The organism is Streptomyces sp. TRM70350 (assembly GCF_019219825.1).
In the GTDB taxonomy this organism is placed as follows: Bacteria; Actinomycetota; Actinomycetes; order Streptomycetales; family Streptomycetaceae; genus Streptomyces.
On the sequence record NZ_JAHUXH010000001.1, the window covers coordinates 1 to 57138 of the forward strand.

General features: G+C 71.6%; 50 protein-coding genes (1 of these 50 only partly in view). 32 read left to right on the plus strand and 18 right to left on the minus strand.

The window, feature by feature from the left end; genetic code table 11:
- The 4 genes from KWI83_RS00005 to KWI83_RS00020 form a co-directional block, all read left to right on the plus strand.
- Positions 1-595, plus strand: a 595-nt coding sequence (locus KWI83_RS00005) for a transposase (protein ID WP_218512124.1), incomplete at its 5' end; no start/stop codon positions are given.
- A 32-nt stretch (positions 596-627) separates the two neighbouring features.
- Positions 628-1926, plus strand: coding sequence for a 4-carboxymuconolactone decarboxylase (gene pcaC, locus KWI83_RS00010; RefSeq protein WP_218512125.1), 1299 nt, complete (start codon positions 628-630; stop codon positions 1924-1926).
- 35 nt (positions 1927-1961) lie between these two features.
- Entirely contained in the window at positions 1962-2594 is a 633-nt protein-coding gene (locus KWI83_RS00015) for an MBL fold metallo-hydrolase (protein ID WP_218512126.1), read from the plus strand.
- Positions 2595-2644: 50 nt separating this feature from the next.
- A complete protein-coding gene (locus KWI83_RS00020; RefSeq protein WP_218512127.1) occupies positions 2645-3424 on the plus strand; it encodes an exodeoxyribonuclease III in 780 nt (259 codons plus the stop codon).
- A gap of 50 nt (positions 3425-3474) precedes the next feature.
- Here KWI83_RS00020 and KWI83_RS00025 read toward each other — a convergent pair whose 3' ends face one another.
- Entirely contained in the window at positions 3475-5214 is a 1740-nt protein-coding gene (locus KWI83_RS00025) for an SGNH/GDSL hydrolase family protein (RefSeq protein WP_256361592.1), read from the minus strand.
- A 207-nt stretch (positions 5215-5421) separates the two neighbouring features.
- On the opposite strand from KWI83_RS00025, the gene KWI83_RS00030 reads away from it, so the two are divergent.
- Positions 5422-5829, plus strand: coding sequence for a DUF6278 family protein (locus KWI83_RS00030; protein WP_218512129.1), 408 nt, complete (start codon positions 5422-5424; stop codon positions 5827-5829).
- A 124-nt stretch (positions 5830-5953) separates the two neighbouring features.
- Here KWI83_RS00030 and KWI83_RS00035 read toward each other — a convergent pair whose 3' ends face one another.
- Positions 5954-7522: an alpha/beta fold hydrolase gene (locus tag KWI83_RS00035; RefSeq protein WP_218512130.1), complete on the minus strand. Its 1569-nt coding sequence runs from the start codon at positions 7520-7522 to the stop codon at positions 5954-5956.
- Between the two features lie 132 nt (positions 7523-7654).
- Positions 7655-8404: a hypothetical protein gene (locus tag KWI83_RS00040; RefSeq protein WP_218512131.1), complete on the minus strand. Its 750-nt coding sequence runs from the start codon at positions 8402-8404 to the stop codon at positions 7655-7657.
- A gap of 115 nt (positions 8405-8519) precedes the next feature.
- On the opposite strand from KWI83_RS00040, the gene ggt reads away from it, so the two are divergent.
- Positions 8520-10322, plus strand: coding sequence for a gamma-glutamyltransferase (ggt, locus tag KWI83_RS00045; RefSeq protein WP_218512132.1), 1803 nt, complete (start codon positions 8520-8522; stop codon positions 10320-10322).
- A 389-nt stretch (positions 10323-10711) separates the two neighbouring features.
- Here the strand turns inward: ggt and KWI83_RS00050 are convergent, their stop codons facing one another.
- Together KWI83_RS00050 and map are read right to left on the minus strand one after the other, a co-directional pair.
- Positions 10712-13246 carry an ATP-dependent Clp protease ATP-binding subunit gene (locus KWI83_RS00050; protein WP_218512133.1) on the minus strand — a complete coding sequence of 845 codons (2535 nt, stop codon included), beginning with the start codon at positions 13244-13246 and terminating at the stop codon, positions 10712-10714.
- A 199-nt stretch (positions 13247-13445) separates the two neighbouring features.
- Positions 13446-14222 carry a type I methionyl aminopeptidase gene (map, locus tag KWI83_RS00055; protein WP_218512134.1) on the minus strand — a complete coding sequence of 259 codons (777 nt, stop codon included), beginning with the start codon at positions 14220-14222 and terminating at the stop codon, positions 13446-13448.
- A 32-nt stretch (positions 14223-14254) separates the two neighbouring features.
- Here map and KWI83_RS00060 point away from each other — a divergent pair, with 32 nt between their 5' ends.
- The 9 genes from KWI83_RS00060 to KWI83_RS00100 all read left to right on the plus strand — a co-directional run bounded on the left by KWI83_RS00060 (position 14255) and on the right by KWI83_RS00100 (position 25668).
- Positions 14255-14506: a helix-turn-helix domain-containing protein gene (locus KWI83_RS00060; RefSeq protein WP_218512135.1), complete on the plus strand. Its 252-nt coding sequence runs from the start codon at positions 14255-14257 to the stop codon at positions 14504-14506.
- A 150-nt stretch (positions 14507-14656) separates the two neighbouring features.
- Positions 14657-16543, plus strand: coding sequence for a hypothetical protein (locus KWI83_RS00065; RefSeq protein ID WP_218512136.1), 1887 nt, complete (start codon positions 14657-14659; stop codon positions 16541-16543).
- Between the two features lie 155 nt (positions 16544-16698).
- A complete protein-coding gene (locus KWI83_RS00070; RefSeq protein ID WP_218512137.1) occupies positions 16699-17541 on the plus strand; it encodes a nitrilase-related carbon-nitrogen hydrolase in 843 nt (280 codons plus the stop codon).
- A complete protein-coding gene (locus KWI83_RS00075) occupies positions 17538-18824 on the plus strand; it encodes an aspartate aminotransferase family protein (RefSeq protein ID WP_218512138.1) in 1287 nt (428 codons plus the stop codon). The genes KWI83_RS00070 and KWI83_RS00075 overlap by 4 nt, the downstream gene beginning before the upstream one ends.
- A gap of 27 nt (positions 18825-18851) precedes the next feature.
- Positions 18852-20423, plus strand: a complete 1572-nt coding sequence (locus KWI83_RS00080) for a PucR family transcriptional regulator (protein ID WP_218512139.1) — start codon at positions 18852-18854, stop codon at positions 20421-20423.
- A gap of 164 nt (positions 20424-20587) precedes the next feature.
- Entirely contained in the window at positions 20588-21430 is an 843-nt protein-coding gene (locus KWI83_RS00085) for a nitrilase-related carbon-nitrogen hydrolase (RefSeq protein WP_218512140.1), read from the plus strand.
- A 92-nt stretch (positions 21431-21522) separates the two neighbouring features.
- Positions 21523-22923: a dihydropyrimidinase gene (gene hydA / locus KWI83_RS00090; RefSeq protein WP_218512141.1), complete on the plus strand. Its 1401-nt coding sequence runs from the start codon at positions 21523-21525 to the stop codon at positions 22921-22923.
- A gap of 11 nt (positions 22924-22934) precedes the next feature.
- Positions 22935-23954 carry a TIGR03842 family LLM class F420-dependent oxidoreductase gene (locus KWI83_RS00095; protein ID WP_218512142.1) on the plus strand — a complete coding sequence of 340 codons (1020 nt, stop codon included), beginning with the start codon at positions 22935-22937 and terminating at the stop codon, positions 23952-23954.
- A 169-nt stretch (positions 23955-24123) separates the two neighbouring features.
- Positions 24124-25668: an NCS1 family nucleobase:cation symporter-1 gene (locus KWI83_RS00100; protein ID WP_218512143.1), complete on the plus strand. Its 1545-nt coding sequence runs from the start codon at positions 24124-24126 to the stop codon at positions 25666-25668.
- 26 nt (positions 25669-25694) lie between these two features.
- Here KWI83_RS00100 and KWI83_RS00105 read toward each other — a convergent pair whose 3' ends face one another.
- A complete protein-coding gene (locus KWI83_RS00105; RefSeq protein ID WP_218512144.1) occupies positions 25695-26357 on the minus strand; it encodes a hypothetical protein in 663 nt (220 codons plus the stop codon).
- 278 nt (positions 26358-26635) lie between these two features.
- On the opposite strand from KWI83_RS00105, the gene KWI83_RS00110 reads away from it, so the two are divergent.
- On the plus strand, positions 26636-27682 hold the full coding sequence (locus tag KWI83_RS00110) for a PP2C family protein-serine/threonine phosphatase (RefSeq protein WP_218512145.1): 1047 nt from the start codon (positions 26636-26638) through the stop codon (positions 27680-27682).
- A 163-nt stretch (positions 27683-27845) separates the two neighbouring features.
- On the plus strand, positions 27846-28613 hold the full coding sequence (locus tag KWI83_RS39875; protein WP_218512146.1) for a cation:proton antiporter regulatory subunit: 768 nt from the start codon (positions 27846-27848) through the stop codon (positions 28611-28613).
- Positions 28614-28672: 59 nt separating this feature from the next.
- Here KWI83_RS39875 and KWI83_RS00120 read toward each other — a convergent pair whose 3' ends face one another.
- From KWI83_RS00120 to KWI83_RS00130, 3 genes are all read right to left on the minus strand, one after another.
- Positions 28673-29230 carry a hemerythrin domain-containing protein gene (locus KWI83_RS00120; protein WP_218512147.1) on the minus strand — a complete coding sequence of 186 codons (558 nt, stop codon included), beginning with the start codon at positions 29228-29230 and terminating at the stop codon, positions 28673-28675.
- Between the two features lie 673 nt (positions 29231-29903).
- Positions 29904-30545, minus strand: coding sequence for a glycosyltransferase family 2 protein (locus KWI83_RS00125; protein WP_218512148.1), 642 nt, complete (start codon positions 30543-30545; stop codon positions 29904-29906).
- Positions 30542-31786 (minus strand): glycosyltransferase family 4 protein, encoded by a 1245-nt coding sequence (locus KWI83_RS00130; protein WP_218512149.1) that lies wholly within the window; start codon positions 31784-31786, stop codon positions 30542-30544. Before KWI83_RS00130 ends, KWI83_RS00125 begins: the two co-directional genes overlap by 4 nt.
- A 398-nt stretch (positions 31787-32184) precedes the next feature.
- Here KWI83_RS00130 and KWI83_RS00135 point away from each other — a divergent pair, with 398 nt between their 5' ends.
- From KWI83_RS00135 to KWI83_RS00180, 10 genes are all read left to right on the plus strand, one after another.
- On the plus strand, positions 32185-34011 hold the full coding sequence (locus KWI83_RS00135; protein WP_218512150.1) for a gamma-glutamyltransferase family protein: 1827 nt from the start codon (positions 32185-32187) through the stop codon (positions 34009-34011).
- Between the two features lie 211 nt (positions 34012-34222).
- Complete coding sequence (locus KWI83_RS00140; protein WP_218512151.1) at positions 34223-35068, plus strand: inositol monophosphatase family protein; 846 nt, start codon at positions 34223-34225, stop codon at positions 35066-35068.
- A 108-nt stretch (positions 35069-35176) separates the two neighbouring features.
- Positions 35177-36586, plus strand: a complete 1410-nt coding sequence (locus KWI83_RS00145) for an NAD(P)/FAD-dependent oxidoreductase (RefSeq protein ID WP_218512152.1) — start codon at positions 35177-35179, stop codon at positions 36584-36586.
- The gene (locus KWI83_RS00150; RefSeq protein ID WP_218512153.1) at positions 36583-37095 is read left to right on the plus strand and encodes an O-acetyl-ADP-ribose deacetylase; all 513 of its coding nucleotides are present in this window, start codon (positions 36583-36585) and stop codon (positions 37093-37095) included. Before KWI83_RS00145 ends, KWI83_RS00150 begins: the two co-directional genes overlap by 4 nt.
- A gap of 211 nt (positions 37096-37306) precedes the next feature.
- Positions 37307-41194 (plus strand): glycoside hydrolase family 2 TIM barrel-domain containing protein, encoded by a 3888-nt coding sequence (locus tag KWI83_RS00155; protein ID WP_218512154.1) that lies wholly within the window; start codon positions 37307-37309, stop codon positions 41192-41194.
- Between the two features lie 117 nt (positions 41195-41311).
- Positions 41312-41953, plus strand: coding sequence for a phosphoribosyltransferase (locus KWI83_RS00160; protein WP_218512155.1), 642 nt, complete (start codon positions 41312-41314; stop codon positions 41951-41953).
- A gap of 23 nt (positions 41954-41976) precedes the next feature.
- Positions 41977-42402 (plus strand): CBS domain-containing protein, encoded by a 426-nt coding sequence (locus tag KWI83_RS00165; RefSeq protein ID WP_218512156.1) that lies wholly within the window; start codon positions 41977-41979, stop codon positions 42400-42402.
- A 31-nt stretch (positions 42403-42433) separates the two neighbouring features.
- Complete coding sequence (locus KWI83_RS00170) at positions 42434-42763, plus strand: DUF6343 family protein (RefSeq protein WP_374106257.1); 330 nt, start codon at positions 42434-42436, stop codon at positions 42761-42763.
- A gap of 138 nt (positions 42764-42901) precedes the next feature.
- The gene (gene lpdA / locus KWI83_RS00175) at positions 42902-44314 is read left to right on the plus strand and encodes a dihydrolipoyl dehydrogenase (RefSeq protein ID WP_218512157.1); all 1413 of its coding nucleotides are present in this window, start codon (positions 42902-42904) and stop codon (positions 44312-44314) included.
- A gap of 123 nt (positions 44315-44437) precedes the next feature.
- Positions 44438-44872 carry a hypothetical protein gene (locus KWI83_RS00180; RefSeq protein ID WP_218512158.1) on the plus strand — a complete coding sequence of 145 codons (435 nt, stop codon included), beginning with the start codon at positions 44438-44440 and terminating at the stop codon, positions 44870-44872.
- 6 nt (positions 44873-44878) lie between these two features.
- Here the strand turns inward: KWI83_RS00180 and KWI83_RS00185 are convergent, their stop codons facing one another.
- Entirely contained in the window at positions 44879-45235 is a 357-nt protein-coding gene (locus tag KWI83_RS00185; protein WP_256361593.1) for a metalloregulator ArsR/SmtB family transcription factor, read from the minus strand.
- Between the two features lie 69 nt (positions 45236-45304).
- Between KWI83_RS00185 and KWI83_RS00190 the strand changes: the two genes are divergently transcribed.
- Genes KWI83_RS00190 through KWI83_RS00200 form a run of 3 tightly spaced genes read left to right on the plus strand, consistent with a single transcriptional unit; the run spans position 45305 to position 49262 of the window.
- Positions 45305-47239 (plus strand): heavy metal translocating P-type ATPase, encoded by a 1935-nt coding sequence (locus KWI83_RS00190; protein WP_218512159.1) that lies wholly within the window; start codon positions 45305-45307, stop codon positions 47237-47239.
- Between the two features lie 49 nt (positions 47240-47288).
- The gene (locus tag KWI83_RS00195; RefSeq protein ID WP_305733662.1) at positions 47289-48770 is read left to right on the plus strand and encodes a DNA-3-methyladenine glycosylase 2 family protein; all 1482 of its coding nucleotides are present in this window, start codon (positions 47289-47291) and stop codon (positions 48768-48770) included.
- 9 nt (positions 48771-48779) lie between these two features.
- Positions 48780-49262 carry a methylated-DNA--[protein]-cysteine S-methyltransferase gene (locus tag KWI83_RS00200; protein WP_218512160.1) on the plus strand — a complete coding sequence of 161 codons (483 nt, stop codon included), beginning with the start codon at positions 48780-48782 and terminating at the stop codon, positions 49260-49262.
- Here KWI83_RS00200 and KWI83_RS00205 read toward each other — a convergent pair.
- Positions 49259-49984 (minus strand): Sir2 family NAD-dependent protein deacetylase, encoded by a 726-nt coding sequence (locus tag KWI83_RS00205; protein WP_218512161.1) that lies wholly within the window; start codon positions 49982-49984, stop codon positions 49259-49261. The genes KWI83_RS00200 and KWI83_RS00205 overlap by 4 nt on opposite strands.
- Positions 49985-50066: 82 nt before the next feature.
- Between KWI83_RS00205 and KWI83_RS00210 the strand changes: the two genes are divergently transcribed.
- On the plus strand, positions 50067-50267 hold the full coding sequence (locus tag KWI83_RS00210) for a type II toxin-antitoxin system VapB family antitoxin (protein WP_218512162.1): 201 nt from the start codon (positions 50067-50069) through the stop codon (positions 50265-50267).
- Between the two features lie 12 nt (positions 50268-50279).
- On the opposite strand, the gene KWI83_RS00215 is transcribed toward KWI83_RS00210, so the two are convergent.
- Together KWI83_RS00215 and KWI83_RS00220 are read right to left on the minus strand one after the other, a co-directional pair.
- Positions 50280-50771 (minus strand): NUDIX hydrolase, encoded by a 492-nt coding sequence (locus tag KWI83_RS00215; protein ID WP_218512163.1) that lies wholly within the window; start codon positions 50769-50771, stop codon positions 50280-50282.
- A gap of 79 nt (positions 50772-50850) precedes the next feature.
- Positions 50851-51924 carry an ADP-ribosylglycohydrolase family protein gene (locus KWI83_RS00220; protein WP_218512164.1) on the minus strand — a complete coding sequence of 358 codons (1074 nt, stop codon included), beginning with the start codon at positions 51922-51924 and terminating at the stop codon, positions 50851-50853.
- Between the two features lie 200 nt (positions 51925-52124).
- Here KWI83_RS00220 and KWI83_RS00225 point away from each other — a divergent pair, with 200 nt between their 5' ends.
- A complete protein-coding gene (locus KWI83_RS00225; RefSeq protein ID WP_218512690.1) occupies positions 52125-53243 on the plus strand; it encodes a glycerate kinase in 1119 nt (372 codons plus the stop codon).
- Between the two features lie 178 nt (positions 53244-53421).
- Here KWI83_RS00225 and pssA read toward each other — a convergent pair whose 3' ends face one another.
- From pssA to KWI83_RS00250, 5 genes are all read right to left on the minus strand, one after another.
- Positions 53422-54273 (minus strand): CDP-diacylglycerol--serine O-phosphatidyltransferase, encoded by an 852-nt coding sequence (gene pssA, locus KWI83_RS00230; protein WP_218512165.1) that lies wholly within the window; start codon positions 54271-54273, stop codon positions 53422-53424.
- Positions 54260-54916, minus strand: a complete 657-nt coding sequence (locus tag KWI83_RS00235; protein WP_218512166.1) for a phosphatidylserine decarboxylase — start codon at positions 54914-54916, stop codon at positions 54260-54262. The genes pssA and KWI83_RS00235 overlap by 14 nt, the downstream gene beginning before the upstream one ends.
- A gap of 172 nt (positions 54917-55088) precedes the next feature.
- A complete protein-coding gene (locus tag KWI83_RS00240) occupies positions 55089-56294 on the minus strand; it encodes an acyl-CoA dehydrogenase family protein (protein WP_218512167.1) in 1206 nt (401 codons plus the stop codon).
- 2 nt (positions 56295-56296) lie between these two features.
- Complete coding sequence (locus KWI83_RS00245; RefSeq protein ID WP_218512691.1) at positions 56297-56809, minus strand: MaoC family dehydratase; 513 nt, start codon at positions 56807-56809, stop codon at positions 56297-56299.
- Between the two features lie 5 nt (positions 56810-56814).
- Positions 56815-57138 carry the 3' end of a CoA ester lyase gene (locus KWI83_RS00250; protein WP_218512168.1) on the minus strand. Its footprint extends 639 nt past the window's final position, so only the last 324 of its 963 coding nucleotides appear in the window; its start codon lies off the right edge, out of view; the stop codon is at positions 56815-56817.

Below are 57138 nucleotides of genomic sequence, written 5' to 3' on the forward strand. Positions count from 1 at the left end.
GATCGCCGACCCCGCCCTGCGGGAGCGGTTGTCGAGCTTGGGCAATGCCGAGCTGTTCCGCACCTGCGCGACCCTCAGCCCGCCCGATGGTGGGGGAGACGAGGACGCGGTGGTCCAGGCCACCCACATGACGTTGCGCATGCTCGCCGAACGCATCGAACAGCTCACCGGGCAGATCAATGAGCTGAACCAACGCCTGACCCGGCTCGTCGAACGTCACGCGCCGCAACTGCTCGTACCGGTGGGCATCGGTCCGGACAGCGCCGTCACTCTCCTGATTACCATGGGGGACAATCCCGAGCGGCTGAACACCGAAGCGTCCTTTGCTGCCCTTTGCGGAGTCAGCCCCATCGAGTATTCGTCGGGCCGGCGGAGCACGCGCCGGCTCAACCACGGCGGCGACCGCCAGGCGAACGCGGCCCTGCACCGCATCGTGTTCACCCGGCTGCGCCACGACCCGCGCACCCAGGCGTACTACGAACGCCGCACCAAGGAGGGGAAGACCCGACGTGAGATCATCCGATGCCTCAAGCGATATGCCGCCCGCGAGGTCTTCAACCTGGTCAGAACGGTATCCAGCGTTCCCCCGTTATAGGGGCGTCCGTGATACGTGAGAGGGTCTGAGGCGTGAGTGAGACACCGTCGAACACCCTGCAATACCGCTTTGACGGGCCAGAAGAGGCTCCCGTCCTGATCCTGGGTCCCTCCCTGGGTACCACCTGGCACATGTGGGACCGCCAGGTCCCGGAGCTGATGCAGCAGTGGCGGGTCTTCCGGTACGACCTGCCCGGGCACGGCGGCGCCCCCGCCTACCCCGCCGGTTCCGTCACCGAGCTCACCGCCCGGCTGCTCACCACCCTCGACAGCCTGGGCGTGCACCGCTTCGGGTACGCGGGCTGCGCCCTCGGCGGCGCGGTCGGCGTCGAGCTGGCCCTGCGCCACCCGGAGCGGCTGGCCTCGCTCGCGCTGATCGCCGCCTCGCCCCGCTTCGGCACCGCCGACGAGTTCCGCCAGCGCGGTGTGATCGTCCGGACCAACGGGCTCGACCCGATCGCCCGCACCGCGCCGGACCGCTGGTTCACCGCCGGGTTCGCCGCCGCCCAGCCCGCGATCACCGAGTGGGCGGTGCAGATGGTGCGCACCACCGACCCCGGCTGCTACATCGCCAACTGCGAGGCGCTCGCCACCTTCGACGTACGGCACGAACTCGGCCGCGTCGGCGTGCCCACCCTCGTCCTGGTCGGCTCGGAGGACCAGGTCACCGGCCCCGCCGAGGCCCGCACCCTGGTCGCCGGGATACCCGACGCCCGCCTGGCCGTCGTACCCGGCGCCTCCCACCTGGTCCCCGTCGAGCAGCCCGCCGCCGTCACGGACCTGCTGGTCACGCACTTCTCCACCGCCTGGCAGCCCGCGTTCGACGCCACCGGCCAGATGGCCATCGCGGCGGCCCCGGTCAAGCCGGTCCTCGCCGCGCCGCCGCCCCCGCAGGCCGCGCCCGTCGCCGAGATCGCCCCGGCCGCCGTGGACCCGCAGACGAACGGGCGGCCGGACCCGTACGACGCCGGGATCAAGGTGCGGCGCGAGGTGCTCGGCGACGCGCATGTGGACCGGGCGCTGGCGCAGGCCGACGAGTTCTCCGGGGACTTCCAGGAGTTCATCACCCGCTACGCCTGGGGCGAGGTCTGGAACCGGCCGGGCCTGGACCGCCGGACCCGAAGCTGCATCACCCTCACCGCTCTGGTCGCGGGCGGTCACCTCGACGAACTCGCCTTCCACACCCGTGCCGCCCTGCGCAACGGCCTCACCCCGGCCGAGATCAAGGAGGTGCTGCTCCAGACGGCCGTCTACTGCGGCGTACCGGCCGCGAACAGCGCGTTCAAGGTCGCCCAGCAGGTCATAAGAGAGGAGACGACACCCCAGGAGTAAGCCCCCACCCCACACACCCCGGCCAGGATGGACCCATGAAGCTCACGAAGAAGTCGCACGCTTGCGTCCGTCTGGAGAAGGACGGCCGGACGCTCGTGGTCGACCCCGGCGGTTTCAGCGAGACGGACGCCGCGGTCGGCGCCGAGGCGATCCTCGTCACACACGAGCACGCCGACCACTTCAACGAGGAACGGCTGCGGGCCGCCCTGGAGGCCGACCCGGCCGCCGAGATCTGGACGCTGAGGTCCGTCGCGGAGAAGATCTCGGCAGCGTTCCCGGGCCGGGTGCACACCGTCGGCCACGGCGACACGTTCACCGCCGCGGGCTTCGACGTGCAGGTGCACGGCGAACTGCACGCCGTGATCCACCCGGACATCCCGCGCATCACCAACGTCGGCTACCTGATCGACGGCCGCGTCTTCCACCCCGGCGACGCCCTCACCGTCCCCGACCACCCGGTGGAGACGCTGATGCTGCCGGTGATGGCCCCATGGAGCAAGATCTCCGAGGTCATCGACTACGTCCGCGAGGTGAGGCCGCAGCGGGCGTACGACATCCACGACGCCCTCCTCACCGACCTCGCCCGCCCGATCTACGACAACCAGATCGGCGCCCTGGGCGGCTCCCGGCACCTGCGGCTGACGCCGGGGGAGTCCGCGGAGGTGTGACGGATCACGGGCGGGACGCGTTGTCGGACCCGCCCGGTAGGTTGTGAGTCATGCGCATCGCGACCTGGAACGTGAACTCGATCATCGCTCGTCTGCCCCGGCTGCTGGCCTGGTTGGAGAACAGCGGCACCGACGTGCTGTGCCTGCAGGAGGCCAAGGTCGCCGAGGAGCAGTTCCCGTTCGACCAGCTGCGTGACCTGGGCTACGAGGCCGCGGTGCACGCCACCGGCCGGTGGAACGGCGTGGCGGTGCTCTCCCGGCTCGGCATCGCGGACGTCGTCAAGGGCCTGCCCGGCGACACCGGTTACGACGGCTCGGTGGAGCCCCGCGCCATCTCCGCGACCTGCGGCCCGATCCGCGTCTGGTCGGTGTACGTGCCGAACGGACGTGAGGTCGAACACACCCACTACGCCTACAAGCTCCAGTGGCTGGAGGCGCTGAAGGCGGCCGTCGCCGGGGACGCGGGCGGCACCCGCCCGTTCGCGGTGCTCGGCGACTTCAACGTCGCGCCGACGGACGACGACGTCTACGACGTGGCCGCCTTCGAGGGCCTCACCCATGTCACCCCGGCCGAACGCGCCGCGCTGGCCTCGCTGCGCGAGACGGGCCTGTCGGACGTGGTCCCGCGCCCCCTGAAGTACGACCACCCGTTCACGTACTGGGACTACCGCCAGCTCTGCTTCCCCAAGAACCGCGGCATGCGGATCGACCTGGTCTACGGCAACAAGCCGTTCGCGAACGCGGTCAAGGACGCCTACGTGGACCGCGAGGAGCGCAAGGGCAAGGGAGCCTCGGACCACGCGCCGGTGGTCGTGGACCTGGAGGTCTAGGGGCAACGCCGTCGGCGTTGGGTCCAGAGCTGGTCCAGAGCCCGGCAGGCTCACAGCAGCGTCAGATCCACCGACTCCGCCAGCGCCGCCAGTCCCGCGTCGCCCGGATGCAGATGGTCGCCGCTGTCGTACGCCGGGAGCATCCGCGTCGGCCGCGCCGGGTCCCGTACCGCCGCGTCGAAGTCCAGCACTGCGTCGAACACGTCGTTCTGCCGGATCCACGTGTTGACGGCGGTCCGCTCCCTCTCCAGGACGGCCGTGCAGCGCGGCTCGCCGCCGCACGGCAGCAGGGTCGCCACCAGCACCCGCAGCCCACGCGCGTGCGCCCGGTCGGCGATCTCCCGAAGACCGGTGGTCAGCTGCTGCGCGCTCCTGCCCGACAGCAGGTCGTTGATGCCCTCGGACACGACCGCCGTACGCACCGAGGACTGGGCGTGCACATCCCGGTCGAGCCGGTGCAGCGCGCTCACCCCGGACGCGTCCGTGGAGACCCCGTCCCCGGGATAGCGGTCGCTGATCACGTTGTTGCCCGCGATGCCCTGGTTGAGCACCCCGTAGTGCGGTACCGCGCTCTGCCCCAGCAGCCGCCGGGCGAGCACGTCGGGCCAGCGCCGGTTGGCGTCAACGGTGGACCTGTCGCCGTCGGTGATCGAATCGCCGATCACCACGACCGACCCCGGCCCACCGGCCACGTCCACACCGGTCAGCAGCGGCCAGTTGGTCAGCACGGTGGGGTACGCCGTGGCCGCGCCGTCGGCCGTGTGGTCGCCCGGTCCGCTCAGATACGACCGCTGCTGCGCGAGCCGGTGCACCGGCGCCGCCGCGACCGGCCCGGGCAGATGGAAGCTGACCAGCAGACGGGCGTCGGCGGGCACGTCGAAGGCGAGCGGATCGCTGTACGCCTGGGCCCCCGCCGGGATCTCGACGCCCGTCGCCCCGCCGAACGTCAGCCGCACCGGCGTGCCCTCGGCCGCCGCGCCCGTGTCCTGCACGGCCACCGTCGCGCCACCGATCCGCACCGGCGCCGCCGCGAAGGTGTTGTCGAAGCGCAGCCGCACCCGGGGCCCGCCCGCCGAGGTGTGCACGACCAGCCGCAGCGTCCGGTCGGTCCACGGCCCCACGGCCGGATACCCGGACGTCGCCGTCGCCCAGCTGCCGGTCCAGCCGGTCGTCGCGGCGCGCACCGACAGGGCGAAGACATGCAGGTCGCGGGCGCGGGGCAGCCGCACCGAGGCGACGGTCCGCCCCGGATCGACCGGGACGGTGACGACGTACAGCCGCGCCTTCTCGGCGAGTTGACCGCCGGGCGTGTTGACGTGCGGCAGCGCCACCGCCTTGGTGGCGAGCGGGCCGCGCCGCCAGTCGGGCGCGGTGAGGACGTACGGGGAGCGGGCGCCGTCGGCGTACGAGACCGCGCCGGACGCGGTGAGGTCGGCGCCGGACGTGCTCGCGACCAGGAAGGCGAGCGCGTCGCCCTGGCCGTGCAGGTACACGCTCTGGCCGTCGGCCCGCACGTTGTCCGGCTCGCCCGCGACCCGGTCCGGCCAGGTCAGCGTGGCACCCTGCACGGTGAGCGCGCGGCCGGGCGTCCATCCGGCGGCCGCCAGGTCCTGGGCGGACAGGGACGCGCCCACGCCGTCGAAGTCGGCCTCGGCGGGGCTGCTGTCGTCGCTGACGGCGGTGTTGTCGAAGAGCCGCTCCAGCGGCAGCGGTGCCGCCGTCCCGCCGCGGGTGGCCTGGGCGGAGGCGGTGGGCAGTACGGACGCGATCAGCACGAGGACGACCGCCAACCCCCGGACACCTCGGCGTACCAACCGGCCCTCCTGCTCTCCTGTGGCGAAGCGATGATGGTGAAGCTGATGATCGTGAAGCTAGGGAGGCGGCCGTAGCGGGTCAACGAACCATGCGCGAACACGGCGTGAAACCGCCCGGACGACCGGAGGCGACCGTCCGCGCGCCTGTGGTGCGCACGCCGGTGCGAATGCCAGGCTGGACGTATGAACATCCCTTTCCTGGGCCACCGACGCCAGAGGCCCGGGGTCTTCGACCCCGAGGGCATCGCCGAGCTCCTGGCCGAGTGCGAACTGCTACGTTCCCAGGCGGACCGGGCGGGCGTCCGACTCGACGACAGTGTGGCCTCGTTGGAGGCGCTCGACCAGCTGCTGCCGCGCTGGCGGGACGACGAGGAGATCCTGCCCTGGCTGGGCAATGACGCCGGTCTGTACCTGGGTACGGTGATCGTGCGCACGGTGCCCGGCGCGGCCTGGGAGATCTGGCCGGACGGCCAGCCGGTGGTGCGGCTGGCGTCCGGCCGTGAGTTCGACGTCGTGGCCTCCGGCCAGGAGTGGGCCGCGAGCGGGGTGCCCGAGCTGTCGCAGCTGTACGCGGAAGTCGCCGAGTACTGACACGCGTTCGCGTTCGGCGGACCTCGACTACGATGTGCCGTTCAGCCCCGCGGTGGGCCCCCACGGCCGTTCGACCGTAGGGGCGGCAGTACCCGAGCCAGGCCCGTCCGGCGGCGGCCGCAGATCACTGCTCGCGCAGCGGAATCGACACGTACGACGGGTCGTTCGCCGGCGAGGAGAAGGTCAGCCGCGCGCCGGACGGGTTGTGCTCGATGTAGAGCGGGTCGACCGTGTCGACGACCAGGGCGAGCCGATGCCCCGCAGGGACGTCGTAGGCGGTGGAGAACAGCTCAAGGTCGACGCCGAACGGTTTTCCGGGCGTACGCCCGTGGAAGGTGTACGGCGCGTTGGTGACCAGCTTGCCGAGGCCGAGCGGGCCCACGTCGTACAGGTAGGCGACGAGGGTTCCGCTCGCCGCGGTCGGGGTGAGGGTCGTGTGCAGCTTCGCGGTGCCGCGCACCTGCTGGGTCGTGGCGTACTTCTCCGACTGCCATACGGCCGCCCAGCGGCGCGGCAGCAGGGGGATGGAAGCCGTCGGGGGCAGCTGGGCGACCTGGTCGAGGATGCCGGACAGGAGGACGACCCCGCCGTCCGCCCCGGAGTTGACGTTCGTGCGGATCGTGGTCGAGCCCGCGAGGTCGATCTTCCGGCTGGTAGCGGTGACCGACTTCCAGTCCGGGTAGCCCTCGTAGCCGCCGCCCGTGCGGGACTTGAGACGGACCGGCTGCTCGCGGTCGACGCCGTTGTCCTCGCCCTTGAGGTGGTGGTCGAACCAGCGCTCGGTGTCGGTCCACACGTCGTTGGGCAGGCCGAGCAGCCCGGTCGCCTCGGCGGTCGCGTGGTCGCCGGGGCGCAGGTCGAGTCTCTTGGGGACGGTCAGCTTCTCGTAGAAGTCCGCGTACTGGTTGGGCGGGAAGATCGTGTCGCCCCAGGCGTTGGCGAGCAGGAGCGCGGCGCCGCTGTCGTTGAGCCGGTCGACATAGGAGGCGGGGGAACGTTTCTTCCCCCAGGTGATCAGCTCCGGCTCCTTCTCCAGATTGGAGGCGAAGAAGTCCCTGAACACCTGCTGGAGTTCGGGGCTGGGCCGCCCGGTGATCCGGCCCGCCCCCTGCAACAGGGCCGCGGCCTGGGAGTGCTGGGTGCGGCTGGAGTAGATCGAGTCGATCAGGTCGGCCCAGCCGCTGAGCGCGGCGACGGCCCTGACGCGCTTGTCGTGCGCGGCCGCGAGCAGGCTGATGCCCGCGCCGTACGAGACCCCCGCCATGCCGATGCGCTCGGCGTCGGACGGGGTGTTGGCGAGCGCCCAGTCGATGACGCGGGACGCGTCGGCCACGTCGGGTGGCCCGGCGACTTCTATGTAACCGCCGGACTGCCAGAAGCCGCGGGAGTTGTAAGTGACCACGACATAGCCGGAGTCGGCGAGCTGCTGGGCCTGTGCGAGGTACTCGATCTGGGGCGTGGCCCAGCTCGTGGGCAGCACGAGCAGCGGGTAGCGGCGGCCGGCGTCGGCGCCCGCGGGCGTGACGACGTTCGCCTTGAGGATCGTGCCGCCGTCGCCGGTGATGTCGACGAAACGGACGGGGTGGGGCGCCGCCTGGGCGGCGGGGGCGAGCCCGAGGGCGCTACCGGCGACGAGAGTCGCGGAGACGGCGCCCACGGCGGTCGTACGCAGGGTCTTGCGCTGGAGTCCCACGGGTCACTCCTCACTCGTGTCAGTGCAAAGTGACCCGACGGTAACCGCGGCTCCTTACCGCAGGTAACCCGTCGGTAAGTTACGTGAAAGTAACAATTGTTGAAGGGTGCGGCCAGGGCCAAACGGCAGGCCCTAGGTCGCTCGGTGCGAGGTGCGGGGAGCGGTGGCCGCCGGGAGGGGGGCCTGGGCCGCCCTGGTCACGTCCGCGACCAGTTCGACCACGTCCGGGCCGTACGCCTGCGAGTTCACCACCTTCAGCAGCAGTACGAAGGTGTGGTTGCCGTGCTTGCGGGCCAGCCGCTCGTGGTTGCGGGCGAGATAGCGGGTGGCGGCCTGGTTGGTGATCGCGCGCTGGCCGCAGAAGAGGAACACCGGTCTCGACTGGCCCGCGGTGATACGGGCCAGCAGGACGTACTCGGTGACCCCGGCCTCCATGCGGTACCTCTCGCTGCCGATCTGGAAGGCGCCGCGGTCCGGGCCGGGTTCGGGGTCGATGTTGACGCGTACGCCCGGCAGCATCGCCGACATGTGGGCGAGCATCCGCCGGTTCGACCCCGGGCCGCCGACACAGAACTCGGTCCGCTCACCGAAGCCCTGCTGGGCCGCATCCTGGGTGACGACCTGGGCGTTCGCCCCGCAGTCCTTGATGAGGGCGGACAGTTCCAGCAGCGCGAACACGTCGTAGCGGTGCACCGCCAGGTCCGGGCTGCCGGCGTCCCGGTTGACCACGAGCAGCGACTCGGAGTTGTCCGGCAGCCCGAAGAAGGCCTGCTTCCTTCGGAGCCTGCGCTTCCACAGGTAGGTGCGGGCCAGCCAGCCGATCGCGGCGCTCAGGCCGGCCGCGATCACGCCGAGGACGATGTTGCGCACGTCGTCAGTCATGGGCGCGCATGGTAGCGGGCGCAGGGAAATGGTGTTCGAGCGTGGCGGTTTGGGCTCCTGACGCGCGCATGTCCATGGATTAGGCTGCGCGAACGGTCCCTGACTGGAGGTGCGGATGCGTCGCCCTGTCGTGCGGAAACTGACGGTTCTGGCGGTCTCGGCCGCCGTGGTGTCGGTGGGGGCCGCGGCGGCCCCGGCGCCCCGGACTACGCCGGTGGAGAAGGTCCCGGTCGCTGTCGGCTACGGCGGCGCGGTGGCGAGCGTCGACGCGGACGCCTCCGCCGCCGGTATCGAGGTGCTGAGGAAGGGCGGCAACGCCGTCGACGCGGCCGTCGCCACCGCCGCCGCGCTGGGTGTCACGGAGCCGTACTCCGCCGGGATCGGTGGCGGCGGTTACTTCGTCTACTACGACGCCCGGTCCCGTTCGGTGCACACGATCGACGGCCGCGAGACCGCGCCGCTGACGGCCGACGAGAAGCTGTTCACGGAGAACGGCAAGGCGATTCCCTTCGCCGAGGCGGTCACCAGCGGACTGAGCGTCGGCACCCCCGGCACCCCCGCCACCTGGCAGACGGCGCTGAGGAGCTGGGGCAGCAAACCGCTGCGCACCCTGCTGAAGCCCGCCGAACGGCTGGCCCGTGACGGCTTCACCGTCGACGCCACCTTCCGCGCGCAGACCGCGTCCAACGAAGCGCGGTTCAGGAACTTCCCGGACACGGCGAAGCTCTTCCTGCCCGGCGGTGAACTGCCCGTCGTCGGCGCCACCTTCACCAACCCCGACCTGGCACAGACCTACGAGGAGCTGGGCCGCAAGGGCGTCGGCGCGCTGTACCGGGGCCAGTTGGCGAAGGAGATCGTCGACACCGTCAACGATCCCCCGGTGGACCCCGCCTCCGGCTACCACGCCCGCCCCGGCGACCTGTCGCTGAAGGACCTCGCGGCCTACCGCACGAAGAACCAGGCGCCCAGCAAGACCTCGTACCGCGGCCTCGGCGTCTACTCGATGGCACCGTCCTCCTCGGGCGGCACCACGGTCGGCCAGGCGCTCAACATGCTGGAGCGGACGGACCTTTCGAAGGCGAGCGAGGCGCAGTACCTGCACCGCTCCATCGAGGCGAGCCGGATCGCGTTCGCGGACCGGGGGCGCTGGGTGGGCGACCCCGCCTTCGAGGACGTACCGACGAAGGAGCTGCTGTCGCAGAAGTACGCCGACTCGCGCGCGTGCCTGATCAAGGACGACGCGGTGCTGACCAGCCCGGTCGCGCCGGGTGACCCGCGTGACCCGGCGGCGTGCTCCGCGGGTGGCACGGCGGCCCCGACGACGTACGAGGGCGACAGCACCACCCACCTGACCACGGCCGACAAGTGGGGCAACGTCGTCTCCTACACGCTCACCATCGAGCAGACCGGCGGCAGTGGCATCACCGTCCCCGGGCGCGGCTTCATCCTCAACAACGAGCTGACGGACTTCTCCTTCACCCCGGCCAACCCGGCCGTGCACGACCCGAATCTGCCGGGTCCGGGCAAGCGCCCGCGCTCGTCGATGTCGCCGACGATCGTGCTGGACGAGCACAGGAAGCCGGTGGTGGCGCTGGGTTCGCCCGGCGGGGCGACCATCATCACCACCGTGCTGCAGACGCTGACCGGCTTCCTGGACCGCGGACTGCCGCTCGTCGACGCCATCGCCGCACCACGAGCCAGCCAGCGCAACGCCGCCCAGACCGAGCTGGAGCCCGGGCTGTACGACGACGGCGAGTTGCGGCAGCGGTTGCAGGACATCGGCCACTCCTTCCGCCTCACCCCGGAGATCGGCGCGGCCACGGCCGTCCAGCGACTGCCCGGCGGGAAGTGGCTGGCGGCGGCGGAGAAGGAGCGACGCGGGGGCGGGTCGGCGATGGTGGTGCGGCCGGTGCGGTGAGGCTTGCGCGGCGGCGCTGTCGGTACCTTGGCACCGCCTGCGCCGCCGCGTCTCGGTAACGCTCGCGCGGCGCGACGCGGCGCCCTGCGTCCTTGGCAGGGCCTGCGCGGCCGCCTTTTCGATGCCGCTTGCGCTGCCGTCCTTGGTGCTGCTTGTGCGGCCGCGGGGTGTCGGTGCCGCCTGCGCCGCGGCGTCTCGGTGGCGTCCGTGCCGCGCGGTGTTCGCGGTGTGGCGCTCTCGGTGCTGTTTGGGCCCCGCGTCCTGGGATCGCTTCTGCGGCCGCCTTCGGTGCCGCCCGCGCTGCCGTCCTTGGTATCCGCCTGCGCTGCCGCGCAAGCGCTCATTCGGTGTCGCCTGTGCGGTTGCGGCCGTCGCGCACTCCGTGGCGCTTACGCTGCCGCGCTCTCCGTGCGGAACGTCAGCTTGGCGTCCTCGGTGTCCACGGTCACCCGGTCGCCCTCCTGGACCCGGCCGTCGAGGAGGAGGCGGGAGAGTTCGTTGTCGACCTCGCGCTGGATGGTGCGGCGCAGTGGGCGGGCGCCGTACTCCGGCTGGTAGCCCTGGCGGGCCAGCCAGTCGACGGCCGGGTCGGTGAACTGGACCGTGATGCCCTGGGCCTGCATCAGGCGGCGAGTGCGTTCCAGCAGCAGGTCGGTGATGCGGTGCAGCTGGTCCGGCGTGAGCTGGCGGAAGACGACGATCTCGTCGATGCGGTTGAGGAACTCGGGGCGGAAGTGCTCGCGCAGCGGCCGCAGGATCTGCTCGCGGCGCGCCTCCTCGTCCGCCTCGGCGTCGCCCGCGCCGAAGCCGATGCCCGCGCCACGCCGGGTGATCGCCTCGGAGCCGAGGTTGCTGGTCATCACGATCACCGTGTTGGTGAAGTCGACCGTGCGGCCCTGCGAGTCGGTGAGGCGGCCGTCGTCGAGGACCTGCAGGAGGATGTTGAAGACGTCGGGGTGCGCCTTCTCCACCTCGTCGAGCAGCAGCAGTGAGTACGGGTGCCGGCGCACGACCTCGGTGAGCTGCCCGGCCTCCTCGTGGCCGACGTATCCGGGCGGCGCGCCGACCAGGCGGCTGACGGTGTGCCGTTCCTGGTACTCGCTCATGTCGAGGCGGACCATCCGCTCCTCGCTGCCGAACAGCGCCTCGGCGAGCGCGCGGGCCAGCTCCGTCTTGCCGACGCCGGTCGGGCCGAGGAACAGGAAGCTGCCGATCGGCCGGTCGGGGCTGGCGAGCCCGGCGCGGGAACGCATGACCGCCTCGGAGACGACCCGGACCGCCTCGTCCTGGCCGACGACCCGCTCGTGCAGGTGTTCCTCCAGGCCGAGCAGCCGCTCCTTCTCCTCCTGGGTCAGCCTGCTCACCGGGATACCGGTCTGCCGGGACACCACCTCGGCGATGGCCTCGGCGGTGACTTCGAGGTTCGCCCCCTCGTCGGCCTGGCCGTCACCGGTGGCCTCGGAGATCCGCCGCTTCAGCTCCATGATCCGGTCCCGCAGCTGAGTGGCCTGCTCGTACTGCTCGTCGGCGACCGCCTGATCCTTGTCCCGGGCCAGCTGCTCGGCCTCCCGTTCCATGGCCCGTACGTCCGTGCCCTTGGTGCCGGCGCGCAGCCGCACCCGCGCGCCCGCCTGGTCGATCAGGTCGATCGCCTTGTCGGGCAGACGGCGGTCGGTGAGATAGCGGTCGGACAGCTCGACGGCGGCGACCAGGGCCTCGTCCGTGTAGCGGACCTGGTGGTGGGCCTCGTAGCGGTCGCGCAGCCCGCGCAGGATCTCGATGGCGTCCGCGGGGGTCGGCTCGGGAACCATGATCGGCTGGAAACGGCGGGCGAGCGCCGCGTCCTTCTCGATCCGGCGGTACTCCTCCAGGGTGGTGGCGCCGACGATGTGCAGTTCGCCGCGGGCCAGGGCGGGCTTGAGGATGTTGCTCGCGTCCATGGAGCCGCCCTCGCCGCCACCACCCGCGCCCACGACCGTGTGCAGTTCGTCGATGAAGATGATCAGGCGGTCGGAGTTGGCGCGGATCTCGCCCACGATGGTGTTGAGCCGCTCCTCGAAATCGCCGCGGTAACGGGTTCCGGCGACGACACCGGGCAGATCCAGGGCGACCACCCGCCGCCCGATCAGTACGTCGGGCACGTCACCGTCGGCGATCCGCTGCGCCAGCCCCTCCACGATGGCGGTCTTGCCGACACCCGCGTCACCGATGAGCACGGGGTTGTTCTTGCCGCGCCGGGAGAGCACCTCGATGGTCTGCTCGATCTCCTGGTCCCGGCCGATCACCGGGTCGATACGGCCCTGACGGGCCAGGTCGGTGAGATCACGGCCGTACTTGTCGACGGTCGGCGTGGCCGCCGGGCGGGGATGCTCGGGGCGCGGCTGCGTGGCGTCCGGGGCCTCGGGCGGCAGGCCGGAAGGGGCGAAGCGGGCCGCGTTGAGGATGTGCCCGGCGGCGGAGTCCGGATTGGCGGCGAGGGCGCTGAGCACATGCTCGGGGCCGATGTAGCCGGTGCCGCTCGCGCGCGCCAGGTCGTGCGCGTCCAGCAGGGCGCGCTTGACGGCCGGGGTGAGCGAGAGCGAGGTGGGCGGCGGGACCTCGCCCTGCGGGTGCTGGACCGGGCCCGAGCGCTCGTCGATCTCCGACGCCAGGGAGTCGGGGTCCGCGCCGGCGCGACTGAGCAGGCTGCGGGTCGGTTCGCTGGCGAGCGCCGCACGCAGCAGGTGCTGGGTGTCGAGATCCCGGCTGCCGTGCTCGGCGGCGTACTGGGCGGCGCCGCGCACCAGATCCCGGGCCGGCTGACTGAGCAGCCGGCCGATGTCGACCTGACGGGGCCCCGGGCGGGGGCCGCCGAAGAAGCGGGCCAGGAATTCTCCGAACGGGTCCGAGTTCATGCCCTCCGGGCCAGGGAAGCCGCTGGTCATCACAGTTCCGTTTCGCTGATCGGCGTACCGGTGTGGACGAGTGCGCCTGCGCTGCGCGGCTAAACGTGGGGCACGCTCTTTAACACCTTTGCACGATCGGGGGCTGGTGGCATGTGGGGCGCCCACTGTTCGGGGATGTGCCTGGTCGATCGGCGGGTGCGGGCCGGCTGTGGTTGATCGCGCAGTTCCCCGCGCCCCTTCAGGGCGTCGGCCTGGCCGTGAGGGTGCGAGGGCCCGTCTCCGTGATGGCCACCGTGTGCTCCGTGTGGGCCGCACGCGAGCCGTCGTTCGTGCGGAGGGTCCAGCCGTCGGGGGAGGCGTGGAAGTCGTCGCGGCCGCTCGCGATGAGCATGGGCTCGATGGCCAGGACCATGCCCTTGCGCAGGGGGAGGCCCCGTCCGGGGCGGCCCTCGTTGGGGACCGAGGGGTCCTCGTGCATACGGCGGCCGATGCCGTGGCCGCCGAAGCCGTCCATGATGCCGTAACCGGCCTTGCGGCAGACCGTGCCGATGGCGTGGGCGATGTCGCCGATGCGGTTGCCGACGACCGCCGCCTCGATGCCGGCCGCGAGGGCGCGCTCGGCGGTCTGGATCAGGCGGAGGTCGGCCGGGCGGGGGCGGCCGACGGCGAAGCTGATCGCCGAGTCGCCCACCCAGCCGCCCAGCTCGGCGCCGCAGTCGACGGAGACCAGGTCGCCGTCGCGCAGCCGGTAGCCGGTCGGGATGCCGTGCACGATCGCGTCGTTCACCGAGGTGCAGACGACGGCCGGGAAGGGCGTGGGCGCGAAGGACGGGCGATACCCGAGGAAGGGCGACGTCGCGCCCGCCTCGCGCAGCACCTCGCGGGCCACCTCGTCCAGCTCCAGCAGGGTCACGCCCACGGCGGCGGCCTCGCGTACGGCCGTGAGGGCACGGCCGACGACCTGGCCCGCCTCGTACATGGCGTCGATCGATGTGTCTGTCTTCAGCTCCACCATGCCAATTACTATACCGGTATTAGAATGGCGGCATGGTGCGCACCCCTCTCACCCCCGAAGAGCGTGAACGCGGCGAGCGGCTCGGACAGCTGCTGCGCCGGGCCCGCGGCGGCCGCAGCATGGCCGAGGTGGCGGCGGAGGCCGGTATCTCCGCGGAGACCCTCCGCAAGATCGAAACCGGCCGCGCCCCGACCCCGGCCTTCTTCACGGTGGCCGCGCTGGCCCGCGTGCTCGGCCTGTCCATGGACGAACTGGCCGGAGCCTGCACGCCGGTGGGGGTCTGATGCCTTTGCCGGAACATGGCTGATGTCACCTCCGGAGCGCGGCTGATCTGAGGCCCCTGCGTCCCCTCGGAAAACTTCCCGTAGCGAGCCCGTAACACGACTGGTGTTGTCTACGGGCCGGAGTTGTCCGGTCCTTACGGGGGTTGCGCGATGGCAGTGGAACAACTCCCGGCTCGGGTGCGGGAGTTCGCGAACTACCTGAACGGCCTGCTGGCGCGCCTGGATCAAGGCGCCGGGTGGTGCGCGGTGTTCTGGCAGCGCGACCCGGAGGGCATGCAGGCCTGCCTCGACGGGCGTGAAATGCCGCCGTGGGACGTGGTCGAGGCACTGCTGCAGGATCTCGCCGCGGAGCACGGCCCCGAGGTCGCCGCCCACGAGAAGGAACGGGCCCGCCCCCTGCACGCCGCCGCGCTCTTCGCGTACGACACCCGCCCCGGCGGCCGGGACGCCCTCGGGGACCGGCTCGACGTCATGCTCCGCGAGCAGCGGTACGCCGCGGAACGGCTCGCCGAGCTGGGGCGGTTGCTGCCCACCGCCGCGAGTCAGGAGGACGCCGACGCCATCCGCCTGGACCTGGCGTGGGCCCGCGACGACCACGACCGGGCGACCGCCCGCTGCGCCGAACTCCGTTCACGGATGGCGGAGTTGGACCGGAACTCGGTGGGCGGCCAGGTGCGGGACGCCCACCTGGTCCGGCCGCGGAGCGCGGGGGAGAGGCAGGAGCGGGAGCGAGGGCACGGGCCGGTGCGGCGGACGGAGGGCGGTTCGTACGACGCCCACGGCTCGGGGGGCGGTGCGTACGGCTCGCAGGGCGCCCCCGGCTCGGAGGGAGCCGCCCTCGGTCCCGGCCCCGACGAAGGCAACCTCGCCGCCCCACGCCCCGGCATCGACGACTCCACCGCACCGAGCCCCGGAGCCCCCGCGCAGCCCGCCACCTTTGCCCCAGCCCCGAACCCTGCCCGCGAGGCCCGGCAGCGCAGCGCCTATGACCGGGCCTGGGGTCGCGGGGGTTCAGAGCCTGCCGCCCATGACCCGGCTTGGGCTCACGAGGGCTCACAGCGCGCCGCCCATGACCCGGCTCTCGTCCGCGAGGCCCGGCAGCGCAGCGCCCATGACCAGGCTCGGGCTGTTCGCGAGGGCTCACAGTCCGCCGCCCATGACCCGGCTCTCGCCCGGGAGGCCCGGCAGCGTACCGCCCATGACCCTGCCCCCGCCCCACCCCCCGAGGCCCCGCACCCCGCGGTCTCGGACGACCCGACCCCCGCCCCCGCCCCCGCCCCCGACACCCCCCGCCCCACCCCCAAGCAGCGCAAACGCCGCCGCGGCGGCGCTCGTTTCGCCGGGATGGTCGAGGAGGAGGCCGCCCCCACCGTCGTACCGCCGGGCGCCGTACCCGTGCTGCCCGCTCCGGCGCCCACCACCCGTCGTACCCTGCGCGGCGCCCGTTTCGCGGGGGCGGCCGAAGAACCGGCCGGGCGGTCGGAGGCGCAGGTCGAGCCGGTGGACGGGGCGGCGCGGCCGGAGGTCGCCGGGATGGTCGAGACGCTGGTGCGGCTGCGCGGCGAGGGGCGCACCGGCGAGGCGCACGTCCTGCTGATCGAGGCCACGTACTGGCCCGCCGCCCGCTTCCCGCTGCTCGCCGCCGAAATGGAACGCGCCGGGCTCGGCGCCGACTGGGCGACGCTGCTCTGGGAGGCCGCGTCACTGCCCGCCGAGCAGCTGGTCGCCGCGGCGGACGCGCTGGTCGCGGCGGGTCGGGACGCCGACGGGGAGCAGATCCTGCGGCAGGGCGTGGGACGGCCGGCGGGCGAGATCGGCCGGGCCGTGCTCGGGCTGGCCCGCGAGGGCCGCCGCCGCGAGGTGCGCGCGCTGCTCGACGCGTACGTCCGGGTCCGCACTCCCGAGGAAGCCGCGCGCAGCGCCGAGCCCGACCCGCAGACCCTGGTGCCACTGCTCCTGGAGGCCGCGCAGGGCGTTTCCGCCGAGCGGCACTGGGACCTGGTGCACGCCCTGCGTGTCGCCGGTCTCACGACATAGCCACCCGTCGATCACCCACAGGGGTGTGAAACACGGCCGACTCCGCGGGTTAACGACGATGGTCTTGGCAAGGCCTTCGCCTGGGCATACGTTCGTGCCTCTACAGCCCGCTCTACGGGCGTAGAGGCGCTGACGTCCCGTCGAAGGAGCAGCTCATGGCGAACGTCGTCCGTGCCGCTCTGGTCCAGGCCACCTGGACCGGCGACACCGAGTCCATGGTGGCGAAACACGAGGAGCACGCCCGTGCGGCGGCCCGGCAGGGTGCCAAGGTCATCGGGTTCCAGGAAGTCTTCAACGCCCCTTACTTCTGTCAGGTCCAGGAGCCGGAGCACTACCGGTGGGCCGAGCCGGTGCCGGACGGGCCGACCGTACGTCGTATGCGGGGTCTGGCCCGTGAGACCGGCATGGTGATCGTGGTGCCGGTGTTCGAGGTCGAGCAGTCCGGCTTCTACTACAACACCGCGGCCGTGATCGACGCGGACGGCTCCTACCTCGGCAAGTACCGCAAGCACCACATCCCGCAGGTCAAGGGCTTCTGGGAGAAGTACTACTTCAGACCCGGAAACCTCGGCTGGCCCGTCTTCGACACCGCCGTCGGCAAGGTCGGCGTCTCCATCTGCTACGACCGTCACTTCCCGGAGGGCTGGCGGCAACTCGGCCTGAACGGCGCTCAGTTGGTGTACAACCCGTCCGCCACCCACCGAGGTCTGTCCGCCCATCTGTGGCGGCTGGAGCAGCCCGCGGCCGCCGTCGCCAACGAGTACTTCGTCGCCGCCATCAACCGCGTCGGGATCGAGGAGTACGGCGACAACGACTTCTACGGGACGAGCTACTTCGTCGACCCGAGGGGGCAGTTCGTCGGTGAGGTCGCGAGCGACAGGGCCGAGGAACTTCTCGTGCGCGACCTCGACTTCGACGTCATCGAAGAGGTGCGGCAGCAGTGGGCCTTCTACCGCGACCGCCGCCCCGACGCCTACGAAGGGCTGGTGCAGCCGTGACCAAGGACCTGCTGGGACGCCACCGTGCCGTCCTCCCCGACTGGCTCGCGCTCTACTACGACGAACCGCTCGAGATCACCCACGGCGAGGGCCGACACGTCTGGGACGCCGACGGAAACCGTTACCTCGACTTCTTCGGCGGCATCCTGACCACGATGACCGCGCACGCGCTGCCCGAGGTGACCAAGGCGGTGAGCGAGCAGGCCGGGCGGATCATCCACTCGTCCACCCTGTACCTCAACCGCCCGATGGTCGAACTCGCCGAGCGCATCGCCCAGTTGAGCGGCATCCCGGACGCCCGCGTCTTCTTCACCACGTCCGGCACGGAGGCCAACGACACGGCCCTGCTGCTGGCCACGACATACCGCCGCAGCAACACGATCCTGGCGATGCGCAACAGCTACCACGGCCGTTCCTTCAGCGCCGTGGGCATCACCGGCAACCGCGGCTGGTCACCGACCTCCCTGTCCCCGCTGCAGACGCTGTACGTCCACGGCGGCGTGCGCACCCGGGGGCCGTACGCCTCCCTGAGCGACGACGAGTTCATCGCGGCCTGCGTCGAGGATCTCACCGACCTGCTCGGCCACACCCGCCCGCCCGCCGCGCTGATCGCCGAGCCCGTCCAGGGCGTCGGCGGCTTCACCGCACCGCCGGACGGCCTGTACGCCGCCTTCCGCGAGGTGCTCCACGAGCGCGGCATCCTCTGGATCGCCGACGAGGTGCAGACCGGCTGGGGCCGCACCGGCGACCACTTCTGGGGCTGGCAGGCGCACGGCCGCAGCGGTCCGCCCGACCTGCTCACCTTCGCCAAGGGCATCGGCAACGGCATGTCCATCGGCGGCGTCGTCGCCCGCGCCGAGATCATGAACTGCCTCGACGCCAACAGCATCTCGACCTTCGGCGGCACCCAGATCACCATGGCAGCGGGCCTCGCCAACCTCACGTACCTGCTCGAACACGACCTCCAGGGCAACGCCCGGCGGGTCGGCGGACTGCTGATCGAGCGGTTGCGGGCCGTCGCCGCACAGGTCCCGGCCGTGCGCGAGGTGCGGGGACGCGGATTGATGATCGGTATCGAGGTGGTGCGGCCGGGCACGGACGAGGCGGATCCGCAGGCCGCGTCCGCCGTGCTGGAGGCGGCCCGCGAGGGCGGGCTGCTCATCGGCAAGGGCGGCGGGCACAACACCAGCGCCCTGCGCATCGCGCCACCGCTGTCCCTGACCGTCGCGGAGGCCGAGGAGGGCGCCGCCATCCTCGAACGCGCTCTGAGGAGCATCAGCTAGCACTGGTACGAGCAAGGGAACGCCGCCATGACCACCCCCTCGGAGCCCTGGGAGCCCTTGGAACCGGCCCTGTCGGTCCGGCAGGTCCTCACCCTGGAACGGGTGCTCGCCGGGGAGCCCGAAGTGGTGGCCGGCGCGAGCCAGCTGGACCGGCCGGTGCGCTGGGTGCACGTCGCCGAGGCCGCCGACGTCGGGGTGATGCTCAGCGGCGGCGAGATGGTCCTCACCACCGGCGTCCTGCTCGCCGGTGACCCGGACAAGCAGGCCGAGTACGTCCGGTCGCTGCACCGCGCGGAGGCGGCCGCCGTCGTGCTCGGCCTCGGCCGCGCGTTCCCCGCCGCGCCGGACGCGATGCGGCGGGTCGCCGAGCGGTGCGGGCTGCCCCTGGTCGTCCTGCACCGCCCCTTCCCCTTCGCCGAGCTGACCGAGGAGGTCCAGTCCCGGCTGGTGCGGCGGAAGTTCGCCGCCGTCAGCCTCTCCGAGGCCGTACGCACCGAACTCACCGCGCTGATCACCTCGGGCGCCCCGCTGCAGCGCCTGCTCGACGAGGTGGCCCGGCACAGCGCCTGCCCCGTCGTCGTGAGCAACCTCGCCCATCGCGTCCTCGCCACGGCGGGGGAGCGGTCGGCCGTCGACGACGTGCTGCGCGACTGGGAGCGCATCGCCCGGCAGGCCGGTGGCAGCGAGGGTGACGGCTGGATACGCGCCGAGCTGAGCGGGCGCGGGGAGCGGTGGGGACGGATCGTGCTGTGCGGTTACCGGGGTGACACCGCCACCGGGCGGCTGCTCGCCGACCGTGCCGCCGAGGCCCTCGTCCTGCACCGCATGCTCGGCGGCCCGTCGGGCAGCTGGGAGGAGCAGTCGGCGCAGAGCCTGCTGACGGACCTGATCAGTGGCGTCGTACCCGCGCGGCAGTTGCTGCCCAGGGCACGGGCGGCCGGGCTGCCGGTCAACCGGCGCACCTTCGTCCCGCTGGTCGTGCGCGACCGTGAACCGGACCGACTGGACCGCGTGATGCGCCTGCTGGGGCTGCCCGGAATCGCCGCCGAACTCGCCGACGGGGCCACCGCCGTGCTGCTCAGCCTCGCCCGGGACCAGGACGCCGAGGCGCTCACCGCCCACTTCGCGGTCCGGCTGCGGTCCACGTCACGGCCCGTGATCGCCGCCGCGGCCCCGCGCACCGCCTGGGACGACGTGCCCGCCGGGCTGCGCGAGGCGCGGCACGTCGCCGACGCCGTGGCGGACTCCTCGGCCGCGTTGGACCTTCCGGCCGTCGTCCGCCTGAAGGACGTACACCTGCGGGGCCTGATCCGGCTGCTGCGGGACGACCCGCACGTGCAGTCCTTCGCGGAGCGGGAGCTGGACGGGCTGCTGTGCGGGCGGGACGACGAGGCGGGCGCCCTGCTCGCCGTGCTGCGCACCTATCTCGCCACCGGCCGCAACAAGTCCCGCACCGCCCAGCTCCACCATGTCTCGCGGCCCGCGCTCTACCGCCGCCTGGAGGCCATACAGGCGCGGCTCGGGGTGGACCTCGACGACTTCGAGCAGGCCGCGTCGGTGCACATCGCCCTCCTCGCACATGACGCGCAACAGGGCTGAAACATACGACGACCTGGGAAAACGGTGGTGAAACATGGGTCTGCCGAAGGGTGACACGGTGGCACGCCGCGCCCGCGCAGACGTGACACGGTGCACCTCAAAGACGACATCCGGACTTCCTAGGCTCACCGCACACCGAGCTACCGGAGCGACCGGAGGTCCCGATGAGCCGAGTGATCCGCGCCGCCGTCTTCCAGACCGCATGGACCGGCGACAAGGAGTCGATGATCCAGGTGCACGAGCAGGCCGTGCGCGACGCCGCCGCGCAGGGCGCTCAGGTCCTGTGTTTCCAGGAGCTGTTCTACGGACCCTACTTCTGCCAGGTCCAGGACCCGGCGTTCTACGAGTACGCCGAGAAGATCCCCGAGGGCCCGGTCGTCCGGCGCTTCCAGGCCCTCGCGAAGGAGCTGGGCATCGTCCTCGTGCTGCCGATGTACGAGGAGGAGCAGCCCGGCGTCCTCTACAACACCGCCGCCGTGATCGACGCGGACGGCTCCTACCTCGGCAAGTACCGCAAGACCCACATCCCGCAGGTGAAGGGCTTCTGGGAGAAGTTCTACTTCCGGCCCGGCAACAGCGGCTGGCCGGTCTTCGACACCGCTGTCGGCAGGATCGGCGTCTACATCTGCTACGACCGCCACTTCCCGGAGGGCTGGCGGGCGCTCGGCCTCGCGGGCGCCGAGATCGTCTTCAACCCGTCGGCCACCTCGCGCGGCCTGTCCGGCTACCTGTGGCAGCTGGAGCAGCCTGCGGCGGCCGTCGCCAACGAGTACTTCGTCGGCGCGATCAACCGGGTGGGGGTCGAGGAGTACGGCGACAACGACTTCTACGGCACGAGCTACTTCGTCGACCCGGAGGCCCGGTTCGTGGGGGAGGTGGCGAGCGACAAGGAGCCCGAACTGGTCGTCAGGGACCTGGACATGGCGAAGCTGCGAGAAGTCAGGGACCGCTGGCAGTTCTACAGGGATCGCGCACCTGGAACGTACGGTCCGCTGACGGACCTCTAGGGGCGCGGGACTGTGCTCGATGTGCGGCTACCGCCGCGCGTGCGCGACCAGCCACCCACAACCGGCACTTCGAACACTGCGAGGAGCGACCCATGAGCCGAACAGTGATCCGCGGCGGCCTCGTCATCACCGCCTCCGACGAGATCCACGCCGACGTCCTGATCGAGGACGGCCGCATCGCCGCCCTCGCCACCTCCGGGACACCCGCCGCCGACGCCTGGACGGCCGAGCGGGTCATCGACGCCACCGGGAAGTACGTCATCCCGGGCGGCGTCGACGTCCACACGCACATGGAGCTGCCGTTCGGCGGCACCTTCGCCTCCGACACCTTCGAGACCGGCACCCGGGCCGCCGCCTGGGGCGGCACCACGACGATCGTCGACTTCGCGGTGCAGAGCGTCGGCCACGCCCTGCGCGAGGGGCTGGACGCCTGGCACGCCAAGGCCGAGGGCAACTGCGCCATCGACTACGGCTTCCACATGATCGTCTCCGATGTGAACGAGGAGACGCTCAAGGAGATGGACCTGCTGGTGGAGGAGGGGGTCACCTCCTTCAAGCAGTTCATGGCGTATCCGGGCGTCTTCTACAGCGACGACGGCCAGATCCTGCGCGCCATGCAGCGCTCCGCCGACAACGGTGGACTGATCATGATGCACGCCGAGAACGGCATCGCGATCGACGTTCTCGTGGCGCAGGCCCTGGCCCGCGGCGAGACAGACCCGCGCTACCACGGCGAAGTACGCAAGGCCCTCCTCGAAGCGGAGGCCACCCACCGTGCGATCAAGCTGGCGCAGGTGGCGGGCGCGCCCCTGTACGTCGTCCACGTCTCCGCGATGGAGGCGGTCGCCGAGCTGGCCAAGGCACGTGACCAGGGGCTCGATGTCTTCGGCGAGACCTGCCCGCAGTACCTGTTCCTGTCGACCGACAACCTCGCCGAACCCGACTTCGAGGGCGCGAAGTACGTCTGCTCGACACCGCTGCGGCCGCGCGAGCACCAGGCGGAGCTGTGGAAGGGCCTGCGCACCAACGACCTCCAGGTCGTCTCCACCGACCACTGCCCCTTCTGCTTCGTCGGGCAGAAGGAACTCGGCCGCGGCGACTTCTCCAAGATCCCCAACGGGCTGCCGGGCGTGGAGAACCGTATGGACCTGCTCCACCAGGCCGTCCTCGACGGGCACATCTCACGCCGCCGCTGGATCGAGATCGCCTGCGCCACCCCGGCCCGGATGTTCGGCATGTACCCGAAGAAGGGCACCATCGCGCCGGGTGCCGACGCCGACGTGGTGATCTACGACCCGCACGCCGAGCAGGTCATGTCCGCCGAGACGCATCACATGAACGTCGACTACTCGGCGTACGAGGGAAAGCGCGTCACCGGCCGCGTCGAGACCGTCCTCTCGCGCGGCGTCCCCGTCATCACCGAGCGGGAGTACACCGGGCACGCCGGACACGGCCTCTACACCCCCCGCTCCACCTGTCAGTACCTCAACTAGGAGCGATTCCCATGGACTTCGGACTCGTGCTGCAGACCGACCCGCCGGCCTCGCGGGTGGTCTCCCTGATGAAGCGCGCCGAGCGCAACGGGTTCACCCACGGCTGGACCTTCGACTCGGCGGTGCTCTGGCAGGAACCGTTCGTGATCTACAGCCAGATCCTCGCGAACACGCAGAAACTGACGGTCGGGCCGATGGTGACGAACCCCGGCACCCGCACCTGGGAGGTCACCGCCTCCACCTTCGCCACGCTCAACGACATGTTCGGAAACCGCACGGTGTGCGGTATCGGGCGCGGCGACTCGGCGATGCGGGTGGCCGGCCGCAAGCCGAACACGCTGGCCCGGATCAGCGAGGCCATGAAGGTCATCCGGGCGCTGGGCAGCGGCCGGGAGGCCGACCTCGGCGGCACGGTGATCAGGTTCCCGTGGATCAAACCGGGCGCCCACCTGCCCGTATGGATGGCGGCCTACGGGCCCAAGGCGCTGAAGATGACCGGCGAGGAGGCGGACGGGTTCATCCTGCAGCTCGCCGACCTGTATCTCACCGAGTACATGGTCAAGGCGGTCAAGGACGCGGCCGTCGCCGCCGGGCGCGACCCCGCCGAGGTGACCATCTGCGTGGCCGCCCCCGCCTACGTCACCGAGGACGACTCGCCCGAGGCGCTCGCGCACGCGCGGGAGCAGTGCCGCTGGTTCGGCGGGATGGTGGGCAACCATGTCGCCGACCTGGTCGCCAAGTACGGCGAGCACTCGGCGGCCGTACCCGACGAACTCACCGACTACATCAAGGCCCGCGAGGGCTACGACTACTCCCACCACGGGCGCAGCGGGAACCCCGACACCCGGTTCGTGCCCGACGAGATCGTCGACCGGTTCTGCCTCATCGGGCCGGTCGAGAGGCACATCGAGAAACTGCACGCGCTGCGTGAGCTGGGCGTTGACCAGTTCGCGGTGTACGACATGCACGACGCGCAGGAAGCGGTGATCGACGCGTACGGCGCGCAGGTCATCCCGGCGGTCAACGCCTGATCCCCACCCCCCCCGCGGTCAACGCCTGATCCCCACCCCACGGTCAACGCTTGGCCCACGCCCCACCCCGGCCCCCCACTCCTTGTCCCCCCTCTCCGCTCCCCCGGAGAGGGGCCCCAGGCCCGCCCCCGCACGGCCTCTCCCGTCCCGCCTTGTCGATTGGCCTGCCATGACCGAAACAATCCCCACGGGGTCGCCCGCCGCCCAGACCGCCGACGCCGACGGCCGGATAGAGCTGGCCGCCGAGGCCTTCCCCACCGACAGCCCGTTCGCCAACGAGGATCTGCGTCCCGTCCCGGTCGCCGAGCGCAAGTGGACGACGTACAACTTCGCGGCGCTGTGGATCTCCATGGCGCACTGCATCCCCAGCTGGACCCTGGCCTCCGGCCTGGTCGCGCTCGGCATGGACTGGAAGCAGGCGGTCTTCACCATCGCCCTGGCCAACGTCATCGTGCTGCTGCCGATGCTGGCCACCGGCCACGCCGGTCCCAAGTACGGCATCCCCTTCCCGGTGCTCGCCCGCGCCTCCTTCGGGCTGCGCGGCGCCAACGTCCCGGCGCTGATCCGGGCGGCGGTGGCGTGCGGCTGGTTCGGCATCCAGACCTGGATCGGGGGCAGCGGCATCTTCGCCCTCGGCTCCAAGCTCACCGGCGGTGAGTGGGAGAAGGCCGGTCAGATCGCGGGCAATCCCTGGCCGCTGTGGCTCTGCTTCATCGTGTTCTGGGCGCTGCAGATCGCCATCATCTACCGCGGCATGGACTTCCTGCGGCACTTCGAGAACTGGGCCGCACCCTTCGTCATCGTCGGCGCCTTCGTGCTGCTGATCTGGATCGCGGTGGAGGCAAACGGCTTCGGCGAGTTGCTGTCGCAGCCCTCCGAGCTCGGCTGGGGCGCGGACTTCTGGCCGGTCTTCTTCCCGTCCCTCATGGGCATGATCGGTTTCTGGGCGACCCTGTCCCTCAACATCCCCGACTTCACCCGCTTCGGGGCCAGCCAGCGCGCCCAGACGTGGGGCCAGTCACTCGGCCTGCCCACGACGATGACGCTGTTCGCGATCCTCGCCGTGCTGGTCACCTCCGGCTCCGAGGTGGTCTACGGCGAGGCGATCTGGGACCCGGTCGCCCTCGCCGCCAAGGCGGACAACGTCTTCGGCCTGCTCTTCGCGCTCATCACGGTGCTGGTCGCCACCATCTCCGTGAACATCGCGGCCAACGTGGTGTCCCCGGCGTACGACCTGGCCAACCTGGCGCCGAAGTTCATCAACTTCCGTACCGGTGCGCTGATCACGGGCGTCATCGGCATCCTGATCTTCCCGTGGAAGCTCATCTCGACGCCCGAGTTCTACATCTTCACCTGGCTCGGCGTGGTCGGCGGCCTGCTCGGCACGGTCGCGGGCATCCTGATCGCCGACTACTGGATCGTCCGGCGTACGGTCCTGCACCTGGCGGACCTGTACACGCCGGGCGGGCGTTACTGGTACACCTCCGGCTGGAACTGGCGGGCCCTGGTGGCGTTCGTGGTCGGTGGCCTGCTGGCCGTCGGCGGGTCGTACTCCACGGTGAACGCCGACGGAGTGACGTCGGGCCCCTTCCCGGCGGACGGGGTGATCCCCTTCCTGAAGCCGCTCGCGGACTACGGCTGGGCGGTGGGCCTCGCGGCCTCGCTGCTGCTGTACGTGGCGCTGATGCTGCCGCGTGAACGCACCGCTTCCTGAACCGTCGCCGTCGGAGGGCGGTCGGCCTACTGACCGCCCTCCAGCGCCGCCACCGCCTCCTTGGCCGCCTTGATCGCGCCCTTGTTGATCTCGTCGGAGCCGGGCGCCCCCTTCGACTCGAAGTCGGAGCCGTTGTACGTGACGATCACCAGCGCGTTGGAGGCGCGCACGATCACCACGCCCTCGCGTGTCTTCTGGTCGTCCTCGGTGGTGAGGTTCACGACGGAGTAGGCCGCGTCCCCCACGCCGGGGACCCTGCCGCCGCCGCTCTTCTCCTCGACGCGGTCCTCGTACTGCTGCCGCGCCTCGTCGTCCGAGTCGCTGATCTCGAAGGAGACGTCGAGCCAGCGGTAGTCGTAGCCCTTGAGGGCGTTCCAGGAGCAGGTGCGGCGAACCGACTGGTCCGTCGAGGCGATCTCCTTCCCGGCCGTTTTGGCGCCGGGCACCAGCGACGTGATCGTCTTCTTGGCCAGGCTGTCGCACGGCGCCGGCGCCTTGGTGTACGTCTTCGGCGCGGCCGTCGAGGACGGTGCGGAGGCGGACTGGGTCCCGGTCCTGTCCGCCGCCTTGTTCTGGGCGGCCGGGGCGGCGGACTCCGGGCCGGAGCTGAGCGCCCAGCCCGCGCAGGCGAGCACGGCGACCGGAGTCAGGCGCGCGGTGAGAGCGAGCGGCAGAGGTAGAGAACGCACGGCGCACTTCTCGTGGGGATGGTGCGGAGGGGGGTCCGCACTGCGGACGGGACGCCAGTGTCACACGACTCCCTGTGAGGCGAAAGTGCCAACTCGCTGTGTGCCTGAGCGGTAACTGTGCCTGACGATGGGCGCGTTGTGTGTCCCGTTATGTCCACGGAGGTTCGCCGTCCATCCCGAGTCGCGAGGCGCGGTCTGTCACCATGGATCTTGTGCGCCGCATCAGGGGAGTTGCCGCCACGGACGGGGACCGGGCCGGTGAGGAGAGGGAAGACGGCATGAGGTCGGAGAACCACCGTCTCACCGTGCTGTCGATGCTGCCTTTCGCCATGATGGCCGCCGTCACGGTGGCCGATCTGGCTGTCGGTCCGCATGTCGTCTTCCTGCCGCTGGTGTCGCTGGGACCCGCCTTCGCTCCGCTCGTGGGCGGCTGGCGGCGCACGGCGTGCGTCGCCGGGATCGCGCTGCTGCTGTGCGCTGCTCTCGGCTGGTACAACGACCTGCTCGACACGCCACGCGGCTACATGAGCATCGCCTCGGTCCTCGGCGTCACCGCGGCGGGTCTGCTGGCGGTGTCCATGCGCCAGGAACGCGAGGCGGAGCTGGACAGCGTTCGTTCCATCGCCGAGGCCGCGCAGCGGGTGCTGCTCAAACCTGTGCCACGGCTGGCCGGGCGTGTGCGTGTGGCCGTCTGCTACATGTCCGCCGTCGCCGAGGCGCGCATCGGAGGTGACCTCTACGAAGTCGTCACCTCACCGCATGGTGTACGGGTGATCGTCGGCGATGTCCAGGGCAAGGGGCTGGAGGCGGTGGAGACCGCAGCCGTGGTCCTGGGCGCCTTCCGCGAAGCGGCCCCGGACGAACCCGACCTGGCGGCCGTGGGGGCCAGACTGGCGCGGTCCGTCGAGCGGCAGCTGGGGGGAGAGAAGTTCGTCACCGCCATCCTCGCCGAGGTGAACGCCAAGGAAGTCACCTTCCTCAACTTCGGACACCCGGCGCCCCTGCTGATGCGCGCGGACGGCACCGTCACCTGGCCCGAGCCGTCCTCCTACGCTCTCCCCCTCGGCCTGGGGGCTCACGGTACGGCGCCGCCGGAGCCGTTCCGCACCGACTTCCTCCCGGGCGACCAGCTCCTGCTCTACACCGACGGGATCACCGAAGCACGCGACGCCGAAGGCCGCTTCTACCCGCTCACCGCACGCGCTCACCTGCTCAAGGAACGCGACCCCGAGACAGCGCTGGAGATGCTGCGCAAGGACCTGCTTCAGCACGTCAGCGGCCCGCTGCACGACGACGCGGCCATGCTCATGCTCCGCTACCGCTGACACGTGCGGGCTCACCCGGGCAGCCACTGACACGCCAGGTCGCCGCGACGGCGTAAAGCCTTGGCGTAGCTGTCATGCCGCCGTGGGATGTGTGGCGTGATGGAACTGGACGATTCCGGGCAACGCTGTGCGGGAGCCCTGGCGACTGGAGAGGGGTCTGCCGGTGATCGGGGTCGTGTCGTTGTTCGCTGTTGTCCTGTTGTCGCTGTTGATCACGAGGGTGGCCACGGTCGCGCTGGTGCTCACCGGGATGTCCAAGCAGGCGGCACGGTTCCAGGCCCGCTCCGCCTTCACCGGCGTGGGGTTCACCACCAGCGAGGCCGAGAGCGTCGTCGACCATCCGGTACGCCGTCGTATCGTCATGGCGCTGATGCTGCTCGGCAGCGTCGGCACCGCCTCCGTCGTCGCGTCGCTGCTGCTGTCCTTCGTCGGTCTGCGCGGCCGGGGAACAGAGCTGGAACAAGTCGCCGTCATCGTCGGCGGCATGGCCCTGCTGCTCGCCGTTCTGCACACACCGAGCGCCGACCGATGGCTCACCGGTGTGCTGCAGCGCCTGCTGCGCCGCTTCACCCGCCTCGATGCCCGCGACTACGCCGGCCTGTTGCACCTGTCCGGTCAGTGGATGATCGGCGAGGTCCGCATCCGCGAGGAGGACTGGGTCGCCAACCGTGCCTTGCGGGAGATGGACCTGCCCGGCGAGGGCGTCCTGGTGCTGGGCATCCAGCGCCGCACGGGGAAGTGGATCGGTGCGCCCGGCCCGGAGACGTGCATGCGGCCCGGAGACACCGCGGTGCTGTACGGGCCGCGGGACGTCCTGGCCGATCTCGACGACCGTCGTCGCGATCACACCGGGGAGCAGGCGCGTGGGGACGCCCGTGCGCGGTTCAGCCGTACGCTGCAGGAGCAGCAACGGCTCGACCGCGACGCATGAGCAAGCGCCGTTCGGCTGCTTCGGCGGGGCGCTGCGTTCAGCGGCTCGGAGCTGTTCGGCTATCGGCGCGTCGCGTTCCGGGCGAGGTCGCGCATGCGGTCGATCGGCCCGAGGAGTGGGGCCGCCAGTTTGTTGGTCGCCTCGTTGTTGACCCACCGGTGTGGACGCGTGGGCGCGTACGCCTGGGTGAGCTTGATCTCCGCGCCGAGCATCCGCAGTCGCGTGGCGCCGACCGCACGGCGCAGGGCGGTGAACTCCTCGCGTTCCTCCCGGCCCGCGTGTGCCAGCACGGCCTTGCGTGCCGCGTTCAACTGCCGAAGGTAGCCCTTGCCCTCCGGGCCGGTCCGCCACAGAGCGACCAGGAGCTTCTTGGCCTGCTTTTCCTCTTCGCGGCGGCGTGCGGCGACGGTCCGGCCAGCCTGCAGCGCACGGCGTGCCACGGGGTGAACGTGTGCTTCTTCCGCGGCTTCGTGCACGGCGAGCAAGCGCATCAGTTGTTCGAACGCCCGGCGGCGTGTCGGCCCGGGGACAGCGGCCTTGTAGAAGCCGCGGCGGATCTGTGCGTGCTGCCGTGTGAGTATGTCGACCGCGTCGTCGCGCATCAGGGTCAAGGCCATGATCGTATCTCCCACTCTTCCGGGATGCGCCGAGTACCCCCGCTCTCGGCGCGTGTACCAGCCGAACCGATCACGGCGCGCAGCACAGGGCCGTTCGCCGACTGACCGGCTGACCGGGTCGACTTCCGACCCCGCGCTGGCCTGTCGGTCCCCGCCGGTTGCGTCATCACTGGTGAGGGCCAGGGCCAGGTCGACGGCGTCTCGCACGGGCCGGACGTCGTGCACGCGTACCAGGCGCGCCCCGGACCGTATGGCCAGGGCGCAGGCGGCGATGGTCGCGGGGCCGCGTTCGGCGGTGGGCGGCCCAGCAGGCGGCCTAGGAAGATCTTGTTGGACGGCGCCGCGAGCAGGGGGTGGCCGAGGGAGGCGAAGACGTGGAACCGGCTGAGCAGTCGCAGCGACTGCTCCCATGTTTTGCCCAGTCCGACAGTGCCGGCCCCCAGGCCGTCGGGGGTCCACAGCCCGAACAAACGGTGCCCGCGCTCCACGAGCGCCAGCATCCTCTCCGGGTTGTAGGCCAGCTCACCCACGAGCAGGATGCGCAGCCCGTCCCCGGACCGGGCATGGAGCTGCCGCCGGAAACGCTGGTAGAGGGCAGGCTCGTCGACCTCACCACTGTCGGAAGAGTGGAACCGCAAGGGGACCTGCACCCGGCACCGGTAGCGGAAGACGTTCAGCCCCCCGTCGAAGCTCTCCCGGATCGCCTTGTGCCGTTGGCCGGGATGATCGGTCCACGTGCAGGTGGCCCTTCCGGTGGAGCGGACTCTGCCGTGCTGGCGTACCTACGCCAGTACAGTCGTTCGGGATCGTCGCTCTCCAGCTCGGCGCGCTCAGGCCACGGCTCGGCGATCCGGCGGTGGGCGACCTGCACCAGCTGGAGCGGATGTCCGTCCGGCGCACCATCCGTGCGGTACCGCTCGTGGTGGTGCACCGCGGAGTGCACCAGGGCCACCTCGGGATCGGCGAACGCGGCCAGCACGTGGGCGAGATGATCCGGAGCCCACAGGTCGTCCGACGGCAGATAGGCCACCACCGGGGCGCGGGTCATGGCCAGGCCGGTGTTCAGCGCCGCTCCCAGTCCACGGTTCTCGGAGAACCTGGCGTGCCTGACCCGGGGATCGGCCAGGAAAGGCGCCGCCGCCATGGCCGTACCGTCATGGGAGCCGTCGTCGACCAGGGCCAGTTCCCAATCGGTGACCGTCTGGTCGAACAGGCTGCGCAGCGCCCGCGGCAGGAAGGAGGCCTGCTCGTACGTGGGCATCAGGACCGCGACCCTGGGTCCGGCCTCCCCGAAGTCGCCGACCGGGAGACTCACGTCCGCCGTGCTCCAGTGCGCCTGTCGAGCACCTCGCGGTAGACGTCGGCGACTTGTCGGGCCAGTTTCGGCCAGGCGTGGGTACGGGACACCGTCAGGCGGGCTGCTTCTCCCAGGCGGGCCGCACCGTCCGGATCGCCCAGGAGGCGGTCGATGGCCGACGCGAACGAGCTCGTGTCCCCGGGGGCGGCCAGGATGCCGTTCCGCCCGTCCTGCACCAGGTCCGGAATACCCCCGACCCTGCTGGCGACGACGGGTCGGCCGGCGGCCATGGCCTCCACCAGGACCGAGCCCAGCTCCTCGTACACGCTCGGCAGGACCACCACGTCAGTGTGCGCCAGGATGGCGGGAATCTCACCGTGCGGCAGGAACCCGGCGAACTGCACCGGGCGGGGGACCGGCCGGGCCCGCTCCTGCAGTGCGGCTCGCTGCGGTCCGTCCCCGACCACCAGAAGGGACGCCGCCGTCTCCAGGCGGGAGAACGCCTCGATCAGGGTGCCGACGTCCTTCTGGGGCGAGAGCCTGCCGACGAAGGCCACGCGCGGGCGCGGCAGATGAGGGAACGGGTCCGGCAACGCCGCGTCGAACAGCTCGGGGGCATAACCGGAGGGGACGACATGGACCCTTTCCTCCCTGACTCCCTGGCGGACCAGCCGGAGCGCCGTGGACGGCGTGAGGTTGATCACCGCATCGGCGCTCCTGACCACCCGGCTCTCGATCGGTCCCCCGAGGAAACGCAGGAGACGCGCCCGAGGAGAGTGCCCCCGCAGCGTGTGGCGCAGGCTGCAGTGAAGGGTCACCACCAGCGGGCATCCGTGCCGCGCGGCCACAGCCCTGGCCATCGGCAGCACGGCGAGGTCTTCCCCCGCGTGCGCGTGCACCAGATCGACTCCGCCCGGCGCCCGCAGTGCCGCGGTCAGTGCCGGGGCAGCCCAGAACTGCCGCATCACAGGAACCCTGACCCCGGTGCGCATCACCGCGGAACGGGCGCCGAGCCTCTGGCGGCAGGCCGGGCCGGCCATCCGAGAGGTGAACACCGTCTGACCGATCCCCATGGCGTCCAGCCGCCGCACGAGTTCCGCGGTGTGGTTCTGCATGCCGCCGATCGGGTCGAAGGCGGTCCAGCCGGATGCCAACCCGAGCGGCTCGAACACCGACGCGAGACGCACAACCCGCAGCCGGTCGGACGCCGAGAACGGTGACTCGTGCGCCGGCCGCACGGCGGTGTGTGGGGCGGTCATGATCGTCCTTCCAGCCGACTTCCCCCACAGCGCCCAAGAGCCGGTACGAGGAGACGGCTGCCGTCAGCGTCCGGCCCGGGCTTCACCACCTTCGCATGCCCGGCGACCGGGTGCCCGTCGAGGAAGACCGGCAGGGGCCCGGCTGTGGTGGTGGGGCGTGCAGCACCACAGGTCGGGCCGACCGGCATGCCGGAGGCCTGCGGCTCTCCTGCTTGGGCCGCTGGAGGCCGGCCTCGGGCAGGGCCTGTCGCCGGAATCGGCCCTGCGGATCCGACCAGGGCATTCATCGCCGGCCCTCACCCCCGACCACTACGCCCCCTTCATGCCGGGGGCGGGGAAGAAGGGGCGCAGGGCGATCGATACCCTGCCGGGGGGGCGCACGGAGGTTGAGAGGCCATATGTTCACCACCCGCCCGACTCTCCAGGGCACCTTCGGCATGGTGTCGTCCACCCACTGGCTCGCCTCCCAGTCCGCGATGGCCGTCCTGGAGGACGGCGGCAACGCCTACGACGCGGCCGTGGCCGGGGCGTTCGTGCTGCATGTCGTCGAGCCGCACCTCAACGGGCCCGCCGGGGAGGCGCCGATCCTGATCGCGCCCGCCGGCGGCGAGGTACGGGTGCTGTGCGGGCAGGGCGTGGCGCCCGCCGGGGCGAGCGTCGCCCACTACCGGGGGCTCGGCCTCGACCTCGTCCCCGGTACCGGGCCGCTCGCCGCCGCCGTCCCGGGCGCCTTCGACGCCTGGATGCTGCTGCTCCGCGACCACGGCACGAAGCCGCTCGCCGACGTCCTGAAGTACGCCATCGGGTACGCGGAGCACGGGCACGCGCCCGTGGAGCGCGTCGGCGAGACCGTCGAGACCGTGCGTGAGCTGTTCGAGACGGAGTGGACCTCGTCGGCGGCGGTGTACCTGCCGGGCGGCAGCGCCCCGCGCCCCGGCGAGCGCTTGCGCAACCCCGCCCTCGCCGCCACCTGGAAGCGGCTGCTCGCCGAGGTCGCCGGGGCGGGGGACCGTCAGGCGCAGATCGAGGCGGCCCGGGAGGTGTGGCGTACCGGGTTCGTCGCGGAGGCGCTGGTACGGCAGGCGGGGCGGCCCACGCTGGACACCAGCGGCGAGCGCCACACCGGCACACTCACGGCCGACGACCTCGCCGGGTGGTCCGCGACCTACGAGGCACCGGCGACGTACGACTGGGACGGCTGGACCGTGTGCAAGGCCGGCCCCTGGAGCCAGGGCCCGGTGCTGCTCCAGCAGCTCGCCCTGCTGCCGCCCGAGCTGCCCGCCTACGGCTCCGCGGACTACGTCCATCTGCTGATCGAGGGCTGCAAGCTCGCCATGGCCGACCGGGAGGCCTGGTACGGGGACGCGCGCGAGGTGCCGCTCGACGACCTGCTGTCGGCGCCGTACAACACCCAGCGGCGCGGCCTCGTCGGCGACCGGGCGTCGTACGAGCTGCGGCCGGGCAGCCCGGGTGGGCGTACGCCGCGACTGTGTGCCCACGCGCGCGTGGTGGCCACCGAGGAACCGGGCTTCAACCCGATGGGCGTGGGGGAGCCGACCGTCGCCAAGAGCCCGACCTCCCCGGTGCCCGGCGAGCCCGACGTCTCCGGCGACGGCGGCACCCGCGGCGACACCTGCCACCTGGACGTCGTCGACCGGTGGGGCAACATGGTCGCCGCCACGCCCAGCGGGGGCTGGCTGCAGTCCAACCCCGTCGTGCCCGAGCTGGGCTTTCCGCTCGGTACGCGGTTGCAGATGACCTGGCTGGAGGAGGGGCTGCCGAACTCGCTCACGCCGGGACGGCGGCCGCGGACCACGCTCACACCGTCCATCGCGCTGCGTGACGGGGTGCCGGTGATGGCGTTCGGCACGCCCGGCGGGGACCAGCAGGACCAGTGGCAGCTGCACTTCTTCCTGGCGGTCGCCCTGCGCTCCCCGGTCCGCGGCGGACTCGACCTGCAGGGTGCGATCGACGCCCCGAACTGGCACAACGACAGCTTCCCCGGCTCCTTCTACCCGCGGGGGATGCGCCCGGGGACCGTGACGGTCGAGGGCCGGATGGCCGCGGACGTGGTCGAGGGGCTGCGGCGTCGCGGTCATGAGGTCACGGTGGGTGACGACTGGTCGGAGGGGCGGCTGTGCGCGGTGGCGCGGGACCCGGAGACGGGCGTGCTGTCGGCGGCGGCGAATCCACGCGGGATGCAGGGGTACGCGGTCGGCCGCTGATCTGCTGTGCCGGGTGCCGGGTGCCGGGTGCCGGGTGCCGGGTGCCGGGTGCCGGGTGGCGTGCGGGGCCGGGTGAGGCGCGTGGTTGGGTGCGGGCGGTCTGCGAGGGCCCCATGGTCTGCGATGCTCGGGTACCGGGAGTTCATCCCGGTTCCACCCGGAGTGCACTGCCCGGGCGGGGATTGTCAGTGCCACGTGCTCTCATGGAGGCATGATCGAAGAGATGGAAACCATCGACGGGTTTCTCGCACGTCACTCGGCCGACGTGGAAGACGCGGTGCGCAAGGCGGCCGCGGCCGAGATCATGCCGCGCTTCCGGCAGCTGGCCGAGCACGAGGTCGACCAGAAGAGCGGCCCGCACGACCTGGTGACGGACGCCGACCGGCTGGCCGAGCGGCACCTCACGGAGGCGCTCGGTGCGCTGCTGCCCGGTTCCGTGGTGGTCGGCGAGGAGGCGGTGCACGCCAACCCCGCGTCGTACGAGGCGATACGCGGCGCCGCCCCGGTCTGGATCATCGACCCCGTCGACGGCACCCGGCAGTTCGTGCGCGGCGACGACGGCTTCTGCACGCTGGTCGCGCTCGCCCACCACGGCGTTGTGCTGGCCTCGTGGACATACGCCGCCGCCCGCGACCAGCTGGCCACGGCCGTCCGCGGCCAGGGCGCCTTCCTCGACGGCGAGCGGGTGTTCGCCGGTCCGCCCACGCCGGGGCGTGACCTGCGGATCGCCACCTCCCACCCGGACTACACGACCGACGAGGAGAAGCGCGCGCTGCTCGGCCTGTGGACGGACGGCGTCGCCCCGCGCGAGTGCGGGTCGGCCGGTCTGGAGTATCTGGCCGTCGCCCGGGGCGAGTCGGACGCCACGGCGTTCTCCTGGGAGGCCGCCTGGGACCACGCGGCGGGCCTGCTGCTCGTCGAGGAGGCGGGCGGCGCCCACCTGACCCGTACGGGCGAGCCGTTCCGCATCACGGGCGGCAACACCCTGCCCTTCACCGCGGCGCGCGACGCGGCCACGGCCCGGCGGGTTGCGGGACTGCTGGCCTCGTCGGTCTGAGCCCCGGTTCGTCCCTCGCGAGCACCCGTCGCGGAGGAGTGTCAGTCCCCCGGCATATCCTGACCTTCAGTGGCCATCGGCTGACGAAGGGGTCCGAAGGTGCCGTCAATGCTCGATGCGGTCGTGGTGGGTGCGGGGCCGAACGGACTGACCGCCGCAGTGGAGCTGGCCCGCCGCGGCTTCTCCGTGGCGGTGTTCGAGGCCCGGGACGCGATCGGCGGCGGCGCCCGCACCGAGGAGCTCACCCTCCCCGGCTTCCGCCACGACCCGTGCTCCGCGGCCCACCCCCTCGGCGTCAACTCCCCGGCGTTCCGGGCCCTCCCCCTGGACCGCTACGGCCTGGAGTGGCTGCACGCCGACCTGCCCATGGCCCACCCCTTCCCCGACGGCACCGCCGCGATCCTGTCCCGCTCGGTCGGCGAGACGGCCGCCTCCCTCGGACCGCGTGACGCGGGGGCGTACCGCAGGCTGGTGGAACCCTTCCTGCGGCACTGGGACACCCTGGCCCGCGACTTCATGTCCCTGCCGCTCACCGCGCTGCCCCGCGACCCGGTGACCCTCGCCCGCTTCGGCCTGGTCGGACTGCCCCCGTCCACCTGGCTGACCCGCCGCTTCCGCGACGAACCCGCCAAGACCCTCTTCGCCGGTCTCGTCGCGCATGTGATGGCCCCGCTCACCGGCTTCGCCACCGGCGCGATCGGCCTGGTCTTCGCCCTCGCCGCGCACGCCCGGGGCTGGCCCGTGGCCCGAGGCGGCTCCCAGTCCATCTCGGACGCGCTCGCCGCGTACCTGAAGGACCTCGGTGGCGCGATCCACACCGACTACGAGGTCAAGCGCCTCGACGACCTGCCGCCCGCGCGCGCGTACGTCTTCGACACCTCACCCACCGCCCTGGCCCGCATCGCGGGCTTCGGCCGCTACTACGAGGGGTACCGGTACGGCCCGGCCGTCTTCAAGGTCGACTACGCCCTGGACGGCCCGGTGCCGTGGACCGCCGAGGAGCCGCGCAGGGCCGGGACCGTGCAGATCGGCAGGAGCAGCGCGGAGATCGGCACCGCGCTGCGCGAGGCGTCCCGCCTCGGCCGGGCGCCCGACCGGCCGTTCCTCATCACCGTGCAGCCCAGCGTCGTCGACCCCGGCCGGGCCCCCGACGGCAAGCAGGTCTTCTGGGTGTACGGCCATGTCCCCAACGGCTGGACCGGAGACCTCACCGACACCATCGAACGCCAACTGGAGCGCTACGCCCCGGGGTTCCGCGACCGCGTCCTCGCCCGCGCGACCGCCGGACCGCCCGAACTCGCCGCCCGCAACGCCAACTACGTCGGCGGCGACATCGCCTCCGGCGCGGTCAGCGGACTGCAGACGATCCTGCGCCCCAAACTGTCCCTGTTCCCGTACAGCACCCCGCACCCGGCCGTGTACCTCTGCTCCTCGGCCACCCCGCCGGGCCCGGGCGTGCACGGCATGTCGGGGCACAACGCGGCGAAGGCCGTGTGGAGGAGGCTGAGGCGGACATGACCCCCGTCATCACGCTCGTCCAGGGCGACATCACCGAGCAGAGCGCCGACGCGATCGTCAACGCGGCCAACTCCTCGCTGCTGGGCGGCGGCGGTGTGGACGGCGCCATCCACCGGCGCGGCGGCCCCGCGATCCTGGCGGAGTGCCGCAGGCTGCGCGCCTCGACGTACGGCGAGGGCCTGCCGACGGGACAGGCGGTCGCCACGACGGCGGGCGAGCTGGACGCGCGGTGGGTGATCCACACGGTGGGGCCGGTCCACTCCCAGCAGGAGGACCGCTCCGGGCAACTGGCCTCCTGCTACCGGGAGTCGCTGCGCGTCGCCGACGAGTTGGGCGCTCGTACCGTCGCGTTCCCGGCCGTCTCCGCGGGCGTCTTCGGCTGGCCGCTGGACGACGCCGCGCGGATCGCGGTCGAGACCGTACGGGCCACGCCGACATCGGTCGCGGAGGTCAGGTTCGTACTCTTCGACCAGCGGGCGTACGAGGCGTTCGCGAGGCAGGTGGGCTGACGGCCCGCCACCACACGAGACCCCATCAGGAACCCACAAACTCCGACGGGGCAATTGCTTGGTTGTGTTCGAAGTCCTAGGGTGATCCGGGCGCAGCAGCCGACACCGTCCCCATGAGCCGCGTTCCACCACGACGGCAACGGCTGTGCCGTCACCGTGAGGTGACCCGCCCTCAGTTCGTGCAGCGCACGTCCCGAGGAAGGACACGGTCATGCCGCACCCGTACCCCTCTCCCACCGACCGGCCCGTGATCAGCCGTCGCCGGCTCCTTCAGACCAGCGCCGCCGTCCTCGGCGGGCTCGCCCTGTCCTCGTCGCCCCTCGCCGCGTACGCCGCCCCGCGCGGCGCGACGGCGGACGGATCGCCGGAGTGGAACGGCACCATCGACCTCTTCCGGCTGGGCACCGAGCCCCCGCACACCACGCTCATGCCGTACGCGGACGTACGGCAGGCCCTGACCGCCGACCGCACCCGCTCGCCGTACCGGATGAGCCTCGACGGCACCTGGAAGTTCGCCTACGTCGACCGCCCCGCCGACCGGGACACCGACTTCTACCGCACCGATGTCGACGACCGGTCCTGGGACACCATTCCCGTCCCCTCCGTCTGGCAGCTGCACGGCTACGACTTCCCGATCTACGTCAACATCACCTACCCGTGGTGGGGCCCCAACGGCCTGGGCGAGGAGCCGCAGCCGCCCGCCGCCCCGACCCGTTACAACCCCGTCGGCCAGTACCGGCGTACCTTCACGGTCCCGCGCACCTGGGCGGGGCGGCGGACGTTCCTGCACTTCGAGGGGGTCAAGTCCGCCCACTACGTGTGGATCAACGGGGAGTTGGTCGGATACCACGAGGACTCGTACACGCCCGCCGAGTACGACATCACCTCGTACCTCAAGCCCGGCACCAACCAGATAGCGGTCGAGGTCTACCGCTACTCGGACGGGGACTGGCTGGAGGACCAGGACATGATCCGGCTGAGCGGGATCTTCCGCTCGGTCTACCTGTACTCCACGCCGGTCGTCCATCTGCGCGACTTCAAGCTGGACACCCCGCTGAGCGACGACTACACGGCCGCCGAGCTGTCGGTGACGGCGAGTGTGCGGGCGTACGCCGACGGCGGCGCCGGGCGGTACACGGTGGAGACCCAGCTGTACGACGAGCGCGGGCATCCCGTCTGGTCGCGGCCGCTGGAACAGGCCGCCGAGGTCACGGGAGTCGGCGAGGACGCCACCGTGCAGGCCGCCAGGGCCGTACCGGCGCCCCGGCTCTGGTCGGCCGAGCACCCGAACCTCTACACCGCCGTCCTCCGGCTGCGCGACCCGCGCGGAAAGGTGATCGAAACGCTGTCGCACCGGGTCGGCTTCCGCGAGTTCGCGTTGAAGGACGGGCTGATGCGCATCAACGGAAAGCCCGTCTCCTTCCGGGGCACCAACCGGCACGAGATGCACCCCGACCGCGGCACCGCGCTGACCCGCGCCGACATGGTCGAGGACATCGAGATCATCAAGCGGATGAACATCAACTCCGTCCGCACCTCGCACTACCCCAACAACCCGCTGTGGTACGAACTCGCCGACGAGTACGGCCTGTACCTGGTGGACGAGGCCAACGTCGAGACCCACGGCATACGCGGCCAGTACCCGGGCAACCACGCCGACTGGAGCAGAGCGTGCGTGGCCCGCGCGCAGAACATGGTCCACCGGGACAAGAACCACGCCTCGGTGGTCATCTGGTCGCTCGGCAACGAGGCGGGCGGCGGCAGCACCTTCGTCGCCATGCACGACTGGATACGCTCCTACGACCCGACCCGCGTCATCCAGTACGAGGGTGACGACCGGCCCGGGGTCAGCGACATCCGCTCGGAGATGTACGAGAGCCCCGCGCGCGTCGAGGCCCGCGCCAAGGACACCGCGGACACCCGGCCGTACGTGATGATCGAGTACTCGCACGCGATGGGGAACTCCAACGGCAACTTCAGGAAGTACTGGGACATCATCCGCCGCCACGACGTCCTCCAGGGCGGCTGGATCTGGGACTTCGTCGACCAGTCGCTCAACTGGCCCACTCCGACACGGAAGATGCTGACAGAGAGCGGACCCGGGAAGCTGAAGGGCGAGATCCTCGCGCCCGGCGGCACCTTCGACCGCGCCAAGGGCGTGTCCGGCGGAACCGTCTTCGCCCGCGATCCCTCCCTCGACCTCACCGGCTCCCTGACGCTGGAGGCCTGGGTCACCCCGCACGTCACCGGTTACCACCAGCCCATCCTGGCCAAGGGCGACACCCAGTACGCGCTGAAACAGACCAACAGGAACCTGGAGTTCTTCATCCACGGCGGCGGCCAGTGGATCAGCGCCAGTTGGGCGCTTCCGGCGGAGGGCTGGACCGGCACCGAGCATCACATCGCAGGTGTTTTCGACGCCGCTGCGGGCACGCTGACCCTCTACGTCGACGGCGTCGTCCGCGCCACCCGGACCACCACACGCCGGCCCGGCAGCAACACCGCGCCCCTCGCGCTCGCCACCGACGTCGACAACTGGACCCGGGAGTTCAGCGGCACCATACGCCGGGCGCGGGTGTACGCCCGCGCGCTGAACGCCGCCGAGCTGGCCTCCGACGGCCGGGGGCCCGGCGACGAGGGGGTGCGGTTCTGGTTCGACGCGGCCACGGTCGGGTTCGAGGAGAAGAAACCGCGGGAGAAGACGTTCCTCGCCTACGGGGGCGACTGGGGCGACAACCCCAACGACGGGAACTTCGTCGCGGACGGCATCGTGACCGCCGACCGCGGGCTCACCGGCAAGGCGACCGAGGTCAAGCAGGTCTACCAGGCGATCAACGTCACGCCCGGCACCGGCTGGGGCGCGGTCACCCTCACCAACGAGAACCTGTTCACCAACCTCCGCGCATACGACGGCACCTGGACCCTCCTCGCCGACGGCAGGGCCGTACAGCGCGGCAGGCTCACCCGCGGCCAGCTCGACGTACCGCCGCTGTCGAGCAAGGACATCACCCTCCCCGTACGACGGCCGGGCAATCCGGCGCCGGGTGCGGAGTACTTCCTTCAGCTGTCCTTCACCACCAAGGAACCCACGAAGTGGGCGAAGGCGGGCTTCGAGGTCGCCCGGCAGCAGCTGCCCGTCGACGTGGGCAGCCCGGCCGTGACGCCGGTGCCGCTGGCGCGCGTCCCGGCGCTGACGTACGACGACGCCGAGGCGTCCGTCACCGTCACGGGAAGGGGTTTCTCCGTCACCGTCGACAAGGGCAGCGGGGTCATCACCTCGTACGAGGCGGCGGGCACCCGCCTGATCACCTCGGGCCCGGCGCCGAACTTCTGGCGGGCGCCCACCGACAACGACAAGGGCAACGGCCAGCACACCCGCAACCAGACCTGGCGGGACGCCGGCGCCCTGCGCGAGGTGACCGGTGTGAGCGTGCGCGCCCTGCGGGACCGGGCCGTCGAGATCAAGGTCGGCGGCACCCTGCCCACGACCACCGAGTCGGCGTACACCACCACCTACACGGTGTTCGGCAACGGTGAGATCAAGGTCGACCACACCCTGCACCCGGGCGCGGCGAACCTGCCGTACCTCCCCGAGGTCGGCACCCTGCTGTTCCTGCCGCGGCGCCTCGACCGGCTGCACTACTACGGCCGTGGCCCCGAGGAGAACTACTGGGACCGCAACACCGGCACCGACGTCGGCGTGTACTCGGCAAGCGTCACCCGCCTGTGGACGCCGTACATCCGCCCGCAGGAGAACGGCAACCGGACCGACGTGCGCTGGGCCGCGCTGACCGGGCGCGACGGTGCCGGACTGCTGGTCTGCGGGGAGCCGCTGGTCGAGGTCAACGCCTCGCACTTCACGCCGGAGGACCTGTCGTCCGGCGTGCGGCACGACTACCAGCTCACCCCCCGGGACGCGGTCGTGCTGCGGGTCAACCACCGGCAGATGGGCGTGGGCGGCGACAACAGCTGGGGCGCGCACACCCACGACGAGTACAAGCTGTTCGCCGACCGCGACTACGCCTACACCTACCGGCTGCGCCCGCTGAGCGACGTACGGCACGCGATGGCGGCGCGTCGGCCGACGGCCACCGAGTAGCGGCAGCAACAGCGGCGCCCGGCACCCACGGACGATCTCGGGGTGTCGGGCGCCGCACGCTGGAAACCCGTACCACCACAGGGCGAGAGGAAGGGCCCCGCGGCGGAAGGGGAACACATGCGTTTCCGTGACCGTGCGCACGCCGGCCGGGAACTGGCCGAGCATCTGCGCATTCTGCAGGAGAAAGGGACACTCCCGGACCCCGTGGTCCTCGCCCTGCCCCGCGGCGGTGTCACCGTGGGCCGGGAGGTCGCGCGGGCTCTCGGCGCGCCACTGGACGTGCTGGTCGTCCGCAAGATCGGAGCGCCGTTCCACGAGGAGTTCGGGGTCGGTGCGATCGCGGGCGACGAGCCGCCGTTCTTCGACACCAGGGCCCTGGACCAGCTGGGCCTGAACGAGGCCGAGCTGGCCCCGATCGTGGCCCGGGAGCGGACGGAGCTGCACCGCAGGGAGGAGCGGTACCGCCAGCACCGGCCCGCCGCCGAACTGAAGGGGCGTACCGCCATCCTCGTGGACGACGGGCTGGCCACCGGGTCGACCGCCCGGGCCGCCGTGCGCGCGGTGCGGCACCGGGAGCCGGAGCGGGTGGTCGTCGCCGCGCCGGTCTGCTCGCACGAGGCCGTCGAGCTGCTGCGCCACGAGGCCGACGACGTGGTCTGCCTGCTGCGGCCGAGCCCGTTCCACGCGGTCGGCCTCTGGTACGAGGACTTCGAACAGCTGACGGACGAGGACGTGCTGGAAGCGCTGCACGGCAGCTGACCCAGCAGGCCCAGGAGGTGTTCATGACCAGGTACATACGTGAGGTGATGTCGCCGAGCACGGCGTCGATCGAACCCATGACCACGGTGGCCCGGGCCGCCCGGATCATGCGGGACCGGGACATCGGCGACGTGCTGGTCACCTACGACCGCGATCTGTTCGGCGTGCTCACCGACCGCGACATCGCGGTCCGGGCGGTCGCCGAGGCCCGTGACCCGCGCGTCACACCGGTCGGCTCGCTGTGCACGCGTCCGCCCGTGGTGACCGTGGCGCCGGACGACTCGACCGACCACGCGGTCGAGCTGATGCGGCAGCACGCCGTCCGCAGGCTGCCCGTCGTGGACCGCGACGGCTGCCCCGTCGGCATGGTCAGCCTGGGCGACCTCGCCACCACCGAGGACCCGCACTCCGCGCTGGCGGACATCAGCCGGGCGGCCCCCAACCACTGACGGCACCCCAGCACGGAAGGGAGGCACCGCCATGGCCCGCATGGCCCGTGGACGCCCGGTGTCCCGCGAACGGTCCGGCATGATCGGCCGCCGCTTCCCCCGCACCGGCACCGAACCGAGCACCGCCCGCAGCGCGCTGCGGCTGCGCATGCTGCTCACCGCCGTCTTCCTGCCCGTCTTCGTCGCGGCGACCGCGCTGTTCGCCGTCTGGGCCGCGAACTCCTCGCCCGGTGACACACCCGGTCCCGCGCTGCTGACCGGCCTCGCCGTCGCGTGCGGCGTGCTCGCCGTTATCGCCGCCGTGGACGGGGTGGTCGTACGGAGCCGGATGCGGCGGGAGCGGGGCGGGCGCCGCACCTGAGACCGGCGTCATGGCGATCAGTGTGGCGATGAGCGGAGCCGGGCGAAAGAATCCCTTACGCAACCGAAAGAACGCGAAGGAACCTTCCGCACCACACCAGGCCAACCGCTCTTCACCACACCGAAAGGGACCTGACGCATGGACGAGCAGGACGAGCGCTTCGACGTCGTCGTTCTCGGAGCGGGCCCCGGCGGCTACGTCGCCGCCGTTCGGGCCGCCCAGCTGGGCAAACGCGTCGCCGTCGTGGAGGAGAAGTACTGGGGCGGCGTCTGCCTGAACGTCGGCTGCATCCCCACCAAGGCCCTGCTGCGCAACGCCGAGCTCGCGCACATCGTCACCCGCGAGGCGAAGACCTTCGGCATCAAGGTCGACGGCGAGGTCTCCTTCGACTACGGCGAGGCGTTCCGGCGCAGCCGCCGGGTCGCGGACGGCCGGGTCAAGGGCGTCCACTACCTGATGAAGAAGAACAGGATCACGGAGTACGACGGCCGCGGCACGTTCCTCGACCCGCACACGCTCCAGGTCACCGACTACGAGGGCGCCACCCGCACCATCGGCTTCGAGAACTGCGTCATCGCCACCGGCGCCACGCCCAAGCTGCTGCCCGGCACCCGTCGCACCTCGCGGGTGGTGACGTACGAGGAGCAGATCCTCGCCGAGGACCTTCCGCGGTCGGTCGTCATCGCCGGCGCCGGAGCGATCGGCATCGAGTTCGCCTACGTCCTGCACAACTACGGCGTGAAGGTCACCGTCGTGGAGTTCCTGGACCGGGTCGCCCCGACCGAGGACGCCGACGTCTCGGCCGAACTGGCCCGCCAGTACCGCAAGCTGGGCATCGACGTGATGACCTCGACCCGTGTCGACGCCATCGACGAGTCCGGCCCGCAGGTCCGGGTCACGGTCACCGCCAAGGACGGTTCCCAGCAGGTCCTGGAGGCCGACAAGGTGCTCCAGGCGATCGGTTTCGCGCCCAACGTCACCGGCTACGGCCTGGAGAACACCGGCGTCCGCGTCACCGACCGCGGCGCGATCGACGTCGACGGCCGCTGCCGCACCTCCGTGCCGCACATCTACGCCATCGGCGACGTCACCGCGAAACTGATGCTCGCGCACGCCGCCGAGGCGATGGGCGTGGTGGCGGCGGAGACCATCGCCGACGCGGAGACCATGGAGCTGGACTACGCGATGATCCCGCGGGCCACCTACTGCCAGCCGCAGATCGCCAGCTTCGGCTACACCGAGGCGCAGGCCCGCGAACTCGGCCACGACGTCAAGGTGGCGAAGTTCCCGTTCAGCGCCAACGGCAAGGCGCACGGCCTCGGCGACACCACCGGCTTCGTGAAGCTGATCAGCGACGCCAGGTACGGCGAGCTGATCGGCGGCCACCTCATCGGCCCGGACGTCACCGAACTGCTGCCCGAGCTGACCCTGGCCCAGCAGTGGGACCTGACCGTCCACGAGGTCGCCCGCAACGTGCACGCCCACCCGACGCTGGGCGAGGCGGTCAAGGAGGCGGTGCACGGGCTGGCCGGTCACATGATCAACATGTGAGCACCTGTGCTTCCCCGGGTGTCACCCGACCGGCGTAACCGGAATGGCGGCACCCGGGACGCGCCGGGAGGCTGGAAGCCGCCCACAGGGGGACACCCGCACCGGGACGGAAGGACGGCCGCCATGGCTGAGCACGCTGCACATCCGACGGGAACCCCGCAGACCGCGCCGACGGGCCGCCGCGAGGGGTGGGCGACCGGCGGCGTCGTGTTCGCCGGTGTGCTGATGTTGTGCGGCGGTCTGCTGGCGGTGCTCCAGGGCATCGCGGCGATCGCCGCGGACGACGTGTACGCCCGCGTCGGGACGTACGTCTACGAGCTGAACCTCACCGGCTGGGGCTGGATCCACCTGGTCGTCGGCGTCCTGGTCGCCGTCACCGGCTGGGGCCTGCTCATGGGGGCGGCCTGGGCGCGGGTCGCCGGTATCACCCTGGCCGCGCTGAGCCTGGTCCTGCAGTTCCTCTTCCTGCCGTACCAGCCCGTCTGGTCGGTCGTGATCATGGCGATCGACGTGTTCGTGATCTGGGCGCTGGCCGCCTACCGGGAACCCGCCCGCTGAGCCGTCCTAGTCGGCGGCGTCGCTGATGCCCAGCCGCAGGTGCTCCACGTGGTACACGGCCTGGTCGAGGAGTTCGGCGACGTGGTGGTCGTGCAGCGCGTAGACGATCGACCGGCCGCGCCGCTCGCCGACGACCAGGCCGAGGTTGCGCAACAGCCGCAGCTGGTGCGAGCAGGCGGACTGCTCCATGCCGACCTCGGCCGCCAACTCCGTGGCGGGCAACGGCCCTTCGCGCAGCCGCGCCAGGATCAGCAGGCGGGACGGGGTGGACAGGGCCTGGAGGGTGGTGGCCACCTTGGCGACGTTGGCCTCGTCCAGGCGTACGCGCTCGGCGGCTGCGGGGGTGACGGCTCCATGACCCATGACCGGTATCGTACCCGTCGCATATGAACGCATGAATGAGTCTTCATCTGTTCCTGTATCGTGCCCCGTGTGTCAGCGACTCTCACGCCGCGAACGGCGACCCCTGCCCGCTCCCTGACGGCACCCCGCCGCCGCACCCGCGTCCTCGCGCTGCCCGAGGCGCGCTGGGCGCTGGCCGCGCTGGTGGCCTTCCTGCTCGGCCTCGCCCTGGACCTCGGCGGCGCCCCCACCTGGGCCTTCGGCCCGCTGTACGCCGTCGCCTACGTCACCGGCGGCTGGGAACCGGCGCTGGAGGGGCTGCGCGCGCTGCGCGAGAAGACCCTCGACGTCGACCTGCTGATGATCGTCGCCGCACTGGGCGCCGCGGCGATCGGGCAGGTCCTCGACGGCGCCCTGCTGATCGTCATCTTCGCCACGTCCGGCGCGCTGGAGGCGCTGGCCACCGCCCGCACCGCCGACTCCGTGCGCGGGCTGCTCGACCTCGCCCCCACCACCGCGACCCGGCTCACGGACGACGGGCGCGAGGAGACCGTGCCGACCTCCGAACTCGCCGTCGGCGACGTGCTGCTGATCCGGCCGGGGGAGCGGATCGGCGCCGACGGCCAGGTGCTGGACGGCAGCAGCGAGGCCGACCAGGCCACCATCACCGGCGAGCCCCTGCCGGTGCTCAAGCGCCCCGGCGACGAGGTCTTCGCGGGCACCCTCAACGGCACCGGCGCGTTGCGTGTCCGCGTGGAACGTGACCCCGCCGACTCCGTCATCGCCCGGATCGTGACGCTGGTCGAGGAGGCGTCCCGGACCAAGGCACCGACGCAACTGTTCATCGAGAAGGTCGAGCAGCGCTACGCGGTGGGCGTGGTGGCCGCGACGATCGCCGTCTTCGCCGTGCCGCTCGCCTTCGGCGCCGACCTCACGGCCGCGCTGCTGCGGGCCATGACCTTCATGATCGTCGCCTCGCCGTGCGCGGTCGTCCTGGCCACCATGCCGCCGCTGCTGTCGGCGATCGCCAACGCCGGGCGGCACGGCGTGCTGGTCAAGTCGGCGGTGGCGATGGAGCGGCTCGGCGAGGTCGACACCGCGGCGCTCGACAAGACGGGCACGCTCACCGAGGGCGCGCCCGAGGTGACGGACGTACGGCCGTTGCCGGAATCCGGGCTCGACGCGGACGGGCTGCTCGCGCTCGCCGCCGCGGCCGAGCATCCCAGCGAGCATCCGCTGGCGCGGGCGATCGTGAGCGCGGCCCGGGGCAGGGGGCTGCCGGTCGCGGCGGCCGAGGACTTCACGGCCCTGCCGGGTCTGGGGGTCACGGCCGTGGTCGACGGGCGCGAGGTGCGGGTCGGCCGCGCGGAGGCCGACGCGAGCCGGGACGACGGCGCCACCGTCGTGCGGGTGGTCCGCGACGGCATCCCGGTGGGCATCCTCGCCCTCACCGACCGCCTGCGCACCGAGGCCCCCGCGACCACCGCCGCCCTCACCGCCCTGACCGGCACCCCGCCCGTCCTGCTCACCGGCGACAACGCGCACACAGCAGCCCGTGTCGCCGCCGCCACCGGCCTCACGGACGTCCGCGCGGACCTGCTGCCCGAGGACAAGGTGAAGGCCGTACGGGAACTCCAGGACAGCGGCCGCAAGGTGCTCTTCGTCGGCGACGGCGTCAACGACGCGCCCGCCCTCGCCGCCGCCCACTCCGGCGTGGCGATGGGGCGCGCGGGCTCCGACCTCGCGCTGGAGACCGCGGACGCCGTCGTCGTACGCGACGAACTCGCCACCGTCCCGGCGGTCGTACGACTGTCCCGGGCGGCCCGCCGCCTGGTCGTCCAGAACCTGGTCATCGCCGGTACGTTCATCACCGTGCTGGTCGTCTGGGACCTGGCCGGGCATCTGCCGTTGCCGCTCGGTGTCGCCGGGCACGAGGGTTCGACCGTGCTGGTCGGACTGAACGGGCTGCGGTTGCTGCGGGAGTCGGCGTGGCGATCCGGGGCGGTCCAGGACAGGGAAGGTTGATGTCGGATTCTCGCCAGCCCCGGCGCGTCCGGTGGTCGATGCTGGACGCATGCAGAAGGGGATGCACACCGACACCGAGCGCTGTCTGCGGGCCGTTCAGTCCAAGGACGCGCGCTTCGACGGCTGGTTCTTCACCGCCGTCCTGACCACCGGGATCTACTGCCGGCCCAGCTGCCCGGTCGTGCCGCCGAGGCCGGAGAACATGGTGTTCCATCCGAGCGCGGCGGCCTGCCAGCAGGCCGGTTTCCGGGCGTGCAAGCGCTGCCGCCCGGACACCACCCCCGGCTCCCCGGCGTGGAACCGGCGCGCCGATCTCGTGGCCCGCGCCATGCGGCTGATCGCCGACGGCGTCGTGGACCGCGAGGGCGTGCCCGGCCTGGCCGCCCGGCTCGGCTACAGCGCCCGGCAGATCGAACGCCAGCTGCTCGCCGAACTCGGCGCGGGCCCGCTCGCCCTGGCCCGCGCCCAGCGCGCCCAGACGGCCCGGCTGCTCATCGAGACGACGGCGCTGTCCATGGCGGAGATCGCCTTCGCGGCCGGTTTCTCCTCGGTCCGCACCTTCAACGACACCGTCCGCGAGGTCTACGCCCTCACCCCTGGCGACCTGCGCGCCCGGGCGCCGCGAGGACCCGCCGGGGGCACCCCGGGCGCCCTGTCGCTCCGCCTGCCGTTCCGCGCCCCGCTCAACCCCGACAACCTCTTCGGTCACCTCGCCGCCACCGCCGTACCCGGCGTGGAGGAGTGGCGAGACGGCGCCTACCGCCGCACCCTGCGCCTCCCGTACGGCCACGGCATCGTGGCGCTCACCCCGCGGCCCGACCACATCGCCTGCCGCCTCGCCCTCGGCGACCTGCGCGACCTGCCCGTCGCCATCAGCCGCTGCCGCCGGATGCTCGACCTGGACGCCGACCCGGTCGCGGTCGACGACCAGCTGCGGGCGGATCCTGTGCTGGCGCCCCTGGTCGACAAGGCCCCGGGCCGCCGCGTCCCGCGCACGGTCGACGAGGCGGAGTTCGCCGTACGGGCCGTGCTGGGCCAGCAGGTCTCCACGGCCGCCGCCCGCACCCACGCGGCCCGCCTGGTCACCGCGCACGGCGAGCCGGTCGACGACCCGGAGGGCGGGCTCACCCACCTGTTCCCGTCGGTGGACGCGCTCGCGTCGGTGGACCCCGAGTCGCTCGCGATGCCCCGCACCCGCCGCACGACCTTCACCACCCTCGTCGGCCGACTGGCCGACGGGTCACTGCACTTGGGTGTGGAGAGCGACTGGCCGCAGACCCGCGCCCAGCTCCTGGCCCTCCCCGGCTTCGGCCCCTGGACGGCCGACGTCATCGCGATGCGCGCCCTCGGCGACCCCGACGCCTTCCTCCCCACCGACCTCGGCATCCGCCGCGCCGCGGGCGAGCTGGGCCTGCCGTCCACTCCGGCCGCGCTCACCGCACGCGCGGCGGCGTGGCGCCCGTGGCGGGCGTACGCGGTCCAGTACCTGTGGGCGACCGACAGCCACCCGATCAACTTCCTTCCGGTGTAAGGACTTCCCATGCGACAGCACACCGTCATCGACAGCCCGTACGGCCCCCTCACCCTCGTCGCCGAGGACGGCGTCCTGTGCGGCCTGTACATGGCTGACCAGCGCCACCGCCCGGCGGAGGAGACGTTCGGGGAGCGTGACGAGACACCCTTCGGCGAGGCCGTCGACCAGCTGGCGGCCTACTTCGGCGGCGAGTTGAAGGAGTTCAGCCTCGAAGTGCGCCTGAACGGCACCCCGTTCCAGCGCACCGTCTGGGAGCAGCTCCGCCGCATCCCCTACGGCGAGACCCGCTCGTACGGCCAACTGGCCGAGGCCCTCGGCAACCCCAACGCCTCCCGCGCGGTCGGCCTCGCCAACGGCAGGAACCCCATCGGCATCATCGTCCCCTGTCACCGTGTGATCGGCGCGAGCGGCAGCCTCACCGGCTACGGCGGCGGCCTGGAACGCAAGCAGCGCCTGCTGGACTTCGAGCGCGGCGAGGCCCTGTTCTAGTCACTCAGCGTGCGCAGCAGCTCCGGCAACGCTGTGCCGATCGGCTCCCGGATCACCTCGTCGGCCCGTTCGTCGTACGGGGTCGGCTCGGCGTTGACGATGACGAGGCGGGCGCCGTGGTCGGCGGCGACCCCCGCGAGCCCGGCCGCGGGCTGTACCTGGAGACTGGTACCGACGGCGATGAACACCTGGCAGGCCTTGCTGATGGCGAGCGCCTCACCCAGCACCACCGGATCGAGCCGCTCGCCGAACATGACGGTCGCCGACTTCAGGATCCCGCCGCACTCCAGGCACGCCGGATCGTCCTCACCGGCCTCGACGCGCGCGATCGCGTCCGCCATCGGGCCGCGCGCATGACAGCCCGTGCACACGACACTGCGCGCGCTGCCGTGCAGTTCGAGCACCTTGCGGGCGGGCATCCCGGCGAGCTGGTGCAGCCCGTCCACGTTCTGCGTGATCACCCGCACCGGCACCCCGGACCGCTCCAGCTCCGCCACCGCCCGGTGCGCGGCGTTCGGCTGCGCCTGCAGCGTCCGGTTCTTCCGCCGCATCTGCCAGGAACGACGCCGGATCTCCGGATCGTTCATGTAGTACGCGTACGTCACGAGCTTCTCGGCCTCCGGATCCCGCCGCCACAGCCCGTTCGGGCCGCGGTAGTCCGGGATGCCGGAGTCGGTGGAGATGCCGGCGCCGCTGAGGAGGGCGACGAGGGGCTTGGCCATGTGATCGAGGGTAGGCGGGGAAGGGCGGGGCGGCGAACAGATAATCGGGTCGGTGGGGTGCGGCTGCTGCTAAGGTCCGCGCATGGCAAAGGTCAACGTCTCGGTCGACGCCGAACTCGTCGTTGAAACCATGGTCCTCACGGGCGTCGGCAACCCCCAGGACGCGGTCGAACTCATCCTGCGCGACTACATCCAGCGGGGTCACCGTACGGAGGCCAGGCTCGCCCAGCGCGACGAGGGGCTGCGCGAGGTCAACGCCAAGCCGCGGGACGTGGAGGGCTGACCCCCGGCCGGGTCAGCCGACCCGGTGGCCGTTCTCCAGCTCCACCGTCCCCGACCCGTTCTCCAGGGCGTCGAGGGCGGCCACCACGCGGCGGCCCGTGGCGCCGGGCAGGTGGCCGAGGAGATCCGTGGGCGCGACGAACCGCCACGACAGCAGTTCCTCCTCCTGCAGCCGGATCGCCTTGATGTCCTCCGGGCTGAGCACTCCGCCGTCGTAGAGGTACGCCACCAGCGGCGGCCGGGACGCCCCGTGCACCCAGTCCACGGCGAGCAGCCGCCCCGGCTCGCGGTCCAGGCCGATCTCCTCCGCGGTCTCGCGGCGCGCGCCCTGCCGTGGGGTCTCGCCGTCGTCGGACTCGACCGTGCCGCCCGGCAGCGCCCAGCCCTCGCGGTAGTTGGGCTCGACGAGCAGCACACGGCCCTCGCCGTCACGGAAGAGAGCGGCGGCACCGGCGAGGACGCGCGGCAGGCCCGCGATGTACGTGGCGAAGTCAGGAGTGGTCACCCTGGAAAGGGTAACCAGCGCACAGGGCCACCTTCTCCGGCGCACGACGCCCCGAACGCGCGCCCTACGCCCACGCCTGCTACGCCTCCGCCTGCGCCAGTCGCAGGGTCCGTTCCGCCAGTTCGCTGATCCGGACCCCGTCGAAGCCGAAGACCGCGCTGCGGACCGTGTCCTGAAGCGGCTCCTTCCACTGGACCGGGATCTCCTCCGCGCCGGTCAGCACACCGGCCACCGAGCCCGCCGTGGCGCCGTTGGAGTCGGTGTCCAGACCGCCGCGGACGGTCAGCGCGAGCGTCCGCGTGAAGTCGCCGTCGCCGTACAGCAGCCCGGCGGTGAGCACGGCGGCGTTCGGGATCGTGTGGATCCAGCCCAGCCCGGCGGTCTCCTCGGCCACCGTGGTGAGCGTGTCCTCCCAGGTCATCCGGGTCTCGTGGAGGGAGATGACACGGCGGACCGTGCGCGCCAGGCGGCTGCTCGCCGGGACGACGGCCAGCGCCTCGTCCAGGGCGTGCCGCACCGTGGGCGCGGTGAACGCCGCCGAGATCAGGGCCGCCGCCCACATGGCGCCGTAGACGCCGTTGCCGGTGTGCGAGAGCACCGCGTCCCGGCGGGCCAGCGCGGCCGCGCGGCGGGGCGCGCCGGGGCGGGTCCAGCCGTAGATGTCGGCGCGGATCAGGGCGCCGATCCACTCCTGGTAGGGGTTGTCGTACGTCGCCGTCAGCGGCGGCTTCAGGCCGCTGGCGAGGTTCCGGTACGCCGCCCGCTCGGCCGTGAAGGTCTGCAGATACGGCAGCCGCAGCAGCCACAGGTCGCCGACCTGCTCGGTGCTGAAGCCGAAGCCGTGGGTCTCCAGCAGGTCCAGGCCGAGGATCGCGTAGTCGACGTCGTCGTCGCGGCAGCTGCCGTGGATGCGGCCCCGGACGCACTGGCGCCACTCCGGGCGCAGTTCGAGAGCGGCCCCGCCGGGGGGCGGCTCGGGGAAGTAGTCGGTGAGGGGCAGGGCGCAGGCCTGCCGCAGGTAGTCGTCGATACGGTCCCGCGTCCACAGGTCGCCCTGCTCGACCGGTTTGCCCAGCATGTTGCCCGCGATCCGGCCCAGCCAGCCCCCCAGGACGCGGTCGGCGAGCTCTGGCTCAGTGCCCACAGGGGTCATAACTCCGGTTTACCCACTTCCGGCCACCGCCACAGGCCGTCCTCAGCCGGTTGCCAGGGCATTCCGGGGACCGGGCAGGGGCATGACGTCGGGGGTGTCCTGCGGTTAAGGTCACAGCGGCGCGACTGGCCCTGACGTGCGCGGGGCCCGGAGAGCAAGGGGAAGACAAAGTGGCTGACGCTGTGGACGGCGCCCGCGGGGTGCTCATCGCCGCGGACAAGTTCAAGGGGTCGCTGACGGCCGTACAGGTCGCCGAGCGGGTGACGGCCGGGCTGCGCCGCGTCGTGCCGGACCTCGCGGTGGAGGCGCTGCCCGTGGCCGACGGCGGCGACGGGACCGTGGACGCGGCGGTCGCGGCCGGGTTCGAGCGGCGTGAGGTACGGGTCGCGGGACCCCTGGGGCACGAGGTGACGGCCGCGTTCGCGCTGCGCGGCGACACCGCGGTCGTGGAGATGGCCGAGGCGAGCGGGCTGCAGCGGCTGCCGGCCGGGGGCTTCGCGCCGCTGACGGCGTCCACGTACGGCTCCGGCGAGCTGCTGCGGGCCGCCCTCGACGCCGGGGCGCGCACGATCGTCTTCGGGGTCGGGGGCAGCGCGACCACGGACGGCGGTGCGGGGATGCTGTCCGCGCTCGGGGCGCGCCTCCTGACGGCCGACGGGGAGCCGGTGGCGCCGGGCGGCGGGGGACTGGGCGAGCTGGCGTCCGCGGACCTGTCGGGGCTGGACCCGCGGCTTGCCTCGGTCGAGCTGGTGCTGGCCAGCGATGTCGACAATCCGCTGACCGGGCCGAAGGGCGCTCCCGCGGTGTACGGGCCGCAGAAGGGAGCCTCGCCGGACGACGTGGCGACGCTGGACGCGGCGCTGGGACACTTCGCGAAGGTGCTGGAGGAGGCCGTGGGGCCCAGGGCGGCGGAGTACGCCGGGGCGCCGGGAGCCGGGGCGGCGGGTGGCATCGGGTACGGCGCCCTGCTGATCGGCGCGCGCTTCCGGCCCGGCATCGAGGTCATGCTCGACGTGCTGGGCTTCGCGCCCGCACTGGAGCGTGCGGATCTGGTCATCACCGGTGAGGGCTCGCTGGACGAGCAGACCCTGCACGGCAAGGCTCCGGCGGGCGTCGCCGCGGCGGCACGGGCGGCGGGCAAGGAGGTCGTCGCGGTGTGCGGGCGGCTCGCGCTGACGCCGGAGGCGCTGGGGCGGGCGGGGATCAGGCGGGCGTACCCGCTGACGGAGGTCGAGCCGGACGTGGCGAAGTGCATCGCGGACGCCGGGCCGATCCTGGAGCGGACGGCGGAGCGGATCGGGCGGGACTTCCTGAGCTGAACTTCTCAATGCCGGCCGGGACAACCCAGCCCGTCCGGCGATTGAGGACGAGGCCCGTCCAGGGCCGAAGCGGGGGTCTGGGGGGGGCAGCCCCCAGCGAGGCCCGCACCGACGCCCGGCACATACAAAGCGAAGGGCCCCGAACCCAACCCGGTCCGGGGCCCCACCCAGCGGAGCGCTACGGCTGCGCCGCCCGCGCCTCGCGCCGGTTGTCGCGGAAGTTGTTCACCCGGCGGGCCGTGGCGAACAGCGGGATCACCGCGCCCATCACCAGCTGCAGCGCGCAGCCCGTCTGCAGCAGCAGCTGGCCGCTGGGGGCGCCGAAGGCCCAGGCCACCAGCAGGCCCATGCTCAGCACGATCCAGGTGAGCATCGCGCCGGCCAGGCGGCCCCGCGGCTTGGGGTACTCGACGCGGCTCACCATCAGCCATGCGGTGCCCAGGATCGCCAGCAGCGTCGCCGCGAACGGCAGCTCCAGCAGCACGATCGCGACGACCGTCAGCGCGCCGAAGGGGCTCGGCATGCCCTGGAACATGCCGTTCGTCGGCGTCACACAGGAGAATCTCGCGAGTCTCAGCACCACGGCGAGCAGGACGACGATCGCGCCGACGGCCGCCACCCGCTGGTGGGCGTCGTCGGCGACCATGCCGTACACGAGGACGAAGTACGCCGGGGCCAGGCCGAAGCTGATCAGGTCCGAGAGGTTGTCCAGCTCGGCGCCCATCGGGGAGGAGCGCAGCTTGCGCGCGACCAGGCCGTCGAACAGGTCGAAGACCGCGGCGCAGAGCATGAGGATGACCGCCGTGGCCGCGCTGTGGCGGGCCATGCCGGTTTCCTGGCTGCCGGTGAGGTGCGGGATCAGGATGCCGGTGGTGGTGAAGTACACCGCCATGAAGCCGCAGGTGGCGTTGCCCAGGGTGAGGGTGTCCGCTATCGAGAGGCGCAGAGAGAGGGGCATCTCCTCCTCTTCGTCCTCCGTCGCCGCCTCCGGGACCCAGCCCGGCTGCGTGCCGGGATCAGTCACGGTCAATGCGAGTCACCCCTGCCACGGTCTTCTGGCCGACCTCCACCGCGACCTCGACGCCCTCCGGCAGATACAGGTCGACGCGCGAGCCGAAGCGGATCAGGCCGATCCGCTCACCCTGCTCGACCTTGGTGCCCTGCGGGATGTAGGGGACGATACGGCGGGCCACGGCGCCGGCGATCTGGATCATCTCGATGTCACCGAGCTCGGTGTCGAAGTGCCACACGACCCGCTCGTTGTTCTCGCTCTCCTTGTTGAAAGCGGGAACGAAACCACCCGGGACGTGCTCGACCGACGTCACGGTCCCGGCCATCGGAGCGCGGTTGACGTGGACGTTGAGCGGGCTCATGAAGATCGCGACGCGGGTGCGGCCGTCCTTCCACGGCATGATGCTCTGCACCACGCCGTCGGCCGGCGAGATGACCCGGCCCTGGGCGATCTCACGCTCGGGGTCGCGGAAGAACCACAGCATCCCCGCCGCGAGCGCGGTGGCGGGGACGGCGACGGCCTTCGCGGCGCCGGAGCGGCGGGCGCGGGCCAGGCTGAGGGCTGCCGTGGCGACGGTCGGCAGAAGCCACGGCGATGCTCCGCGCGCGAGGCGTACGCCGACCAGGCTGTCGCGAGGTGCAGAGGTTTGGCTGTGGGGCATGGATGACCTTCGTAGCGGAATGATGCCGCGCTTCTGACGGGGGACGGCGGCTTTCCGGCGATCGTAGCGGCTAAGCGCCACAACTGGGTAAGTCAGGAAGCCGAGTCGGCGGCCGAAGAGTGCCTACGGGGTGTGATCTTCTTCTCGAAGAAAACACCCCGCTTCCGGACAATCAGCCCTGGAATCGATACTCTTCGAGCAGCCTCCGCCCGATGATCATTTTCTGGATCTCGGCGGTACCTTCACCGATCAGCAGCATCGGGGCCTCGCGGTAGAGGCGCTCGATCTCGTACTCCTTGGAGAAGCCGTAGCCGCCGTGGATCCGGAAGGCATCCTCCACGACCTCTTTGCAGTACTCGGAGGCGAGGTACTTCGCCATCCCCGCCTCAAGGTCGTTTCGCTCCCCGGAGTCCTTTTTGCGTGCCGCGTTGACCATCATGGCATGCGCGGCCTCCACCTTGGTAGCCATCTCGGCGAGCTTGAACTGGATGGCCTGGTGCTGCGCGATCGGCTTGCCGAACGTGTGACGCTGCTGGGCGTACTGGACGCCGAGCTCGAACGCACGCTGAGCGACGCCACAGCCACGCGCCGCCACATTGACGCGGCCGACCTCCACGCCGTCCATCATCTGGTAGAAGCCGCGCCCGGTGACCCCGCCGAGCACGCGATCCGCGGGAATCCGCAGGCCGTCCATGATGAGCTCGGTGGTGTCGACGCCCTTGTAGCCCATCTTCTCGATCTTGCCCGGGATGGTCAGGCCGGGGCGGACCTCACCGAAGCCGGGCTCCTTCTCGACCAGGAACGTGGTCATCGACTTGTGCGGCGCGGTGCCCTCGGGGTGACCTTCGTCACTTCGCACCAGAACGGCGACGAGGGACGACGTACCCCCGTTGGTCAGCCACATCTTCTGACCGTTCAAAATGAATTCATCCCCGTCCCGGACCGCCTTGGACGTGATGGCCGACACATCGGAGCCCAGACCCGGCTCCGACATCGAGAAGGCGCCACGGATCTCACCGGCCGCCATCTTCGGCAGGAAGTAGTCCTTCTGCTCCTGCGTGCCGTGCTGCTTGAGCATGTACGCCACGATGAAGTGGGTGTTGATGATGCCGGACACCGACATCCAGCCACGGGCGATCTCCTCGACGCAGAGGGCGTACGTCAGGAGCGACTCGCCCAGACCCCCGTACTCCTCGGGGATCATCAGGCCGAACAGGCCGAGCTCCTTGAGGCCGTCGACGATCGCCTGCGGGTACTCGTCGCGGTGCTCCAGCTCGGTGGCGACCGGGATGATCTCCTTGTCCACGAAGTCCCGGACGGTGGACAGGATCTCCCGCTGGATGTCGGTCAGACCGGCGGTCTGGGCGAGTCGCGCCATGGCTACTTCTCCTGCTCCTCGAGCTGGGGGCGGCCCGGCTGCTCGCCGCCGCGCTCCTTGATGTACGTCTCGGTGGGCACCATCACCTTGCGGCGGAACACGCAGACCAGCGTGCCGTCCTGCTTGTACCCCTTGGTCTCGACGTGGACGATGCCGCGGTCGTTCTTCGACTTCGACGGCCACTTGTCCAGCACGGTCGTCTCGCCGTAGATCGTGTCGCCGTGGAAGGTCGGCGCCACGTGCTTGAGCGACTCGATCTCCAGGTTGGCGATCGCCTTGCCGGAGATGTCCGGGACGGACATGCCGAGCAGCAGCGAGTAGACGTAGTTCCCGACGACGACGTTCTTGCCGAAGTCCGTCGTCTTCTCCGCATAGTTGGTGTCCATGTGGAGCGGGTGGTGGTTCATGGTGAGGAGACAGAAGAGGTGGTCGTCGTACTCGGTGACCGTCTTGCCCGGCCAGTGCTTGTACGTCGCCCCGACCTCGAACTCCTCGTAGGTGCGCCCGAACTGCATCGCGCTCACGCCTCCGGGATCTCGAACGTGCTGGTGCGCCGCATGCCGGCGGCGCGTCCCTTGCCCGCGATGACCAGCGCCATCTTGCGGCTGGCCTCGTCGATCATCTCGTCGCCGAGCATCGCGGAGCCCTTCTTGCCGCCCGCTTCGGACGTGTAGTAGTCGTACGCGTCCAGGATCAGCTCGGCGTGGTCGTAGTCCTCCTGCGAGGGCGAGAAGATCTCGTTGGACGCCTCGACCTGGCCCGGGTGCAGCACCCACTTGCCGTCGAAGCCGAGGGCGGCGGCGCGCTGGGCGACCTCGCGGTAGCCGTCGACGTTGCGGATCTG

Bases quoted from the DNA above. Each gene is read 5' to 3' on its own strand.
- KWI83_RS00155 (WP_218512154.1), top strand. From the start codon at position 37,307: ATGCCGCACCCGTACCCCTCTCCCACCGACCGGCCCGTGATCAGCCGT.
- KWI83_RS00140 (WP_218512151.1), top strand. From the start codon at position 34,223: ATGATCGAAGAGATGGAAACCATCGACGGGTTTCTCGCACGTCACTCG.
- KWI83_RS00085 (WP_218512140.1), top strand. From the start codon at position 20,588: ATGAGCCGAGTGATCCGCGCCGCCGTCTTCCAGACCGCATGGACCGGC.
- KWI83_RS00210 (WP_218512162.1), top strand. From the start codon at position 50,067: ATGGCAAAGGTCAACGTCTCGGTCGACGCCGAACTCGTCGTTGAAACC.
- lpdA (WP_218512157.1), top strand. From the start codon at position 42,902: ATGGACGAGCAGGACGAGCGCTTCGACGTCGTCGTTCTCGGAGCGGGC.
- KWI83_RS00245 (WP_218512691.1), bottom strand. From the start codon at position 56,809: ATGCAGTTCGGGCGCACCTACGAGGAGTTCGAGGTCGGGGCGACGTAC.
- KWI83_RS00110 (WP_218512145.1), top strand. From the start codon at position 26,636: ATGAGGTCGGAGAACCACCGTCTCACCGTGCTGTCGATGCTGCCTTTC.
- KWI83_RS00095 (WP_218512142.1), top strand. From the start codon at position 22,935: ATGGACTTCGGACTCGTGCTGCAGACCGACCCGCCGGCCTCGCGGGTG.
- KWI83_RS00160 (WP_218512155.1), top strand. From the start codon at position 41,312: ATGCGTTTCCGTGACCGTGCGCACGCCGGCCGGGAACTGGCCGAGCAT.
- KWI83_RS00145 (WP_218512152.1), top strand. From the start codon at position 35,177: ATGCTCGATGCGGTCGTGGTGGGTGCGGGGCCGAACGGACTGACCGCC.
- KWI83_RS00200 (WP_218512160.1), top strand. From the start codon at position 48,780: ATGCGACAGCACACCGTCATCGACAGCCCGTACGGCCCCCTCACCCTC.
- KWI83_RS00235 (WP_218512166.1), bottom strand. From the start codon at position 54,916: ATGCCCCACAGCCAAACCTCTGCACCTCGCGACAGCCTGGTCGGCGTA.
- KWI83_RS00240 (WP_218512167.1), bottom strand. From the start codon at position 56,294: ATGGCGCGACTCGCCCAGACCGCCGGTCTGACCGACATCCAGCGGGAG.
- KWI83_RS00020 (WP_218512127.1), top strand. From the start codon at position 2,645: ATGCGCATCGCGACCTGGAACGTGAACTCGATCATCGCTCGTCTGCCC.
- hydA (WP_218512141.1), top strand. From the start codon at position 21,523: ATGAGCCGAACAGTGATCCGCGGCGGCCTCGTCATCACCGCCTCCGAC.
- KWI83_RS00130 (WP_218512149.1), bottom strand. From the start codon at position 31,786: ATGACCGCCCCACACACCGCCGTGCGGCCGGCGCACGAGTCACCGTTC.
- KWI83_RS00070 (WP_218512137.1), top strand. From the start codon at position 16,699: ATGGCGAACGTCGTCCGTGCCGCTCTGGTCCAGGCCACCTGGACCGGC.
- KWI83_RS00015 (WP_218512126.1), top strand. From the start codon at position 1,962: ATGAAGCTCACGAAGAAGTCGCACGCTTGCGTCCGTCTGGAGAAGGAC.
- KWI83_RS00030 (WP_218512129.1), top strand. From the start codon at position 5,422: ATGAACATCCCTTTCCTGGGCCACCGACGCCAGAGGCCCGGGGTCTTC.
- KWI83_RS00080 (WP_218512139.1), top strand. From the start codon at position 18,852: ATGACCACCCCCTCGGAGCCCTGGGAGCCCTTGGAACCGGCCCTGTCG.
- map (WP_218512134.1), bottom strand. From the start codon at position 14,222: ATGGTGGAGCTGAAGACAGACACATCGATCGACGCCATGTACGAGGCG.
- KWI83_RS00170 (WP_374106257.1), top strand. From the start codon at position 42,434: ATGGCCCGCATGGCCCGTGGACGCCCGGTGTCCCGCGAACGGTCCGGC.
- KWI83_RS00195 (WP_305733662.1), top strand. From the start codon at position 47,289: ATGCAGAAGGGGATGCACACCGACACCGAGCGCTGTCTGCGGGCCGTT.
- KWI83_RS00135 (WP_218512150.1), top strand. From the start codon at position 32,185: ATGTTCACCACCCGCCCGACTCTCCAGGGCACCTTCGGCATGGTGTCG.
- ggt (WP_218512132.1), top strand. From the start codon at position 8,520: ATGCGTCGCCCTGTCGTGCGGAAACTGACGGTTCTGGCGGTCTCGGCC.
- KWI83_RS00185 (WP_256361593.1), bottom strand. From the start codon at position 45,235: ATGGGTCATGGAGCCGTCACCCCCGCAGCCGCCGAGCGCGTACGCCTG.
- KWI83_RS00050 (WP_218512133.1), bottom strand. From the start codon at position 13,246: ATGACCAGCGGCTTCCCTGGCCCGGAGGGCATGAACTCGGACCCGTTC.
- KWI83_RS00120 (WP_218512147.1), bottom strand. From the start codon at position 29,230: ATGGCCTTGACCCTGATGCGCGACGACGCGGTCGACATACTCACACGG.
- KWI83_RS00100 (WP_218512143.1), top strand. From the start codon at position 24,124: ATGACCGAAACAATCCCCACGGGGTCGCCCGCCGCCCAGACCGCCGAC.
- KWI83_RS00150 (WP_218512153.1), top strand. From the start codon at position 36,583: ATGACCCCCGTCATCACGCTCGTCCAGGGCGACATCACCGAGCAGAGC.
- KWI83_RS00040 (WP_218512131.1), bottom strand. From the start codon at position 8,404: ATGACTGACGACGTGCGCAACATCGTCCTCGGCGTGATCGCGGCCGGC.
- KWI83_RS00205 (WP_218512161.1), bottom strand. From the start codon at position 49,984: ATGGCCAAGCCCCTCGTCGCCCTCCTCAGCGGCGCCGGCATCTCCACC.
- KWI83_RS00220 (WP_218512164.1), bottom strand. From the start codon at position 51,924: ATGACCCCTGTGGGCACTGAGCCAGAGCTCGCCGACCGCGTCCTGGGG.
- KWI83_RS00165 (WP_218512156.1), top strand. From the start codon at position 41,977: ATGACCAGGTACATACGTGAGGTGATGTCGCCGAGCACGGCGTCGATC.
- KWI83_RS00180 (WP_218512158.1), top strand. From the start codon at position 44,438: ATGGCTGAGCACGCTGCACATCCGACGGGAACCCCGCAGACCGCGCCG.
- KWI83_RS00065 (WP_218512136.1), top strand. From the start codon at position 14,657: ATGGCAGTGGAACAACTCCCGGCTCGGGTGCGGGAGTTCGCGAACTAC.
- KWI83_RS00060 (WP_218512135.1), top strand. From the start codon at position 14,255: ATGGTGCGCACCCCTCTCACCCCCGAAGAGCGTGAACGCGGCGAGCGG.